Below are 57,671 nucleotides of genomic sequence, written 5' to 3'. Positions count from 1 at the left end.
AACTTTGGCAAAGTATAGGGCGCAAAAGCGACCTTTTTTCATTGATTATTGATTCTGCAAAAATCGCATTATGTTGTCGTAGATGCGGTTCTCTATATCGGAAGTATCGGCGGGGAGGAATTTCTCGCCCATAATGTTCTCGTAGAGCTCTATATAACGCTCAGAAACGGATTGTACATACTCATCAGTCATCGTAGGTACTTTTTGCCCTTTTTCACCTTGAAAGCCCTTCGAAATGAGCCACTGGCGTACGAACTCCTTGGAAAGCTGTATTTGAGGCTCACCGTTTTCTTGTCGTTCGTCATAGCCTTCTTTATAGAAATAACGAGAGGAATCGGGGGTGTGAATTTCGTCGATGAGCACTATTTCGCCATCGCGAGTTTTACCAAATTCGTATTTAGTATCTACCAAGATGAGTCCGTGTTTAGAGGCGATTTCAGTACCGCGAGCAAAGAGTGCGTAGGTGTATTTTTCCATCAATCGATAGTCTTCCTCACTTACAATTCCTTTGCGAATGAGGTCTTCACGGGAAATATCTTCGTCGTGCAAGCCTTGTTCGGCTTTGGTAGCCGGAGTAATAATGGGGTGTTGTGGGAACATATCGAACTCTCGCAAGCCTTCTGGCAAGGGGACGCCCGATAGTTTGCGCACGCCATTTTTGTAGAGACGAGCCGAGTGTCCTGCAAGATAACCGCGAATGACCATTTCCACTTTTAGCGGTTCGCATACTTGACCAATAGAAACATTAGGGTCAGGAGAAGCAATAAGCCAATTAGGTACAATATCTTCGGTTTGTTGCAAGAAACTTACAGCCATTTGATTTAATATCTGACCTTTGTAAGGAATACCTTTGGGTAGAATGGTATCGAAAGCCGAAATACGGTCGGTAGCAATCATAATGAGGGTATCATCTTTAAGTTGATACACATCACGCACTTTCCCTCTGTAAACGGATTTTTGTTTAGGGAATTTAAAGTTTGTTTTTGTTATAGTATTCATTTCTGTAAATGGTTAAAAATCTCTTCTCGGTGCAAAGGTAAAAAATAATTACGAATTACGGATTACGAATTATGAAAAAAATGAGTGAAGAAATTGTAATACCTTAAATACCAGAAATGCCAAATAAAGATTAGAAAATTAGCAAATTTAAAAATTAGAAAATGGGAAGCGTAGTTAATGATTAATGGTTAATGGTGAAATTGGGGGAGGATTATACAAAGCTTATGGGATAATCGAACGATGAGTGGCTCTACAGTGGCTCTACAGTGGCTCTACAGTGGGTCTACAGTGGGTCTACAACGAACAAAAGACGAAGGAATGACGAACAGAAAACGAACCTACGATGAAGGTAAGGCGAATCTAAGATAGAGATAGAAAGAAGGTTATTAGTGGAGTTCAACTTTGGCAATGTTTGAAACTTTGGCAAAGTTCATACAAAAGACGGTGCAAGCCGCACGGGCAGTCGTAGCAGGGCAGGCAAGTAGGAAAAGAATGAACAAAGAAATGATGAAGATTTCTTGTAGTTAATGCGAAGATAGGAGGAAGTTTATTGAAGGTTTTTATTTTTGAGCGGTGAGTTCTTCGTAGCGTTTTAGCACATCTTTTACGTTGCGAATGGATTTCTTTGTCCAATTGATAAGAGTGCTGAGGCGTTCTTCGTCGGTGAGTTGCCAAGCTACTTGGCTACGGCGGAGTTTATCAGTAAGCTGTTGCAGGACAATGGCTACCGCTACCGAGATATTTAAACTTTCGGTAAAACCTACCATTGGAATTTTTAAATATGTGTCAGCTTGTGAGAGTACTTGCTCAGAGAGCCCTTCTTTTTCTGTACCAAAGAAGAAAACACTCTTTTTACTAATATCGAAGTCGTTGAGGAAATAAGCGTCCTTGTGTGGGGTTGTTGCCACAATTTGGTAACCTTGGGCACGGAGGGCCTCAATACAACTTTGGGTGTCGTTATAGCGGAAGACGTCTACCCATTTTTGAGCACCCATTGCTATTTTGGCATCGAGGCGTTTGCCAAATCGTCCTTCTATGCTGTGTGCTTGTTGTACGCCAAAGACTTCGCAAGTGCGCACTACGGCACTGGTGTTATGCATTTGGAATACATCTTCCATCGCTACCGTAAAGTGATTGGTACGCGCGCTTATCACCTGTAAAAAACGTTCCTTGCGTTCTTCGGTAATAAAATGTTCTAAATAGGTGAGTAATTCTTGATTCATAATTTTTTCTCAAAGGCTTTGCGGGGAGTACCTCTGAAAGTAACTTCACCGCAGTACTTATAGCCTAATTTTTCGAATAGGTGTAACATCGGGGCATTATCGAAATTAGTATCGGCTCGCAAAGAAGGAATGCCTTTATTGTGAGCTATTTCTTCTATCTTTTGAAGAAGAAACTTTGCTAAGCCACGCCCCAAATGGTCAGGCGAAATTGCTACGCGATGAAATACCATAAAGTCGGCATTGGTAAGCCATTTGCCCTTGATAGCCTCATAAGCAGGTTCGCTGTTGATGAGGAGAGCAACATAGCCTAATATTTCGTCGCCTTCTGTGAGTACATAGCCATATTGATGGGTGATATCGTTAGCTATCACCTGTTCATTAGGGTAGCCGTCTTGCCACTGGTTACTGCCATCGGCTTTGCGACGCTCAATAGCAGCAGATAGGATTGCCCAAATAGCAGGAGTATCCTGAGGCATTGCTATTCTAAGCGTTACATTTTCGTTCACTGTGTTACTTGTTACCTATTAAAACCCTGCAAATGTACAAAAAACTTTGCTAATTGCAATATTTTGACTATCTTGCCCCGCTTTTCAGCTTTTGAGAATATGAGTACACCCCCCAATGCCATTGAGGTAACCCACCTCAGCAAACAATATAAAGAAGCCACTAGCCTTGCTTTAAACGATGTGTCGTTTAAGGTGAGAAGAGGAGAAATTTATGGTATTTTAGGACCTAATGGAGCGGGAAAAACTACCTTGATGTCTATTCTTTTTGGGAGTATCAAACCTACGATGGGGAGTTTTTCTATTGTAGGACTTACTTATAAAGATACAAGCCTTAGGTATAAAATAGGGGTGGTTCCGCAAGAATACGCTTTGTATCCTACGCTTACCGCTCGCGAAAACTTGCATTATTTCGGTAGCCTGTATGGACTCAAAGGCAAACAACTAAAAGCACTCACCGACGAAGCCCTTGAACGAGTAGCCTTAGCCTCAGTTGCCAATAAGAAGATTGCTCATTTTTCGGGAGGAATGAAACGCCGTATCAACTTGGTGGCGGGTATATTGCACAGCCCTGAGGTGCTTTTCTTAGATGAACCTACGGTGGGGGTAGATGTGCAATCCAAAAATATTATTATCGATTATTTAAAGGAATTGAACAGAGGAGGAATGTCGATACTTTACACCTCCCATCATTTACAAGAGGCACAGGATTTTTGTGACCGTGTTGGTATTTTAAACGAAGGACAATTGCTAAAAGAAGACACGCCTCAAAACCTTATTACCGAAGTGCAAGCTTTTAATTTGGAAGAAGCGTTTATTCAGGTAACAGGTAAAAGATAAAAGGTAATAAAAAAAGCTACCGAATTGGTAGCTTTTTTTGTTTATATCTTATTTGATAAAATCTTTGTATTGAGGGTTTAATATTTTATATTCCTCTACTTTCCCGGAAGGGACATAAATGTTGCGCAATAGTGTTTGATTAAATGCCATAGTGCCTATACTAAAAGCATTAGGGTTACGTATGATTACGGTATGCAAATTATCACACTTTGCAAAGGCATTATTTACTATATTGTTTACTGTTTCAGGAAGTATAACACTTGTAAGTCTATTACAACCTGTGAAAGCTCTTGCTTCAATAGTAGTAACGCTCGAAGGAATATCTACATTTTGTAGATGAGTACAATTAGCAAAGGTTTGCGTTTTTATTTTTGTAATCTCTCTTCTTATATTCTCATTCGATACTTCTACACTTGTCAATTTAGTACATAGATAGAAAGCCTTAGCCCCTATATCTTTTACTTTATCCCCAATGACGAAAGTTCTCAACTGGTATGTGAGTTTATTTATTTCTGCGTTAAAAGCATTGTCAGCTATGATTTCTACATCTTTTAGCTTAGGGTCAGTATTCATATCGATAAAAAGTGTTTTCTCATTTTTCCATTTTAGCAATATTTTTCCGTCAGTGCTAAGTTCATAGTCTGTGTCACTCATTTGTTGAGCGGTAAGAGAAATACCGGTAGAAGGCCAACCTGTATTGGTTTTAGGTCCATAGAATATTTTAGCTTCAGTATCGATATAGTAATCACCTTCTATTCCTTGACTCACAGGTTTGCCTTGTCCTGAATATATTTTAGAGCCATCTTTACCGGGAAGTCCTTGTGCTCCTGTAGCACCCGTAGCACCTGTTTCTCCTTTGTCTCCTTGAGCTTTTATATAAGTATCTTGATTCCCTATAAACCAATTACCATTCTCTCCTATATGAGGCGTAAGACCATTTTGACCGTTTTGACCGTTTTGACCATTAGTACCATCAGTACCTTTTTCTCCTTGGGCTTTAATATGAGTATTTGTTTCACCTATATACCAAAAGCCATTTTTTATTTGAGGTACAGGAGCATCTTTTCCGTTTTGACCGTTGGTACCATTAGCACCATCGGCTCCCGCATCACCTTTTAAGCCTTTTAAAGAAATAGGAGTCCCCCAGCCTTGTGCTGTTTTAGCTCCATAAAGATTGGCTGTAGATAGGTCGAGATAATAATCGCCTATCGTTCCTTGAGAAGCATCAGGCACGCCTATTCCTGAGAGGATTAAGTTGCCACGTTCACCGCGTTCTCCTTTAATTTCTACACGTTCTGTGTCGGTTTTGGTACATTGTACAGACACAAGAGCAAGGCAACTTAATATTGCCATAAATAAGAATCTTTTCATACAAATTACTCTTCGATTAGCAGATAATATTAAAAATCGGGTGCAAAGGTACAAAATAAGAAAATACAACAATGCTTTTACGGATAGTCTCTAATATCTTTATCTGTACATCGCCTCTATTTCACGACTATAATTGGCATAAATCACTTTTCTTCTGAGTTTAAGCGAAGGAGTAATCTCATTACGCTCAATAGTGAAAGCCGAAGGCAGAAGCGTAAACTTCTTAATCTGCTCGTAGTCGGGTAGGTCTTTCTGAAATTTTTGTAGTTGCTTACCTATGTACTCAATCACTTGGCTATGCTTTATCATATCTGCCGTGTTTTTGTACTTAAGGTTGAGATCTTTTAGTGCTTGTGAGAGCATCTCGTAGTTAGGTACAATAAGGGCAGAAACAAACTTCTTACCATCAGCAATCACGGCTATTTGTTCTATAAGGTTATACTTCCCTACCTTGCCTTCAATCATCTGTGGAGCAATGTATTTGCCGTTAGAGGTCTTCATCAGTTCTTTAATGCGCTCGGTGATAAAGAGATTGTTATTCCCGTCCAAATTACCCGCATCTCCCGTGCGTAAATAACCATCAGGAGTAAAAGCTTTGGCGGTTTCTTCTGGGTTCTTGTAGTAACCCTTCATCACCATTCCTCCTTTTACCAATATCTCGTTCTCCTCTCCTATCCGCACTTGTACATTAGGCATCACATTCCCTACCGATTGTGGGTTGATACGATCGTCGCCCCAACAAGATATAGTAGCAGTCGTTTCGGTCATCCCATAACCTAATTTTAGGTTAATACCTATCGACTGAAAGAAACGTCCGATACTAGGTTCGAGGTTAGCCCCTCCACAAGGCATAAACTTAATGCGTCCACCAAGAGCCTCTTTCAGTTTCTTATAAACCATTTTATCAAAAAGGTTATAAGCTTTCTGTAAGACAAACGACGGTTTCTTACCTTGTTCGCGTAATGCCAATACTCGTTTACCAGTAGCTATTGCCAAGCGGAAGAGCTTACGCTTTACAAATGACGATGCGTCAGCTCGGTCGTGTACGGTGGCAAATATCTTTTCGTAGAAGCGCGGTACAGCACACATCAAGGTAGGGCGTACCTCAGCAAGGGCTTCGCGCACTAAGTTAGTATCATCTAAGTAATAAACAGTAACTGCTTTGTAAAGGCAGAAGTACGTCCACGCGCGTTCAAATACGTGCGATAGTGGCAAGAAAGCCAATGACGTATCAGTGTTATCTACGGTAGATAAGCGCTCGGTATGTCCTACCATCTGGAAAGCTAAATTCTCATAAGTGAGCATTACTCCCTTGGGCTCACCCGTAGTACCCGAAGTGTAGATAATCGTAAAAAGGTCGTCTAAATTGCGTTCTACAATGCGCTTGTCTAACTCTGTATCATACTGCGGACTATTACCGAGTGCCAAAAAGTCATTCCAGTGAATGGAATACTGTTTTTCAGTAAGAGGCACTTCGTTATCACATACCACAATCATTTGCAAGGTGGGGCACTGAGAGGCTACTTCAAGAGCTTTGTGGTATTGCTTTTCATCGCCCACAAACAGCACTTTCACCTCAGCGTGATTCATCACGTAGAGGGCTTGTTCAGCAGTATTTGTAGTATATATGGGTACCGGAATGGCACGTATTTGCAAGCAAGCAAGGTCAACAAGCGACCATTGTGGGGTGTTCTGTGCAAGAATTCCTACAGTTTCTTGGGGTTGGATACCCAATGAAAGCAGAGATTTAGATAAAAGGGTTGTGGTACTGCCTAAGGTCTCCCACGTAATACCTTTCCAATGAGAAGAAGCGTCTCTTCCCATCAAAGCGTCTTTCTGTGGGTATTGCTGTACATTATTGCGAAACAGCGATACAAAGTGATAGGCTGTTAAGTCCATTTCGTTATTGAATTAATTAGTCGGGGCAAAAGTATAAAATAATTTTCAATTCACAATCCACGCTCAATAAATAACAAATCCTATGCCACAAAAAAGAGGAATAGAGTCCACCTCTATTCCTCTCTTATCTCTGTCTAATGTTTTTATTAGTTAAACAAACGCTCGAAGAAGTTCTTGCGCTTTTCATTCTTCGAGTCATCCATTTGGTAAATATCGTCAGATACTGTCACGTTGTTATTATCAACACCCGATACAGTTTCAGCTGTAAATTTAGTTTGACCCTCTGACATAATACTAATCACAAAGTCAACATAGTCCTTCCCTTGCTTAGCCAAATAGTTTTTAAAGAAACGACTGCTCAATTCTACCCCCCCTATTCTTTCCATTTTCAAAAGTGAATCATAGAAAGGTGCCAAATAGTCTTTAATCGCTGCTTCAGGCACCGATCTTCTTCTGCCAATGTAATGTGTAATATTACCCGATGCATCACGACGCATTTCAAAATCAGTAACCACCCAGTAGTATTCTCCTGTTTTAGCTAAGTTCTTAATCACACCCACAAAGTTATTTCCCGCCTTTAAGTTATCCCAAAGAAGCTTAAAAATAAGTTTTGGCATATCGGGGTGGCGTATCAAGTTATGAGGTTGTCCTATGAGTTCTTCAGCAGTGTAGTGTGATACCTCACAAAACACATCATTCACTTTGGTAATAGTACCAATCGCATCTGTTTCACTGATGAGTACTTTGGTCTTATCCCACTGTACTTCACGGTCAATAGGAGTGGGTCTTGCAATTGTAGGTACAGCACTTTTAAATTCTGACATATTATTTTAAATTTTTTAGTTAATCACATAAGTTGCTCTAGATAGTTATTGCACAAACAATCTACCAAAGAAACTCTTGCGTTTCTCGTTTTGAGCCTCATTCATAGTTACAATATCATCTGAAATCACTTGTGTTGTATCTACTGATGATACTTGATTTTCTTCGAAAGACACATTTTCTCTATTTTCATTCATTATATCTATAATGAAATCAATATAATCCTTGCCTTGTTTAGCTAAGTAGTTCTTGAAAAAACGGGTGCTAAGCTCCATTCCACCTATCTTCTCAAGCTTCAAAAGCGTATCATAAAACGGAGCTACATAGTTGTCTATTACTCCTTTGGGCACCGATCTACGACGTGCAATGTAGTGTGTGATATTTCCTTCAGCATCTCTACGCATTTCAAAATCGGTGATTACCCAATAATACTCCCCTGATTTTGCTAAGTTCTTAATTACCCCAATAAAGTTATTCCCCAATTTAAGGTTATCCCAAAGCAGTTTAAAAATCAGTTTAGGCATATCAGGGTGGCGAATGATACTATGTGGTTGCCCTACCATTTCCGCAGCACTATAGCCACAAACATTGCAAAACACATCGTTTACATTGGTAATACGACCATAAATATCAGTTTCACTAATCACTACCAACGATTTATTCCAGTTCACCTCCTTGTCAATAGGAGTAGGACGTTGTACAGTAAGCTTAATGTCTCTATAATCTCTAATCATTACAAAATTAAATTTTGGTTATTATGGCACAAAAGTAATGCTTTTATTTTAATTATATGTATTTTTTTATCAAAAAATTTTCCTTACAACAATCTTCGTCTTTTATTAGTTTGATTTACAGCTTACTATAATAAAACTAACTCCTCTAATCTCTCTCTTCTTATTTGGAAAAATAATACACATTTAGCATTTTTTCTCTCTCTTTTTAATCTTCTATCCTCTTATTTTTGCTCCCCCTCTATCTCTTTGGTATATTTGTTATAGAGGAACGATGCTACCAGTAGCAATACCCCAAGCAGTACAAACACTATGGTCTTATGAAGAGTGTCGAGGTGGGTAGTATCGTAAAAGAATAACTTCAACAGCGTAAAACCTACCAGTATAATACCCGATATTCGCTGGTATTTCTTCCTTTTAAAAATACCCAATACTACCAATAAAATAGCATAACCTCCCCATAAAATTGTAAGACCTAATTTATAATTAGCTACCGATTCATATATATCTGTCCAGTGCAGTAATTCACTGCTAGCAACCCACAAAATAACCAGATGCAACAACATTTCCAATACACGCCTTGCTCCTGTTTTAAATTCCAAAAACTTACTGAGGGCATAAATGCTATTGCCTAATACCACCAGCGAGAGCAACCCCACATATCTAATATTTAAAAACCAAAGTGATAACTGTCCTCCTTCCTGCGCTTCTTCCATATAACGTTCACGCAACTCACTGAAATAGTAAAGCCCCAAGGTCATAAATATAGTCAGTAACAAAAAGTTTAAGCCTATTTGTAGTTCTGCCAACAATTTCTTTTTCAGGTACTTCACATTCAGAAAACTATAAGCCGAGATAAACAACACACTGTATATAATATGCCATACCCCTTTAAAAGTGTTCAAGTCTTGATATGCCACATAATGGCTGTAAATTTCAGGGTCTTGATGTAAAGCCCTCATATCGCAAAACACGCTTATCTCTCTGTAAAAAGTGCAATACAAAATAAGTACTGAAAAAATATTGAACAAAAAGCTCAACACTTTATTAAGCGTCCCTGCCTCTTTGTATTTATCATTGATATAAGCCATTGCTCCTACCGCCACACTATAAAGTAACCCTGTAATAAAGAGCGAGTTAGCAAAAGGTGTGATATAAGCACTCGCGTCTTCCATATCAAAGATACTATAAGAGCCTTTCCCCCAATCTATCAGCAAACTGAAAGTAGCCAAAATCACTACTGCGTATGAAATTCGCTCGTACACAGGCATTTTTTTAGTACGTCCAAACCCAAAGAGTAACGCAGCTTCGGCTATCCAGAAGATAGTTATCCACGTTCCTTTAAACTGTATCGGGATTACCAAAGTAGCAAATGAGAGTGCCAACACCAAAACTAAGTATTTCAAAGCCTGAGAAGGCGTCTTTTTGAGGTGAAAATAATAACCCACCAAAAAGTGAAATACAGCGTTAAGCAATGTAAACATCGCCACAAAAGTCCGATTATTAGGATAATAATCCGCTACAAGCCAAACACCCATTGCGTAGAACGACAAGCTACTAAACAAGAACAAAAGCACATCTACCGCTTCCAATTCCTGTACCCTGTGTATTTTCTGAGCTATAAAAGCAACATAGAAAGTGAGGAACGTTACCAAATTAAATACAAAGTAAGGTACAAAATCGTCGTACTGATAAGCCGATGCCCACGTCGAGAACAACAATAGCCAAGTGAGGAACAACGCCGAAATGTACAGTGAACGCCATTGCTTATAAAACGAAAGTATCAGCACACCTATATTAATAATTGCTGTATACGCAAATAGGATTTCTACCTGACCCGAGTTATTACTCAAAAGAAAAGGTACCGCATAACCTCCCACAAGCCCTATAATAGCTATCACCACTTGGTTATAGCTCAACGAAGCAAGTACCGTAAAGGCTGTAAAGAGGAACATCAGCACAAAGGCAAGAGATTGCGGGAAATAACCAAAAACAGCATATGCAATAAAGGTGACGAAGTAAAAAATCGTCATTGCTCCACTCACCAAGATAGCACTAAAACTCTCATATTTTTTCTTGAGCATAGCTCCCGTTACAAAAAGCCCTATACCCATTAAGTAACCTAAAACCAAGCGCATTGCAGGGCTGATAAGGTTATGCTGAATAGAGTATTTCACCCCTATAAACACCCCAATAATAATAATCACTATCCCTATCTTGCTAAACAAATTTTCACCGATAAATCGCTCCCAGTTAGTAGATTGCTTCGGCTCAAACGGATTTCTCACCTTCTTTTTAGGCGCAAACGGATTCGTTTTTGTAGTAAAAGTAATCGGAGGGGTCTCTTGTTTCGGTTGTGAAGTTTCTTGCACCGCTTCAGCAACCGTCGCAACAGGCGTTTGCTTCTCTACAAGAGCTGCCGTCATCTCCTCAGTCACAGTATTTATTACGGTTTGTTCCTGAACAGGAGCTACCGTTTCCACAGGGGGAGTCTCTGTTACTGCCTCACGTGTACCCTCAGGCACTGCCGTTTCTGCGGGTACCGTCGAAGTTAATACCGAAGTAGCGCGCATTTGGGCTTTCAGTTCCCAAAGCGTTTGCTTTATCTGCTTCATCTCTTTAATGAAGTCGTACTGCCTGTCCACAGCACCATCTACCTGAGCCATTAAGGCTTCTAAATCTTTTTCTGATACCATAACTTATAAGTAAAAGCGAAAGCTAATAAGCAATGAAAGCACAAAGGTAACAAAAAAAACTAATTTACCAATACTATTCGTATAACCCTCCCCTGCCCCAAACGCCCTTTACCCTAAATTACGAAAGTACACCCCTACGCCTTAGCTTTCGTTTTAATATATCTTTAACACCTCCTAAATGCCTGTTTCTCAACGTTTAATACAGTCGTTGTATACCAATCGTCCAAGATTCGTATAAGCTTCCTATAAGCTTTCTATAAGCTAAGTACACTAAACCATACCTTCAATATCTTTCTAAACCTTTCTAAAATCCTTCCAAAAACTTTCGTTCCTCCTCAAATTTTCAATCCTTTCACTTCCCCGCCCGAGACTTTCAAAGTCCCCCCCGAGATTCTCCGAAAAACTCCGGTGTGTCGCTTTTGCGCTACACACTTAGCCAAAGTTTGAACTTTGGCTAAGTTAATTGGCATTACTGACATTATCGGTATTATCGGCATTATCAAAACTCTTATAAAAGAACAAGTAACGGAAAGCATTTTTAAATTCTTCGTAAAAATTTCGTTATATTTTTTTCCAGATTACAAAATTATCCCTATCTTTGCCGATGCAAAATAAGTACATTCACTTATCAAGACTTTTATTTATTAAGAAATTAACTTTATATGACAACATTAGTAATTTTAGCGGCAGGTTTAGGAAGTCGCTTTGGTTCAGACAAGCAGTTAGAAAATATTCACAATGGCAACGCTTTGTTTGATTACGGTATTTACGACGCTCTACAAGCTGGTTTCGACAATGTAGTACTCATCATCCGTCGTGAAATCGACGATTTAGCACGCCAACACTTAGAAAATCGATTCAATAATGTGCCCATTACTTATGTATATCAAGACGATTTTAACCCAAAAGGCATCGAACGTAAAAAACCTTGGGGTACAGGGCACGCTATGCTTTGTGTAAAAGAGTTTGTAAAAAACCCATTCCTCATCATCAATGCCGATGATTATTATGGCAAAGAAGGCTTTCGTTTAATGTACGAAGCGCTCAATGCTGGTAAAGAAAAAACTTTCTTCTCAGGAGGATATCTACTGAAAAATACCCTTAGTGAAAACGGAACTGTTTCACGCGGTATCTGCGAAGTAGACGCCAATCATCACCTACTCTCTATCAACGAAGCTACTAAATTACGCAAAAACAGCAATACTACTGCTATTGATGAGGCTACGGGCACCGAGTATCCCCTAAGCACCTACGTATCTATGAACTTCTGGGGGTTTACTCACGAAGTATTGGATATAGCCGACCGTTATTTCAAAGAATTTGTAGCCGAACATAAAAATGACCCTAAATCCGAATTTTATATCCCTATGGTAGTACAACACGCCATTAAGGATTACGGATATAAATTAGAAGTATTACCCAATCACGACAACTGGTTCGGTATGACCTATCACGAAGACCTCGCAATGGTACAAAACGAAATACAAAAACTCGTAGATAAAGGCGAGTACCCTGATAGGTTCTAATTCAAGTGAAGACTAAAAAGATAACAGCTTTCAACTTTGCTAAAGTTTGAAACTTTGGCAAAGTTCAATAAGTCTCAATCCTCCGACAAGTCCAAATAATCCAACTTGTCTAAAACCAAAAAACTAATTAATACCTAAATAAAATGAAAGAAATAGCCAATCAATTTAACTTGAAAGGAAACCTCCTTTCTGTGGAACCTTATGGCAACGGACACATCAACCGTACGTATTTGGTAAAAACCACCGATACAAATTATATCCTTCAAGGGATTAACAGCAATGTGTTCAAAACCCCCGACAGCATCATCAAAAACATCGAACTGCTTTGGGAAACTGAACCCAACAATCACATCATTCTCCCAATGATGAAAGCTAAACAAGGAGGATACTCCGTAAATGCCGAGGGCATTGTATGGCGAGTATTCCCTTTTGCAGAAGGCTATACTTCTTATGAATTCATCGAAGCACCTTGGCAAGCCGAAAAAGCTGCCACCGCCTTTGCAACTTTTATGAAAACCTTTGCCAATATCGACACCTCTCGATTGCAGGCTACCATTCCTAATTTCCATAACGGAGATTTACGCTTCCAACAACTCGAAGATGCTTACGCTCAGGCAACACCTGCACGCAAAGACAAAGCTGAAAAGCTATACGAATTTGCACAAAAGCATAAGGTAATTTTCGACCTTATCCAAAAAGAAGTAGACGAAAAGCGTATTCCTATACGCGTAACCCACAACGATACCAAAATCAATAATGTACTTATTAATAAATCCAATCCCGATGATTTTAGAGTAATCGACCTCGATACAGTGATGCAAGGTATCTTACTCTACGATTTCGGCGATATGGTACGCACTTCGGTAAGCCCTACCGAAGAAAACGAAGCCGATGAAAGCAAAATCGTTTTCAATACCGAGTTCTTCGAAGCGCTCTGCAAAGGTTTTTCAGTAATGAACCCTGTGATGACTTCCTCAGAGAAAAAACATATCGTCGACGGAGCCAAATATATGATATTCATTATCGGTATCCGTTTCCTCGCCGATTATTTTAACAACGATGTGTACTTTAAAACCTCATATCCTGAGGAGAATTACATTCGTGCCCGCAACCAGTTCGTGCTCTTTCAGCGTTTGGAAGACAAAGAAAAAGAACTCAGAGCAATTGCTAAAAAGTACTTTAAATAAGTAATATAACCTTTGCCTAAGTTTGAAACTTTGCCAAAGTTGAAACCATAATACTAACCACTAAATAATAATAACTAAAAACTAAAAACGATATGAAACACTTAGAACAAAAGTTTCAAGAAGTTTTCGGTGCTCCTGCCGAAAAACAATTCTTCGCACCAGGACGTGTGAATCTCATCGGTGAACATACCGACTACAATGGCGGTAATGTGTTCCCTTGCGCTATCGACAAAGGTACTTACGGTCTCGTAAAAAAACGCAATGACCGCAAATTCCGTATGTATTCTGAAAACTTTGCCGACCTTGGCGTAATGGAATTCACTCTCGACGAACTTACCAACGACAAAAAACACGATTGGGCTAACTACCCAAAGGGTGTGATTAAAATGTTCCTCGAAGCAGGACAAAAAATCGACTCTGGTTTCGATATTCTCTTCTCTGGGAATATTCCTAATGGCGCAGGGCTTTCTTCTTCTGCTTCTATTGAGATGCTTACCGCTATTGTGCTAAAAGACCTCTTCCACCTCTCTATCGACCCTGTGGAAATGGCGCAGTTAGGTAAGAAAACTGAAAACCTATTCATTGGGGTAAACTCTGGTATTATGGACCAATTTGCGGTAGCTATGGGTAAGAAAGACCACGCTATCCTCCTCGATTGCAACACACTCAAATATACCTATGTCCCTGTGGTACTCAAAGATGAGGTAATCGTGATTGCCAACACTAACAAACGTCGTGGTCTCGCCGATTCTAAATATAACGAACGCCGTGCCGAATGTGATGAAGCCTTAGCCGAATTGCAAACTAAATTGCCTATTAAAGCCTTAGGAGAACTCTCTATTGAACAATTTGAAGCTAACAAAGACCTCATTAAGAGTCCTATTCGTCAAAAAAGAGCTAAACACGCAGTGTATGAAAACCAACGTACTCTTAAAGCTCAAAAAGAGCTTTCAGCAGGTAATTTAGCTGAGTTTGGCAAGCTAATGAACCAATCGCACATTTCTTTGCGCGACGATTATGAGGTAACAGGCGTAGAACTCGATACTTTGGCTGCTCTTGCTTGGGAACAACCTGGGGTAGTAGGTTCACGTATGACGGGAGCTGGCTTTGGTGGTTGCACTGTAAGCATCGTGAAAAAAGACAAGGTAGACGATTTTATTAAAAACGTAGGCGAGGCTTACAAAAACAAAATAGGTTACGCTGCCGATTTCTATATCGCTTCTGTAAGCGACGGAGCTAAAAAACTATAAACAAGACAAAGTATGATAACCATCAACAAAAGCCTGTTCGGTACTCACAACGGACAGGCTGTCTATCAATATACCTTACAGAATGCGAATGGCTTTCGCGTGTCTGTTTTGAACTTAGGCGGTACTATTACCGAAATAGCTGTAAAAGATAAGCACAACGTACTGAAAAACGTAGTATTAGGTTATGCACATTTAGAAGATTACATAGGTAATGGTGCCTACAATGGAGCTACCATAGGGCGCACTTCAGGGCGTATTCACAACGCTACTTTCACTATCGACGGGAAAACCTATCATCTATTTAAAAACAATGGTGAAAACTCATTGCACGGCGGTAAAGAAGGTTTTAGCAGTAAACTCTTTGAAGTAAAAGAGCTTTCTAATGGCTTGGAAATGCACTACACAAGTCCTGATGGTGAAGAAGGCTACCCTGCAAAAGTAGATTTCAAAGTGATTTACACCATCACTGATGACAACAGTCTGTACATTGCTTACGAAGCTGTTGCCGATGCCAAAACCTACCTTAATATCACCAACCACAGTTATTTCAATCTTTCAGGTGATATGGAAATGAATGGCGATACCCAAGTACTACAAATCGCTGCTGATAATATTTGTGAATTGGCAGAAGGATTGATACCTACGGGTGATTACATAGCTGTAAAAGGTACTACTTTCGACCTCCGCAAAGGTAAAGTCATCGCTGAGGGTATTGCCGAAGGGCACCCTCAATTCGAAATCACTCGTGCCTACGACCACCCCTTTGTGCTCAACCACAGCGGACTCAAAGGTGCTCCTCAGTTGGTATTGCACTCTCCTCACAGTGGTATTACTATGGAAGCCTATACTACCCAACGTGTGGCTGTGATTTACACTGGTAACTTTTTAGATGATGTTCCTGTATTCGATAAGGTATGTACTGCCAAAGAAAAACCATCAAAAAACCCACGATTTGTAGGTGTAGCTATTGAGATGCAAGATTTCCCCAATGGCATCAATCAGCCGAAGTTTGGGGTAAAACCCTTAGAAAAAGGGGAAGTGTACAAGCAAGAAACCGTTTATAAGTTTCTTATTAAATAACAAATAGTCTTGTTAATTATTAATTGATAATTATTAATGGTGAAAGTTTATATTGAAGTAGAAAAGCTCATCAGTTATGCGGTACTTCATAACTTGGTGAAGGAAGACGACCGTATTCTTGTTACCAATGCTGTTTTGGAAAGTATTGGTTGCGATAGTTATACCGAGTTTACAAAAGAAGAGCAAGCTCAAATCGCTAAAGAGGTAGCCCAGATAACTTATCCTACGGAAGTACTCGACCGCTTAGTGCAGTGGGCAGCTGAGAACGGCACCCTCACTACCGATACGCTTACTTTCCGCGACCTGCTGAACTCTAAGATTATGGGACAGGTATTACCTCGTACTTCTGTGATTCGCAACGATTTTTGGCATACTTACCAAAGGAGTAAAGAGCAGGCAACCCAACAGTTTTATGAGCTGAACAAGCAAAGCAACTACATACGCACCGATAGGATTTCTAAGAACATTCTGTGGGAACACAATAGCCCTTATGGCAATTTAGAAATTACTATCAACCTTTCTAAGCCGGAGAAAGACCCTCGTGATATTGCTGCCCAAAAAGATGTGGTAGCTACTAACTACCCAAAATGTTTGCTCTGTAAAGAGAACGAAGGCTATATGGGGCGCGTAAATCACGCTGGACGCCAAAACTTGCGCACGATTAAGCTGGATTTAGCCAATGAGGAATGGTTTTTCCAATACTCCCCTTATATCTATTACAACGAGCATTGTATCGTCTTTTCGAGTGAGCATCGCCCTATGAAGATTGACAAGGCTTGCTTTGAGCACGTATTGGGCTTTGTAGAGCAATTCCCTCATTACTTCCTCAGTTCTAATGCCGATTTACCTATTGTAGGAGGCTCTATCCTATCTCACGACCATTTTCAAGGCGGACGACACGTTTTCCCTATGGAAAAAGCTACCATAAAAGAACGCGTGAGCTTCAAAGGTTTTGAAGATGTGGAAACAGGCATCGTAAATTGGCCTATGAGCGTATTGCGATTACGCGGTGAGAAAGAGCGCCTCATCGCCTTAGCCGATGTCATTTTGCAATCGTGGATAAACTACAGCGATGAATCATTAGGCATCTACTCGCATACTGAGGGTGTGCGTCACAATACGGTAAACCCTGTGGCACGTTTTAAAAACGGAAAATATGAACTTGATTTGGCTTTGCGCAACAACCGCACCGATGCCCAGCACCCTATGGGTATCTTTCACCCTTACGAACATCTGCACAATATCAAAAAAGAGAACATTGGGATTATTGAGGTGATGGGCTTAGCGATTTTACCTGGTAGGTTAAAGACTGAAATGGCGAGTATTAAAACCTTGCTTGGTGAAGCTATTACAGCTGGTAACGCTTTCAGCACTGTATATACCAAAATGAACGCTGACTCTGCTTTGCAAAAACACACTCAGTGGTTAGAACGTTACGTGAGCTCCTGCCCTACTCCACTTTCTATAGAGAACTTAGATAACTTTATTAATAGGAGTATAGGTGATACTTTCTGTGAGGTTTTGGAGAATTGTGGGGTGTTCAAACATACTCCAAAAGGAGAAGAAGGGTTTAGGAGATTTGTTGCTCAGGCTCAAGTTTAAGTAAAAGGTAAAAGATAAAAGGTAAAAGATAAAAGGTAAAAGATAAAAGGTAAAAAAATAAAGTATATTCAAGGGACGTTTTATAAAACGTCCCTTTTTTAATAAGAAAGGCAATAATACAAGAAACGCCAATAATGCCAGAAATACCAATAATGCCAGAAATACCAATAATGCCAGAAATACCAATAATGCCAGAAATAATCAACTTTGGCAAAGTTTAAAACTTTGCCAAAGTTTGAGATAAAAAAGCGATGTGTTGAGGACTTTTAGGAGGATTCGGAAGGAAACGAAAAAGAACGGAAGAGATCTGAGAGAAGTTTTGGTGAAAAAAGGGTGTTAGGAGGGTGGGGTTAGCTTATAGAGAGCTTATAGGAAGCTTATACGAATCTTGGACGATTGGTATAGAAAGGGTATATAAGTAGTTGATTCATACTGTAATACAACAGCGCTAAAAATGTTAAAAACGGAGTTTCGAGGCGAAAGAAAAAGAATCCTCTCCCCGTCCCTCTCCCAAGGAGAGGGAGAATGTAGCGACAATAAAAGGAGAGTATGATGACGAAAAAGGGAAGTAATGACGAGGGACGAATGACGAATAAAGAGGGACGGGTGGAAAATTAGAAAATGAAAGAATTAGTAGATGAGAATATTAGAGAGGCTGTCTTGGAGAGGCTCTGAGTGCCTTTAGTAACTCTAAGGACTAATTGCTAACAACCGTGAATAATTTAGACATTAGTTGTCTGTGGATAATTGTGCTTTACCTTTTGTCTTTTAACTGATAATAAACAACTTATCTATTAAACAATAAAAATAAATGCTAAAATATTTGCGTAGTATAAAAAATAGTCGTAATTATGCACCGAAAATAAAGACATATTAAAAGCGTTAGCTTTTGTTCTGTTGTCTGAAAACTGGAAACTTTCACCGCAACGCAGTTCAAAAGGGTTAATGCTCTTCGCCTATGGCGTGAGTTATACCTGTTTTTGTGTTGCAAGGTGATCCAGTACCTCAGACAGCAAAAGAAAAAGTATTTACTCACGCTTTTTCTATTATGCACATATTCAAAAAAGCGTTAGCTTTATTCTGTTGTCTGAAAACTGGAAACTTTCAATCGCAACGCAGAATATAGGTTAGCCTGAGAGCAAAGGAAGCACAGATGTGCCTTCCTTTGCCGTATGCAACTTCTCTTCTAAGAATAAAGACTTCTTCGCTTGTCATTAAAAATGAAATTAATTATTAAATATATTTACTAATATGAAACACTTATTATTTTTATGCTTTACATTATTTAGCTTTGTGGCTTACTCACAAGACCTTATTACTACTAAAAAAGGTGAAGATATTCAAGCTAAGGTCTTAGAAATAAATACTTCTCAAGTGAAGTACAAAAAAACAGATAACTTAGAAGGACCTACCTACACAATTCTTAAATCAGATGTTCTAATGATACGTTATGCCAATGGTTCAAAAGATATTTTTGCTGAAAGTTTTCGTACCATTAAAAAAGAAACAATGGAACCTAAACAAGAAGAAATAATAGTAGAAGTTGAGCAAGACACCATAAAAAAGACTATTATCCAAAAAGGTAGAGAGTTTTATCTAAATGGTCAATTAATTAGTGGAGGAGAAATGAAAAGTTTCCTCTATAAAGATCCTGAAGCTAAGAGACAATGGAAAGGAGCACAAGGCTTCCAAACTGGACAAATTATTTGTTCCATATCTTCAGGCATTTGCCTTACTACAAGTGCTATTATGTTATTAGCAAGTGAAACAGAAAAAAGTAGTGATAGTAAACAAAACGAAATGAATTACAAAGCATCTCTATATCCTTTAGTTCCAGCATTAGTTTTTATGATTCCAGCAGGCATATTCAATGGACAAAAGAAGAAGTTAAGATTAAGAGCTATTGAAACTTATAACCGAAATCAAGAAAAAAAGTTTGGAGTTTCTCCTATTATAGGTACTGATAAAGTAGGGTTAGTTGTACGATTTTAAACAACTTTATAATTTTAAAATAATGAAAAAAGTATTGTACTTAGTATTATGTTTATTCATAGGAGTAAGCACTTACGCACAACAAAAGAAAACAGTAAAAAGGAAAGCTGTTAAAAGTTACACAACAGAACAAGCCGTTGTATATGCAGAAGATTATTTTGAGTTTTACGAAGCCAATACTCCTTATAGGTCTCCTCCAATAGCAAGAAAAATATCCAATAATGTATTCCATATAAAAGTAGAAGTTTGTACTTGCTATCCTAAAAGTTATTGCTATAATGATGATGAACGTGATTGTTGGCAAGCAAAAATATACACACTCACCATAGCTAACGGAGGAAAGTATAGAATGGAAGAAAAGTTTAACTATTAATTTAAGAAATAATTTCAGATTTACAGAATTTTAAAATTTAAAACATTATGAAATATATATTAACACTTTTATTTATACCTTTATTTTTGTCTTGTAGTAAAGACAATAAAGATGTGCCACCCAATAACTATAAAGATTTAGGGATTACCTATCATAATATATTTAAAGAAGAAGATGATAAAAACTTAATTAAATTATCAGATTATGAGTTAAAAAGAGCTGATAAATTAGATTATGATAAAGATAATGCTTCTTCTCCTAAATATAGAATAGTTATAGAACTAAATAATGAAAACATAGTACTATTAAAGTATGGAGATGACATAGATGAAGAAGTTCTTGGAAAAAGAGATTTTTCTGGTTTTTTAGCAACTTATATTAAAACATATAAGTTATATGAAAAGGATAGTGAACAAAACTACCATTTATCAAAAGATTTTTATCTTACACTAAAAAACCCAATAGGAGAAAAGAAAAGAGTTCATTTTTTATCTACAGACCGTAAAGTAATGCCAAAAAAGTGGTATCATATGATGTATGAGTAATTATAAAAATTCTAAAAAAAACAATATAAAATATTTTATTAAATAACTTAATTCCTACAAAAAAATCATAATTAAAGTCTCCAATTTAATTTCTGAATAACCTTATTACCAAAGGAAGCAGCGTGTGCTACTTCCTTTGGTATTTTTTTATTATTGGGAAATTAGTAAATTAGGAAGTAGTGGAAATTAGTTGAAGAATTCCGGAGAGACTCAGGTGGTTCGGACAAGTGGGATAAGCTGAGGAAGGGAATAGGAGGATTCGGAAGGAAACGGAATTTTTCAGAAGGGAGCTGAGAGGGATTTTGGTGAAAAAAGACTATAAGGAGGGTATGGTTAGCTTATAGAGAGCTTATAGGAAGCTTATACGAATCTTGGACGATTGGTATAGAAAGGGTATATAAGTAGTTGACTCATAGTATAATACAGCGACATAAAAAATGGTAAAAACAGGGTTTCGAGGCGAAAGAAAGAGGAATAGGTGATAGGCCTTAGGCCATAGGCACTAGGGGGAGTATGACGAAAAAGAGAAGTAATGACGAGGGACGAACGACGAATGAAGAGGGACGGGGGTGACGAATGACAAAGGAACAATAGAAGGAAAATGAGGGTTTTATTTTCGTGAAAGGCAGGTCTACAAAAAATAAGGGGGGGGGTATAATAATATAAAGTGAGTTCGACGTAAGAAATATATAGTTAAACTTTCATTAATCAAATGAATAAACAGCTTCGCTGTTTTAAAGTCGCGCACTGATTACACGGAATACACGGATAGTCTTTCATTTGACAATTGACAATTGATAATTGACAAATGTGATGGGCACAGATTGGCAACTTCGTTGCTGGATTTACACGGATTATGATGCGAATATAATTATAATTCAGTATTTTGTTATATGGAACTGACGTTAATATACAGTAGATTTGGTTTTAGAAAAGTAGCATTCTGTATATTATTTTTATTATTTTTTATATCTTTGCATTTTAAAAGTTATTTTATACGATGAAAAAACGCTTCTTACTGCTCCTTTTATTCGGTTTAATACTCTGTCTTACAAAAGTATGGGGGCAGACACACGTGTCGGGTAAAGTGATTGATGAAAACGGTAACCCCGTGGCTTATGCCAATGTGATTTTTGCAAAGACTACCATTGGAGCTTATACCGACGACCAAGGGCGGTTTTCTCTGTATTCGGAGAAAAGACAGAAGGATTTAGAAGTTTCACTTATAGGATACAACACTAGGAAAATACATTTAGACAAAGACAACACCAAGGATTTGGTAGTGGTATTGGTGGAAGGGGAATTGCTCGAAGAGGTAACAGTTGTAGCGAAACCTACTAAGGCACTTTCTAAAAAAGAGAACCCTGCCTATACCGTATTGCAAGGTATTTGGAAGAATAAAAAGAAGCGTGGACTACAAAACGCTACGGCGTATCAGTTTAAAAAACACAGTACAACGGAATTGGGGGTGAACAACCTCGATACCATCTTCTTAAAAAAGGCTTTAGGAAAGGAATATGACACCATCAGGCGTATTCTTTCTGAGAAGAAATACAAAGAGACCTTCTCTCTGCCAATGTATCTCACTGAAAAAATAGAAACGGTTTACGGCAACAATCAGTTGGGGAAAAAGCGAGTAGACATAGAAGCTGAACGTGCTCAAGGGATTGTACAACAAGGATTTGGATTGGAACGCGTAAGTCAGTCGTTTGACGATTTTGATATTTACGACAATACTTATATGATACTGAACAAGCCCTTTGTGAGTCCGCTAGCAGAGTTTGGTTATGGCGTATATCTGTACGTGCTGAGCGATACAATTCAGAGAGACGACCGCTCGTTCTATCGCATCAACTTTTTTCCTCGTGATGACCAAGATTTAGCATTAGAGGGAAAGTTTGAAGTAGACACTAAGACCTATATAGTGAGTTCGATACAGATGCATACTACGGCTAAAACGAATATCAACTTAGTACGTGGACTTTCTTTTGAAAAATACTTTACCATTGCCAACGACAGTATTTACCTTCCTGAACACGAGATACAAGAAGGGGACTTTACGCTCCTGACAAAGAAAGACGAAGAAAAGGGATTGTATGTAAAGAACTACATCACTTTTTCGGATATTGTTCTCAACAAGCCTAAACCTGCTAATTTTTATGACGAGCAGGTGGTAAAGGTTGCGAAAAATCAGTTTTACAAAGACGATAGTTATTGGGACGCAAATACCTTAGGAGGAGCAGACCTCACTAAAACAAAAGTTCTGATTCGGGAAGTGGGGAGCAATAAACGCATCAAGATGATAGGAGATGTAACTGATATCGTGACGTCGGGCTATATTCCTATTGGCAATTATATGCAGTTTGGCAGGTTTTGGCAAACTTTCTCGAGCAACAACGTAGAGGGTTTACGGCTAAGAGCTGGCTTTCGTTCGTTCTTCTCTACCGATGACCGCTTCCGCACCTATGTATACGGAGCTTATGGGGTGAGAGACAAAGAGTTTAAATACGGTATCAGTGGTAAATACCTTATCTCTCACAGTCCGCGTATTACCTTTGGAGCAGGCTATCAGAACGACAATTTGCAATTGGGTACCTTTGTGATGCACGACGATACCAAATTAGATTTTGAAAATACTACCAACTTTATCATTGCACGTGGTGAGAACTATTATCTTACTCGCAACAGAAAAGTACAAGGTGTTATTAACTATGATATTGTGCCTAACTTGCAGTTTTCGGTATTTGGTACTTACCAAAAACTCACTTCGGCAAGCGAAGAGAACTTCCTCATTGCCTACCGAAACCCCAAGACAGGCGAAGAAATTCACGAATACGACAACTTTTATACAGGGGCACAATTTACCTTTACCCCCAACAGAAAGGTATTTGGCTATGGGGTGGAACAGCGTTATGGCAAAAAGCTCTTCCCGATGTATACCCTTAAATACTCTAAAGGCGTAGACGGTGTATTAAACAGTAAGTTTGATTACGACAAAGTACAAACGATACTCTATAAACCAATTCCACTTTTCGGGTACGGTATTTTCCACGCTACGGTGGAAGCAGGGAAGGTATTCGGTACAGCACCTCTGATAGCACTAACCCCTACTCCTGCAAACCAATCGTATTCATCAGCTCCTAACACTTTTGCGCTTTTAGATTACTACGATTTCATTACCGACACCTATATCAATGGATATTTTGAGCATCATTTTGATGGTTTCTTGTTCAACCGCATTCCTTTTTTGCAAAAAACGCGCTTTAAGAGTTTAATATTTGGACGATTTGCTTACGGAACACTCTCTGACAAGAACAAACAAGCTAATATTACCAATATTATATTCAATTCACCTGAAAAACTGTATTGGGAATACGGATTTGGGATTGAGAACATAGGGTTAGGAAACTTTCGCTTTATACGAGTAGATTTCGTATGGCGTAACGATTTCAATGATGTGAATGGGGTGCGTAATCCTAAGTTTGGCGTACGGATTGGGATAGTACCATCGTTTTAGGTAAAAGGTAAAAGATAAAAGGTAAAAGATAAAAGGTAAAAGATAAAGCCAGCGAGGGCTCACAGCTGGGTATGTGAGTAAAAGGTAAAGGGGTAAAAGATAAAAGGTAAAATAGATACTTTCTAATGAAGCAACAAAATATAAACAACTTAGTTCGGTTAGGAGAACTGCTTTCTAAAACCGAACAATTCAACGATATATTTGATAAAGCGGAACAGCAGAACAGTTGGTTTACGCGTGCTAATGTAATATTTGCCTTTAAATCTTGGAGTGAAGCCCTCAGCAAAAACAATGTACAACAATGGCTGTCGCAATATCAATTACCACAAACTACTTCGCCTAAAAAAATATTGATTATAATGGCTGGTAATCTGCCTTTGGTAGGCTTCCACGATTTGTTGTGCGTATTGGTAGCAGGACATAAGGCAATAGTGAAGCTCTCCAGCGATGACCGCGTACTACTTCCCTACCTTATAAAACAGATGAAGGCTTTTGCCCCTGAATGGGCAGAAGCGGTAGCTTTTACAGATGATAAAGTAACTGAATACGATGCAGTAATAGCTACGGGTAGCGATAATACCGCACGCTATTTTGAGTATTACTTTGGCAAGAAACCCCATATTATAAGGAAAAACCGCCATTCAGTAGCCGTACTTACAGGTGAAGAAACGCCTGAGGAATTGCAGGATTTAGGTAAAGACATCTTTTTGTATTACGGCTTGGGTTGCCGAAGTGTTTCCAAACTATTTGTGCCCCAGGGTTATGATTTCGACCTATTATTTCAGGCTATCTACCCATATAAAGACATTATTGAAGAACAAAAATACGCCAATAACTACGACTACAACAAAGCCGTTTACCTGATGAGCTTGTACAAACTACTCGAGAACGGTTTCTTACTGCTGAAAGAAGACGAACATTACGGTTCACCTATTGCTACTCTTTTCTATGAATATTACACCAATAAAGAAGCCCTAAAAAAGAAATTAGCAACCGACAGAGAAAAGATACAATGTGTAGTAGGTCATAATTTTATAGATGGTGAAATACCCTTCGGGCAAACGCAGACTCCTAAACTATGGGATTACGCCGATGGTGTAAACACACTTACGTTTTTACTAAATTTGTAACAGCTAAATAAAAAGAATTGTTTACATAGAAAAAACACAGATTAACAACCTACTAACTATAAGACACTTAAGAAATAATTTTAGCGTTTTAGTAAAAAAAATGTTCAAAAATATTGCAGGTATAAAAAAAAGTAGTACTTTTGCCACCGCATTAAAGGAGAAGTAGTGCTTTAATGGCAGAATGGTCCGTTCGTCTAGGGGTTAGGACGCAAGGTTTTCATCCTTGTAACAGGGGTTCGATTCCCCTACGGACTACAAGCATATATTAAGTTTTTTGGATTAAACAATAATTTTCAAGGTCCGTTCGTCTAGGGGTTAGGACGCAAGGTTTTCATCCTTGTAACAGGGGTTCGATTCCCCTACGGACTACTAAATGCAACTATTAGAAGTATCTTCAAAAGGAAAGGTACGGCGATAAAAATAAAACTAATAAAGGAAAATGGCAAACCATAAATCAGCATTAAAAAGAATCAGAAGAAACGAAGCAGCTCGTTTACGCAATCGTTATCAACACAAGACGGCTCGTAACGCCGTGAGAAAACTACGCGCTTTGGAAAATGTAGAAGAAGCCAGAGCTCTTTTCCCTAAAGTAGTTTCGATGATTGATAAACTTGCTAAGAGAAATATTATTCACGCTAATAAAGCGGCGAATTTAAAGAGCAGTTTAGCTAAACATATTAACAAGTTAGCTAAATAGTCATTTAGGTTTTAGATTTATCACTAATAGCCAGATTTATGTAAGTAAGTCTGGCTTTGGTGTTTTCAGTAATACAAGAGGTTATGAAGTACAGATTTTATATATTATTCAGTTTATTAACGTGTTTCATTTCGTGTAATGACGACAAAGAGACTAACAAAACAAGGCAAGTGCACAAAGTTAAATCAATTGACTTTGAGGAGTTCAAATTGATAGACCTTACTCCTAAAGCTCAAGAGGATATGAAGCATTGGAAGAGTTTTCAATCGCTGATGCAGGTGATTGTTTCGATGGCTCCTGCCAAGATTAAAAACACAGATGATTTAATGCTCTCAAACCCCGATAGCCTCTTGGTGTACAGTAGACTGTACCCTATCAACTCTAAAACTGAGAACATCAATAGCTTAGTAGAACGTGATTGGCGGGCTCCCGCAGAGGCTTCGAAAGATACTGTTTTTAGGTTTGAAAAGAAAAAGAACAATGAGGTAGCCTCTTTACAATGGAGTAGATTTTTGGTAGCAAATATTCCTTATACTTTTTCTGTAGTTTTAAAAAAAGTAAACTATCCAAAAGTAAACCTAAATTTCTCAGAGTCTAACAGCGATGGACTATCGGCAACCTTTGCATTAGATACACTTAACTCCTCGACAAGCAACGTAAAAAAGACCGCCCTGGAAGAGGATTGGAACAGATATCAGATTACTTTTTCACCTAAAAAATCAGCTCCTTACACTATAAAACTTTCCTTAGATGAGAATGCTAAAGAGAATGACAATGTAATTCTGTATCGTTCTGTTTTAGAACTTCCTGCTAAATACTTTCACAAAGTAGGACAGTATTCGGACAAGATTGTGGGGGAACATTCGGAAGTAGAGAGCTCTTATTATTCAGTATTCTTTTGGTTGGTACAGATTGAAGATGCTTTACGGGAATTACTCAGCGATGACGCTACCTTTCCTGAAAAGATAAATGTTCCTACTGTAAAAGCACGTCTTAGACTTTTCCAAACACAGATAAAAGCTTTAGCTGACAATGTAAAGAACAATCCAGATTTTAAAGAAGAAGAGCTTAAAAGCAATATTTCGCTATTAGGACAAACGTTTAACAGTGTGATTGCGCGTATCAATAACATCTATGGAAACGACTTAGAAGAACGAATGAAGTTTATTGGTACACAAGACACTGATAGCATACTAAAGAAAGACGTGAAGAAATTTGAGTAATAGTTAAATATTAAAAATAGGAAAAATACTGTAATCCGAAATTTAGTGTTGCTGACCTTAGTAATAAAAATACTTATAAAATCTTGTAAAGATTATGTGAATTACGTATTTTTGTAAGTCGTGATAATTAGTATTCTAATAACTTAAATAATAGTTTATGATTGTTTTATTATTTTTAAATGCTTTTGCATCATTAATAAGCATAATCTCTTCTATATTAGTTCTTTTCTATCCTCAATGGATGAGTAAATCGCAAGAGGTTACTATAGGGGAAAGATTTTTTACTCAGATGTATGCTGCGCGAGCTGTCCCTTTTGGTTTGATTGTTGCTATAGTACCATTCATAACTAATATTGATAATACAGTAGTTAAAGTAGTTTTATCAACTGCAATGACAATACAAATAATAGATGTTATCATAGGTTTTAAGAGAAAAGAATTACCAATGATTATAGGACCTTCAATTGCTGCAACAATACACGGATTAACTGCTTGGTACATTTAAACAATATAAAAAAAATGAAATTTATAATCACTATGAGTACACTGATATTATGTACTGTAACTGTGCAAGCACAGACCTTAGCTGAGCGTATCAACGCTGGCAACGTAACCCTTGTGGATGTGCGTACTCCAAAAGAATATGCCGCGGGGACTGCTGAAGGAGCCATTAATATTCCTTTGGAAGAGATGGGTGCCCGATGGCAAGAACTAAAAGGGAAAGAGAATATTGTTCTCTTTTGCCGTCGTGGTATACGCGCTGGCAAAGCACAGGACATTCTTAAAATGCACAACATTACAGCTGTGAATGGCAAAACAGTAGAACACGTAAAGTCGTTACAGAAAGTAAACTTAGCCGATAAGCTCACTTTTAAGACTGATAAACCTACTACTTATTTTGTAAAAGACGGCAAGAATGTGAGACAAGTAGCCATAGCTTTAGGTGAAGGAGGAGTGCTGAAAAAACACACTACCAGTATCCCTGCAACCCTTATTATGGTGAAAGGAACTGTACGTTTTCTTATCAATGGAGAAGAAATTGTGCTCAAAGACCTCGATACCTATCAAATACCCGTAGATGTAGAACACGAAGTGATAGGAGTAGAGAAAGAAAATGTATTTATAGTTACGAAGGGAAATTAATCAATTAGCTATTTACAAGATATATAACTTTGCCAAAGCTCGTAGCACGAGAGACTATTAGAGTTTTGGCAAAGTTTTTTATTACTTTTTACCTAAAAAGCAAGGTTATCAATCAATCTTACTCCCTCGGCGTGTACTACTATAAAAGCACGGTAGTCTTTACCTGCTTCTTTTTTGGTAATAGATTGCAAAGTATGCGCATCGGTAATGGTAAAATACTCTAAGGTGAAGTCGGGCTGTTGAGTAAAGACTCCTTTTACCCAGGCTTCTACTTCGGCAGGGCTATGAGTAGCAAAACGTTCTTTGGCAGCGAGTAGAGTGCTGTAAATAATGGTAGCACGCTGTTTCATTGGCTCGCTGAGGAGAGCATTGCGAGAGCTGAGAGCCAAACCATCGGCATTGCGCACGATTGGGCAAGGAACAATGGTTACTGGCAAGCCCTTTTGTCGCACCATTTGCTGAATAATAAGCAGTTGTTGGTAGTCTTTTTCACCAAAATAAGCTCTATCGGGCATTACAATCTCGAAAAGTTTTTTAACAATCGTGCCTACACCATCGAAATGACCAGGGCGAGAAGTGCCTTCCATCACTTTATCTAATCCTGCAAAGTCGAAAGGTTCAGCGACTACTTCTTCACCATAAATATCGGCTACGGTAGGGGCATAAATGAGTATCTCTTTACTGAACTGAGCAATCTTTTGGGCATCGGCTTCTAAGGTGCGCGGGTATTTCTGCAAATCGGTAGGATTGTTGAACTGCGTAGGGTTCACAAAAATGCTCACTACCGCTATATCATTCTCTTGTTTAGCTTTTTTTATGAGTGATAAATGTCCGTCGTGTAAAGCGCCCATAGTAGGTACTAAACCAATCGTTTTTCCTTGATTTTTAAGGGTTTCCAACAGGTTATGGAGTTCCTTTTGGTGTGTGTAAATCATCGGTATCAAATCTTTTTTGGGTGCAAACTTATATAAAATTATGGATATGTGCATAATTTTTTGTACTTTTGTGCCTTCTAAGAGCTAATTAAAATAACTAATTACTTTTTATGAAAGATAAAAAAGTACTCTACGTATCGTCGGAAGTGTTGCCTTATTCGCCTTATAGCGAGTTGGCAAAGATGTCATTTGAAGCCCCGAGAATGGTGAATAACAATGGAGGGCAGATACGTATTTTTATGCCCAAGTTTGGTAATATCAATGAGCGACGCCATCAGTTGCACGAGGTGATACGCCTTTCGGGGATGAATATTATTATCAATGATATTGATGTACCTCTGATTATTAAAGTAGCTTCTATTCCTAAGGAGCGCATACAGGTTTATTTTATTGACAACGATGAATATTTCAGGCGCACTGGCACACTCTTTGATGGGGAAAACAATATGTACCCAGACAACGATGAGCGTTGTATTTTCTTTGCTAAAGGTATTGTAGAAACTGTTAAAAAGCTCAATTGGTTACCCGATATTATTCATATACACGGTTGGGCATCGGCTTTGTTGCCTCTTTACTTGCGCACCTATTATAAGGATGAACCTATCTTTTCAGAAAGTAAGATTGTTACCTCAGTATTCGATAGCGATTATGAGGGAGCTTTGGACAGTACGCTTATCAATAAAGTGGCTTTTGATGGTATTAGCAAAAAGACGGTAGACCCGCTAAAAAATCCTACTTATTACAATTTGATGCGTGTCGCTATCAAGTATTCGGATGGAGTTGTAGTGGTAAGTGAAGATATGCCTGAGGATTTCCAAACCTACCTAAAAAATCTAAGAAAGCCTGTGCTTTACAACAGTGATAAGGAAACTTTCCAAGATTCTTACCGCGAATTTTACACTAAAATATTAAAGAAATAACAAACGAATGAATAACATACAGAAGATTTTATTTTTTGCTACTATAGTAACACTTTTCAGTGCGTGCTCAAGTAATGATTTTAACGAAATAGATGGTGGACTGCTAAAAAATCCTAACTTTGACACTAATGTATTTACAGCTACTATTCAGGTAAGCCAAGTAAAAGAAAGTGCGGTACAAACTAACGGTTTAGGAGGATATTTATTAGGACAGTATAGCCAAGTTCCCTTTGGTACCAAATCGGCTACCATAGTGGCACAAGTAACATTACCAGCTGTTAATCCGACTTTTGGAAGTAAAACACAAGCCTCTGAAAATAGTGAGAACAAATCAGAAAACGAAACCGTTACAGAAGCTTATCTATACATTCCTTTCTTCAATCCGAATAGTTCTAATAGCAACGCTTCTTACTCTCAAAATGTAGAATATACGTTAGATTCTATCTATGGGAATAGAGATGCGAGCTTTCAAGTGAATGTGAGAGAACTGAACTATTTTTTAAGTGATATTGATACGGATCTCAATGCTAAAATATATTATTCAAACGACACTAATATTACAAGTAATTTAGGTGCTTCTATTGTGTCTAACACTACTAGTACTTACACTATCAGTAATAAAGCTATTACTCGCTATCAGTTTGACAACCCACAAACAAGTGAAGATGAGAGTAAAAAAGTACAAGATGTATTAGCACCAGGGTTGCGTATTCCACTAAGCACAAATTTCTTCCAAACAAAAATTATCAACAAGGAAGGCAGTAGCGAACTTGCTAACGCTAATGAATTTAAAAAATATTTTAAAGGGATTAGTGTCAGTACTTCTAACTTTTCAAAGGATTTAATGATGCTCCTAAATATGGCAAATGCAAAAATAGAGATTGTATATAGCTATGAAACTTCAGGAACTAATTCTACAACTACAGAAACACGTAAAAATCGTTATGAACTTTCACTGAACGGCATTACAGTAAACTTATTTAACAATTCAGGAGAGAGTTTGACCGATAGCAGTAAAATATACCTCAGCGGAGCTTTAGGACAAACAGCTTCTATTACTATTTCGGATACAGATATTGCTAATATTAAGTCACAAAAACTAATGGTAACCGATGCGAGTTTATTGTTATATGTGGATAATTCAGTAAGCTATACAAAAGAGCCTGAACGTCTCTTTATCTATAACACCCAAACAGGAGCTATGCTTGTAGATTATCAGTACGACCCAACATCAAATGCTGATTCGTCTACTTATTCATATCTCTATCACCTAGGAAAATTGCAAAAAGAAAACGGAAAAGGAGCTTTCTACCAATTGAGAATTACCAATCATATTTTAAATCTGGTTAATGAAATAGGAACAAATGTACCTTTGGGAATAGTAATAGCTTCTAATGTAAAAAACACTAATTCAGGAGCATATTTGAGAGACACTAATACAAAAGGCAAAATACTATCTTCAGCAGTGGTTACTCCTTTGGGTACTGTTATAAAAGATGTGAAATTGCGTATCAGCTACACTCAACCTAAATAGTTATGGATTTAAGAGATCAGTTAAAATCACTTTTCCCTGACCATATAGAAGAGGAGATACCTGAAGAAGTTTCGTCTAATATTTGGTTGCAGGATGATCCTTTGCTATGCAAATACGAAAAACGCAAAGGAAAACCCGTAACCGTAATTGAGGGCTATAATGGCGCAGAAGCCGATTTTAAGATTTTGGCTAAAGAACTCAAAACGTACCTTGGCGTAGGGGGAACTGTGAAAAACGATACTATCCTCATACAAGGTGATTACCGCGACACTATTATGCAACTTCTCAAAGAAAAAGGTTTTAAGGTGAAGCGCATAGGCGGTTGAAAACAATTGACAATTCATAATTAACAATTAGTAATATGAAATTATTAGAAGGAAAAACAGCTATTATCACTGGTGCTAGTAGAGGCATTGGGCGTGGTATAGCCAAAGTATTTGCATCCCACGGGGCAAACATTGCTTTTTCGTACAGTTCATCAGTGGATGCTGCAATGGCATTAGAGAAAGAATTAGCTACAAAAGGTGTGAAAGTAAAAGGCTACCAAAGCGATGCTTCTAACTTCGCACAGTCGCAAGAATTTGTAGATGCAGTGGTAGCGGAATTTGGCACAGTTGATATTCTAGTAAACAACGCAGGTATCACTAAAGACAACCTACTGATGCGCATTAGTGAAGAAGATTTTGATAAGGTGATAGAAGTAAATCTCAAATCGGTGTTTAATATGACCAAAGCGGTACAGCGCATTATGCTTAAACAACGTAAAGGTTCTATTATCAATATGAGTAGTGTGGTGGGCGTGAAAGGCAATGCTGGACAGTCAAACTATGCAGCTTCTAAAGCGGGAATTATCGGCTTTACCAAATCGATTGCCTTAGAGTTAGGCTCTCGAAATATCCGTTGCAATGCTATCGCTCCAGGCTTTATAGAAACCGAAATGACGGCTGTACTTGACGAAAAAGTAGTACAAAGCTGGCGTGATGCTATCCCTCTAAAACGTGGCGGACAACCCGAAGATGTAGCGAATGCTTGTGTGTTTTTAGCCTCCGATATGTCGGCTTACATCACAGGGCAAGTGCTCAATGTTGATGGAGGAATGCTCACATAATTTTGTTATATCAGAAAAACTTTTTACTTTTGCCGAATGTTAATAAAAAAATATATCATCATCGGTCTTCTGACTGTGCTCTTTACTTCGTGTGGAGAGTATCAAAAGGCCTTGAAATCAAAAGAAGGAAGCGTAAAATACACTGAGGCTGAAAAGCTATATAAGGCTAAAAAATATAAAAAAGCGACACGCCTTTTTGAACAAATAGCTTCAGAATATGCGGGTAAGCCACAAGGAGAACGTATTTATTATATGTTTGGAGATTCTTACTATCAGCTAAAACAATACAGTTTGGCGTCTTATCAGTTTGAACGACTTCAGAAATTATATCCTCGTAGCGAAAAAGCTACAGAGTCGGCTTTCTTAGAAGCAAAATCGCTTTACTTGGAAACTCCTAAATATAGTGTAGACCAAACTTATACTTATCAGGCTCTTGAGAAATTACAATACTTTTTGGATAGATACTCTGATAGTGAATATGCTAAGGAAGCTAATGAGCTAGCCTTAGACTTAGTAACTCGCTTAGAGAAAAAAGAGTTTGAAATAGCTAAACAATACGACCAAATACGCGACTATCAAGCAGCAATGAAGTCGTTAGACAACTTTTTGACCAATAACCCAGGTAGTGCTTTTAGAGAAGATGCGTTGTACACGCGCTTGCATTCAGCTTACGAGTGGGCTATAAACAGTATAGAAACTAAGAAAGAAGAACGCCTCAATACTGCTAAAGAAGCTTACGACAACTTATTGCGTGCCTACCCTGAAACTAAATACAAAAAGGAAGCAGAGAATATGCTTACGAAAATAAACACATCATTAAAAAGTTTTACATCACAAAAATAATATCATTACATTATGGATTTTAAGAAAATAGATGCTCCTACCACTACTGTTACTTATAACAAATCGGCTATAGAAGCACCTACGGGTAATATTTATGAAGCTATCTCTATTATTGCTAAGAGAGCTAACCAAATAAATGCCGAAATTAAAAAGGAATTGGTAGAAAAATTAGAGGCTTTCGCTACTAATAATGATAGCTTGGAGGAAATCTTTGAGAATAAAGAGCAAATAGAGGTATCTCGTTTTTATGAGCGTCTGCCTAAACCACAAGCTATTGCTGTAAAAGAATGGCTTGAAGGTAAGATTTATTACCGTGAAGCCGAATAGAATTGGGTATTTATAGATTATTTGTTAGGCTTTAAGCAGTAAGCATCCGCTTGCCGTTTAGAGCCTTTTTTAATTATATTTCTAAATTATGAATATAGTACTTGGTATCACTGCGGGTATAGCGGCTTATAAAACACCTCAATTAGTGCGCTTGCTCACCAAAAATGGGCACAATGTAAAAGTAATTCTCACTGAGAATGCAAAAGAGTTTGTAACACCTCTTACCCTTAGTACAGTATCTAAAAACCCTGTACTCACAAGTTTTTCCTCTCCCGAGGGCGCTTGGCATAGCCACGTGGAGTTAGCACTCTGGGCTGATGCAATGCTCATCGCTCCTGCTACTGCCAATACGGTTGCTAAAATGGCACACGGCGTATGCGATAATCTGCTGTTGGCGACTTATTTTTCGGCTAAAACTCCCGTGTTTGTCGCTCCTGCAATGGATTTAGATATGTACGCTCACCCTACGGTTACAGAGAATTTAATTAAATTAAAGTCTTTTGGTAATCATATCATTCCCGCAACTTATGGCGAACTTGCTAGCGGACTTGTAGGACAAGGACGTATGGCTGAACCCGAAGATATAGTGCTGTTTATAGAAAATACACTCACCGAAAATCTTCCTTTTAAGGGTAAAAAAATACTTATCACAGCAGGTCCTACTTATGAGGCTATCGACCCCGTGCGATTTATTGGGAATTTTTCCTCTGGCAAAATGGGGATTGCCCTTGCTAATGAAGCCGTACGACAAGGAGCTGAGGTGCATTTGGTATTAGGCCCCTCTTCCGAAAAGAATATCCACTCACAAATACACTTGCATAGGGTGGTAAGCGCTCAGCAAATGTACGAAGCTGCTGTAACCGAATTCCCTACTTGTGATATCGCTATCCTCTCCGCGGCTGTAGCCGACTATACTCCCGAAATTGTAGCCCCCGAGAAAATAAAAAAGAAAGGCGGTAATCTCAGTCTAACCTTAGTGCCTACAGTGGATATATTAGCATCTTTAGGTAAAATCAAAACGACTCAAACGCTTATTGGTTTTGCTTTAGAAACTGAAAATGAGGTGTCTAATGCCCAAACTAAATTGGAGAAAAAGAACTTAAATGGTATTGTTCTCAACTCGTTGCGCGATACAGGAGCGGGTTTTGGTACTGATACCAATAAAGTTACTTTTATTACTAAAGAAACACAAATCAGTTTTCCTTTAAAAAGCAAAGAAGAAGTCGCTAAAGATATTTTAACACAGATATTTGGCATTCTTATAGAAAAGTAATATCTTTGTATTTTCAATCTCATAAAAATAAAACAAATGAAAGCATACATCTTCCCTGGTCAAGGAGCCCAATTTGTAGGTATGGGGCTTGACTTATATGAAAAATCTGCCGAAGCCAAAGTACTTTTTGAAGTAGCTAATGGTATTCTTGGATTCTCTATTACTGATATAATGTTTAGTGGTACTGATGAAGACCTCAAACAAACCAAAGTTACCCAGCCTTCGATCTTCTTGCACTCAGTTATCCTTAGTAAGGTACTCGGTAAAAATTTTGCTCCTCAAATGGTTGCAGGACATTCATTAGGTGAATTTTCTGCTTTAGTAGCCAATGGGACTCTCTCATTTGAAGATGGTTTGCAATTAGTAGCCAAGCGTGCTGCTGCTATGCAAAAGGCTTGTGAATTACAACCTGGTACAATGGCAGCCGTATTAGGCTTAGACGATAGTAAGGTTGAAGAACTTTGTGCAACAGTTGACGGAATTGTAACCCCTGCCAACTATAATTGCCCAGGTCAGTTAGTGATTTCAGGTGAACTCAAAGCAGTAGAAGTAGCTTGCGAAAAGATGAAAGAAGCAGGTGCTAAGCGTGCTCTTGTATTGCCTGTAGGCGGAGCTTTTCACTCAGTACTGATGAAACCTGCCGAAGAAGAACTAGCAGTAGCGATTGAGCAAACGACTTTCCACAAAACGCTTTGTCCAGTATACCAAAATGTAACTACTACGGCTGTAAGCAATGAAGCTAACATTAAAAAGAACCTCATCAAGCAACTTACTGCTCCTGTGAAATGGACACAAAGTGTACAACAGATGATTGCTGATGGCGCTACCGAATTTATTGAAGTAGGACCTGGCAAAGTTCTACAAGGCTTGGTGAAGAAAATAAACAAAGAGGCAGTGGTAGCTTCAGCAGAAATATGATACAAGTAGAAAATTTACATAAATCTTTTAACGGAACTGAAGTGCTCAAAGGTATTTCTACTACTTTTGAAAAAGGTAAAACAAATCTGATTATCGGGCAAAGTGGTTCAGGTAAAACTGTATTTCTCAAATCACTTTTAGGTCTTTTTACCCCCGATTCAGGTGACATTATCTACGATGGGGTGAAGTACGCTGATATGAAACGCAAAGAACGTGTAGCCTTGCGTCAAAAAATGGGAATGGTATTCCAAGGTAGCGCTTTATTCGACTCTATGACGGTGCTCGAGAATGTGATGTTTCCTTTGAAGATGTTTTCTCAAAAAACACCTGAAGAAATACGCGAGCGTGCTGATATCGTATTGAGTCGCGTAAACCTAGTAAATGCCGAAGATAAATTACCATCAGAAATTTCTGGAGGTATGCAGAAACGGGTAGCTATTGCTCGTGCGATTGTAAACCAACCTAACTACTTGTTTTGCGATGAACCTAACTCAGGGCTAGATCCTAAGACCTCTATCGTAATAGACAACCTTATTCAGGAAATTACGGAAGAGTTTAACATCACTACGGTGATAAATACCCACGATATGAACTCGGTAATGGAAATAGGGGCTAAAATTGTATTCCTTAAAAATGGTTATAAAGAATGGGAAGGCTCTAAAGATACTATTTTCCGCACCGATAACGAAGCTGTTACTGACTTTGTATATTCATCAGAGCTGTTTAAAAAAGTAAGAAAAGCTTATTTAGAAGAACACGAGGATTAGATTAATAATTAAATTCTAAAAAACTGTCTATAAAATTTATAGGCAGTTTTTTTTATTTTAAGAGAATTTATATTCAAAATCTCACTTAAAAAGAAAAGCTCTCCTTGGAGAAAGGAAAGCTTTCATTGGTTTACTATAAACCCGTGTAAAAATATTTACACAAAACAACACAACTAAATCTTATGAAGCGGTCTGGACGGGACTCGAACCCGCGACCCCATGCGTGACAGGCATGTATTCTAACCAGCTGAACTACCAGACCTTCAGTAAATTTGTGCAATTCATTTCTTCATTGCGGTTGCAAAGATACTACTTTTTTTATTACCTGCAAATTTTTAGAGCGTTTTTTTAAACTTTTTTTAATCTTTCTTTATAATATATCTGATAATAAACATATTAAAGTATTAAATATTAAAGGTTGTATTGGCTGTTTTTAGATGTAATTCCACTGCATTACTATCGGTAAGGCTTGCGATATAACAAGTAATGCCCATTACCTTGTCATATAACGAGCCTTTTTTACGATACCTTTCAGGTAACTTTTTAAGCAAAAGTTTATCAAATGATGTCTCACGTCCGTTTTCTTGATTGATAATAGCCGTAAAAAAAATATCTAATAAATGTTGTAAAACCACATAACCCGATACTTCTTTTTCTACAACCTCATCGGATTGATATATACGTTCCACACTACAATCTATTACATCAGTGATTTGGTGACGATATTTACTATCATATAAAAGCGACTGGTGAAATTCTCCTGCCAAGATTGCATCTTCATTTTGCAAGAAAATATCAGTAGCATCTTGTATCAAAGCTCCTATAGCAACTGCACGTAAATAAGCAATACGTTCTTCTTTAGTTTGTAGTTTGCTATATTTATGAGTATTTATCTTATCTGAAATGATACCACCTAAATACTCTAAGGCTACATCTTCGCCTATAAGCCCTAAGTTGATACCGTCTTCAAAGTCTATAATAGTATAACAAATATCGTCGGCTACCTCCACCAAGAAAGCTAAGGGATGACGTGCATAACGCAATTCACCATTTACACTATTAGATTTTAGTCCTAAAGTTTCAGCCACCTCTTTGAAGAATTTTTTATCGCCTTGGAAAAAGCCATATTTCTTATCAGCTATATGGTCAGTAGGACGTACAGGTAGTGATTCTTTAGGATACTTAGTAAAAGCTCCTAAGGTAGCATAAGTAAGCCGTAAACCTCCCTCTGCCCCCAAACGTGTTTCGTTAAGAATTCTAAAACCATTGGCATTCCCTTCAAAACTACACAAATCAGCATACTCGGCTTCTGTGAGTAAATGTTTGATAGCAGTTCCTTTTTTGAATTGAAAAAACTCTCCTATAGCCTTTTCACCACTGTGTCCAAAAGGTGGATTACCAATATCGTGTGCTACCGCCGCCGCTGCAATAATGGCTCCAAAATCGTTTGTTTGGTAACCCAATTCGCGCAAGTGAGGATATTTGGTGAGCACGTGTTTACCCACAGCACGCCCCAAACTACGCCCCACTACCGACACCTCAATACTATGTGTAAGACGTGTGTGTACAAAACTTGTTTTTGAAAGTGGAATTACTTGTGTTTTGTCTTGCAAGCTACGAAAAGCACTTGAAAAGACCACACGGTCATAATCCATATCAAAACTGAGTCGTGTTTCATCTTCATTTTTTCGCAAACGAAGACTAGTATCACCATATTTATTAAGAGAGAGTAAGTTTTCCCAAAGCATTTTTATTGTTTATTTAAGGTACGGGGTCATAGCCACTTCCTCCCCAAGGGTGGCAACTACATATACGCTTAATAGCCAACCAGCCTCCCTTAAAAAAACCGTACTTTTGCAAGGCTTCTAAAGTGTATTGCGAGCAGGTAGGGGTATACCTGCACGTAGGAGGCTTAAGTGGCGAAATGGCTACTTGATAAAAGCGCACTAAATAAATGAAAAGATACTTCATTTCATTAGTTATTAGTCAGTAGTTATTAGCCGTTAGTTTTCTAACTACTAACAACCAATTTCTAACTACTACTTAGTAAATCGTTCAATTACTTCGTTGCTTACACCAGTATTAGAGAAGCCTCCATCGTGGAAAAGGTTTTGCATCGTTACTTTGCGAGTAAGATCGGAGAAGAGAGATACCGTATAATTGGCACAATCTTGAGCGGTGGCATTACCCAGTGGCGACATAGCATCGGCATAGGCAATAAAACCGTCAAAACCTTTTACGCCTTGTCCTGCAGTAGTAGCGGTAGGTGATTGTGAAATGGTATTCACACGCACTTTCTTGTCTTTACCAAAGAAATAGCCAAAACTACGCGCAATAGATTCTAAGTAAGCTTTGTTATCAGCCATATCGTTATAATCAGGGAAGGTGCGTTGTGCTGCCATATAGGTAAGTGCTACAATACTACCCCATTCGTTCATCGCATCGTTCTTATAAAGCACTTGACATACTTTGTGAAAAGAAAGCGCTGAAACGTCCCAACCTTTTTCAGTGTTCACATAGTTAGACTCGGTATAAGGAATGTTTTTGCGCACGTTTACCGACATACCGATAGAGTGCAACACAAAATCCAACTTACCCCCTAAAATCTCCATAGCTTTAGTTACCAAGTTTTGGAGATCGTCCATATTGGTAGCATCGGCAGGAATAATTTCAGAGCCTGTTTTTTCGGCTAAGTTTTTTATTTGTCCCATACGCATTGCTACGGGAGCATTGGTAAGTACAAACTTACCACCTTCTTCGTGTACACGTTCTGCTGTTTTCCAAGCGATAGAATTTTCGTCTAAGGCACCAAAGATGATGCCTCTTTTTCCTTTTAATAAATTATACATAATTTTTTCTTTTATAAAATGAATTTTGTTCCTATGGGGCAAATGTACAAAATATTTCTGTATAAATAAAAAGCTACCTGATGTTTTAGGTAGCTTTCTATCTGTAACAATATAGTGTATTACTTTTCAAGCGCTTTTAAAGCATTGATAATAATAGCAATACATTCTCTTAATTCCGTTTCATTCATTACCAATGGCGGAGCAAATCTAATGATATTGCCGTGAGTAGGTTTAGCTAGCAACCCATTATCGCGCATCCTTAGACAGATATTCCAAGCAGTGTCACTCTCTTCGGTATCGTTGATAACCACCGCATTTAGGAGACCTTTACCACGCACTAAGGTAGCTATGTTCGAGGTTTTGATATAGTTGCTAATTTCTTTGCGGAAAATCTCACCTAAACGAGCGGCATTTTCAGCCAAATGTTCATCTTTTACTACCTGCAAGGCTTCAATCGCTACGGCTGCTGCCAAGGGATTGCCTCCAAAAGTACTACCGTGTTGCCCAGCTTTAATCACGTGCATAATACGGTCATCAGCAAGGACAGCACTCACGGGATATACACCTCCGCTAAGGGCTTTCCCCAGTACCAATATATCAGGTTTTACATTCTCGTGGTCTACTGCTAAACGTTTTCCGGTACGCGCTACTCCTGTTTGTACCTCATCGGCGATAAAGAGTGCATTATACTTTTGGCATAAGGCTTTTGCTCCGCTTAAATACCCCTCAGAAGGAACGTATACACCAGCTTCACCTTGTATAGGTTCTACTAAAAAGCCTGCTACTGTTGCTTTATTATCAGCAAGAACTTGTTCCAAAGCGACTAAATCGTTGTAAGGAACGGAAACAAAACCAGGTGTATAAGGTCCAAAGTTCTTACGCGCATTTTTATCAGATGAAAAAGATACAACTGTAGTGGTACGCCCGTGGAAGTTCTGGTCGCATACGATGATGATGGCAGCGCTTTCAGGCACCCCTTTCTGTTCGTAAGCCCATTTGCGACATATTTTAATAGCTGTTTCTACCGCTTCAGCCCCTGTATTCATCGGGAGGACTTTCTCGAAGCCAAAATACTCGGTTACGTACTTTTCATACACTCCGAGCTTATCGTTGTAGAAAGCGCGAGAAGTGAGTGTAAGAGTTTGCGCTTGGTCAGTAAGTGCTTTGATGATACGTGGGTGGCAGTGACCTTGGTTTACGGCAGAGTAAGACGAAAGGAAATCGTAGTAGCGTTTGCCTTCGACATCCCACACATATACCCCTTGCCCTTTGCTGAGCACTACGGGTAGCGGGTGATAGTTATGTGCACCGTACTGATTTTCGAGTGCCATTGCTTGTTCTGAGGTTAATTTATGTGTTATCATATATTTTGTTATATACTTTTAAAGAAAAAAATAATATTCATCTTATCACAAAGCTTTATTTTCATATTTACTTTGTCTAATAGTAATTTTTCTATCTGTAAAAATCTTAGGCAAAGATACAACAATAAATTAAATAATCCTATATATTCATATAAAAAAGAAGTTTGACACCTAAATCTTTTTTATATGAAACAGTTTATATCGTTTTATATTTGTAGTATTTTTCTTCTCACAGAAATAATTTTGTAGTATTTCTTACTTTTGAACGATAATCTTATTACAGTATTAATTATTGATTTTCTTTGCATTAGCATTAATTTTTTATATTTATAGAAAAAGATTTTTCATAAAAATTTCTTTTTATAAAAAAAATATTATACCTTTGCCTCGATAAAAGATCATAATTATGACAGATACAGTATTACAACCCAAAGGTACAGACGTAAAAACAGATACGGAAGTACAACTGACAGGTGCACAACTACAACAAATGCTTGATGCTCACTGTCAAGATATGAAAGAAGGAATGCCAGGATTTCTTTTTTATGGAATTTTGAGCAGTACTGATGGTTCTATCTTAAGCAAAGCTTCTGCTAATGACGAAGCTTCAAAGATAATTGAGCAAGGCTCTGCTTTTCATCTTACTATTGTTAATCAAGTAAAGAAAGTGGTAGATAGCAATGATGCTTTAGGAAAGTTGGAGTTAGATTACATTCTTATTGAAACAGACAAAATTACGTTTATGTTGATGATTTCAGCTTTAGGAAAATTCTTTTCTATCACCGCTTTAGATAGAGCTAAATCAAATATTGGTATTTCAAGAGCTTTACTTTACAAGTGCAAAAGAGAGTTTGGAACATTATTAGACGACTTTTTTTAGTATTTTTTTTAACAGAAGAAATTATAAAGAGCACAAAGCAGATTGTTTGCTTTGTGCTCTTTTTATATCAATTAAAGTATAAAACTTTTCATAGGATTTGATTATTAGATCATCATTCAGATCTACGGTAGTGTATTGCTATTTTTATCAATGAGAATAATAGTTCTTGAAAGCATCACATACTATAAAAGAGAAACTAATTTTAACTTGTTGTCTTATTTTAGTGAAGTGCAACATATTTTCCAGAAAAAACAAAAAAGCACAAATTTAGAGTGCCTAAATTTGTGCTATGAAGATATTATTTAATATCTTTTTAAAGCTGTTCATCTAATACTATTGCAAAGGGTCTACTTTTTTCAATCAAACCTCTCGCTATTGCTAAATTAGCTTTTTCTCTGTCTAAGGCTAAGAGAATAAAAAATTTTCCTAAATTCGAAATTCCAATTACATAGGTGATTTTATTGGTTTCGATAAGAGTACTATGTGTTTCTTTAATGTCTAATGATTCACTTAAGGCAACCACACTTTTTACTTGTGCTACAATAGTTGAAAAAATAGGAGCGGTTTCTTCTGCAATTGTTGAAAATTCTGGACTGGATGAAGCTTTTGCCATAATAGTTCCTTCAGCAGAATTAAGAATTCCACAAAATAGAAATCCTGGCAAATTAGCTTTCATATCTGAGCAGAGTTTGTTAAGTGCTTCTTGTAATTCTTTACCTGTCATAAATTTAATTTTTTATATGTTATTCTGATGCAAATATATGTATAATATATACAACTATCTATTTTTTAACATTATTTAATGTTATTTATATATACTTTAAGCTTTTTCACTTGAATTATTGTGAAATAAAACAGAAAAATAAACGCATTAATATATCATCACAGCTCCTACGGTAGCGTTGCTGGTTTCATCGATGAGGATAGCACTACCCATTGGAGGATTGCTTTGGAATGCATCGTATACTAATGGGGAAGCCGTTTTGAGTCGGATTTTTGCGATTTCATTGAGTTTTACACTTTCTACACCTTCAGTTTGGTTGAGGGTATTGACGTCTATTTTATACTCTATTTCCTTCACAATTGCTTTTACAAGTTTACTACGCTGTTGCAATAAGTATTTATTGCCTTCGCGCAATTCGCGTTTATCCATCCAGCATACAATAGCCTCGATATCTTGTCCTTGCTGAGGCTCTGCTCCTTGTTTGGCAAAGTAGTCGCCACGAGAAATATCGATATCGTCTTCGATGTGTAGTACTACTGGGTCACCTGCCTTTGCTTCTGCCACTTCTTCGCCGTTATACTCTATCTTACTGAGCTTTGTAGTAATACCTTCCGGTTCTACTATTATCGCATCACCTTTGCGATAAGTGCCCGAAATGACTTCTCCTGCATAACCGCGGTAATCGTGTAAAGCTTCGGTTTGTGGGCGTATTACGTACTGCACCTGAAAACGAGGTTGGTCATAGTTGTTTTTGGTAATTTCTACTGTTTCCAAAAAGTCTAAAAGCGAATTGCCTTTGTACCAAGGCATCGCCTCAGTGGTATTCACGATATTATCGCCTACAAAAGCTGAAATAGGGAAATAGTGCACGCTCTTCAATCCTAAACGTTTGGCAATCTCTTCGTACTCTTGCTTGATATTGTTAAATACCTCTTCGCTATAACCTACCAAGTCCATTTTGTTTACGGTTACCACTACCTCTGGGATATTGAGCAGGGAGGCGATGATTGAATGGCGACGAGTTTGTTCGGTTACGCCATTGCGAGCATCTACCAAAATGATTATGAGCTCGGAATTAGAAGCCCCCGTAATCATATTGCGGGTGTATTGGGTATGACCAGGAGCATCGGCGATGATAAATTTGCGTTTGGGAGTAGCAAAGTAGCGGTAGGCTACATCGATAGTAATCCCTTGTTCGCGTTCAGCACGGAGCCCATCGGTGATGATAGCGAGGTCGATACCATCGTCGTTCTTATTTTTTGATTGTTGTTCCAATGCTTCGAGCTGGTCGGCTAAAATACTTTTGCTATCGTATAACAATCGACCTATAAGGGTACTTTTACCGTCGTCTACGCTACCTGCGGTGATAAATCGTAATATATTCATTTGCTTTATTTCTGTTGAGTAAATATAATTTGGTGCAAAAGTACAAACTAATTGGCAAATTAGCAAATTTGGAACTTAGTAAATGGAGCGCTTGTATTTAAAAACCTAACCCCCGTTCCCCCTTCCCAAAAGGAAGGGGGGCAATCCGCAAAAGCGACTTTCTAAAGAGAAAACATCTAATATTCTCTACTATTTTTTTGTGGTTTATTAATAAAATATAAGCCTATTATTTTAAAAACGAATGCCGTGCTGAGTAAATGAGGCACGAACTACAAGAAATGCAGTAGCAGAGGCGGACTTGTAGAACGAGAGTCAGACAGGTGGGAGGTGCGAGTCACACGGGCGATAGAGGATTAGAGCTATCGGAAGAAAACAGAGAAGTTCGAAAGTGATTAAAGAGTGATTTTGGTGAGAAATGGTCGTTAGGAGGGTATGGTTAGCTTATAGGGAGCTTATAGGAAGCTTATACGAATCTTGGACGATTGGTATAGAAAGAGTATATAAAAAGTTGATTAACACTATGATACAACAATGATAAAAATGTTAAAAACGGGGTTTCGAGGCGAAAGAAAGAGAAATAGGTGCTAGGCCTTAGGCCATAGGCACTAGGAGGGAGTATGACGGAAAATCGGGAATTAGTGATGAGAAAGGCGAATGAAAAATAGAATTTTGTTATATTGAATTGATGTTATTTAACTCTAAGGGGCGAAAGAAGAACCAATAATAACTCGTATTAAAAGTTTTACTACAAAAAACTTTACTATTAATACCAAATTTTATATTTTTGCGCAAAATAAATCAAAGCTAAAAACGAGCTCATCGCTTAACTGAAATAAGAAAATGAGCCTCTGAGACAATTAAAAGATTATAAGGTAAAAGATAAAAAAGATGACAAGTGATAAAATGAGAATTGTATTTATGGGGACACCTGACTTTGCGTTGGCGTCGCTAAAAGCATTAGTAGAGAACCATTACAACGTAGTAGGTGTAGTAACGGTAGCCGATAAACCTTCGGGACGCGGACAGAAGCTACACCAGTCGCCGGTGAAACTCTATGCCGAAAGCAAAGGGATACCGGTATTACAACCCATAAAACTAAAAGATGAAACTTTTGTAAATGCACTGAAAGCCTTACAACCCGATTTGCAAATAGTAGTAGCCTTCCGTATGTTGCCCGAAGTGGTATGGCGATTACCTAAATACGGCACATTCAATCTGCACGCCTCTCTTTTACCTAACTATCGTGGAGCAGCCCCCATCAACTGGGCAATTATCAACGGGGAAAAGGAAACAGGGGTAACGACTTTCTTTATAGACGAGAAGATTGATACGGGAGCTATTATCGCACAAGAGGTTACACCTATTGAGTCTCACGAAACAGCGGGCACCTTACACGACAAACTAATGGTGCAAGGTGCTGAATTGGTACTGAAAACCGTAGATAGCATTGCAGAAGGGACTTGCACTACCCAACCACAAAACAAGGAAGTAACCTTTGCCGAAGCTCCTAAGATATACAAAGAGACTTGTAAGATAGATTGGCAAGCGGAAGGAATGACAATAGAGCGTTTAGTGAGGGGAATGAGCCCCTACCCTACTGCGTGGACAGCGTTTGTACAAAAAGGAGAAGTACTAAATGTAAAAGTATATGATGCTATTTTCGAACCTGTCTCTCATCAATATTCTATTGGGGAACTCTTAGTAGGTAAAAAAGGACTGCGTGTAGCTGTAAAAGATGGTTATATACAGCTATTAGAATTGCAATTACCTGCTAAAAAACGTATGAAAACCAATGACTTGCTGAATGGATTCAGCTTTGATAATACCACAATACTATAATGACGAGTTGTAGCACGACAGGCAATTAAAAAACTTTGGTGAAAATTGATTCTCTAATCAGATAATTGACAAACTGGCTAATTGGCTCATTAACTTTTCGATTTCTTGTTCGGTATTAAAACTGTGCAAGCATATTCTCAGGCGTTCTTGTCCCGCAGGTACGGTGGGTGCTAAAATCGGTAATACGCCTATATCTTGGGCTTGTAGTACTTTGGCAAGTGCTTTCACTCGTTCATTGCCTGCTACTACTATGGCTTGAATAGCCGAATCAGAAGGAATAAAACCCTGTATTTTGTATTTGGCAATTTGCGTTTTAAAATACTGTATATTATGATGCAGTTGTTCTATTGATTTAGTTGTCTGTAAAGTCTCATATCCTGCCCTAATAGTTGCCACACTATGTGGACTCATAGCAGTAGTATATATGAAAGAGCGTGAAAAGTTCACTAAATACTGTATCACCTCATTTGAAGCTAAGACAGCAGCTCCGTGTGCTCCCAAGCCTTTCCCGAAGGTAACGATGCGGGCAAAAATTTCTTCTTCCACCCCCAATGCTTGCACCAATCCACAGCCGTGTTTGCCAAATACTCCTATGGCGTGAGCTTCGTCTACCGCTATATAAGCCCCATACTGCTTTGCTAATGTTACCAAACGCACCAAATCAGGACTATCACCGTCCATTGAAAAAACTGTTTCAGTAACGATGAGCACCGTTTTATCAGGGAAAGCAAACTTTTTTAAGAGCTTTTCTAAATCGTCTAAATCATTATGTTTAAACTTATAGGAGTTGGCTAAACTCAGTGAAATACCGTCGCGTATAGAAGCGTGGCTGTAACTATCGTATAAAATAATATCACCTCGCCCTACGATACAGGAGAAGAATCCCACATTGGCATCATAGCCCGAATTGTACAAAAGAGCTGTTTCGGCGTTATGAAAATGGGCTATATAGCTTTCGGTTTCGGAAAAGATAGGCAAGTTACCCGAAAGCAATCGCGATCCTGTAGCCCCGTGAGGTGCTGTTTGCTGAGGGAGTAATTGAGAGATGCGTTTAGTAATCTCAGAATTTGTACTGAATCCTATATAATCATTGGAGTAGAAATCAATAGCAAAATGGCGTTGTTTGAGACTGCGTAAGGCATTATGAGCTTCACGTTCAGCTAATTTTTCTTTGATGTGTTTCATTTGAATATTCTTTTATTCTTTCTCCTTTACAGGAAAGAAAAAGGCTCTAGGATGTGTTTTAAAGGCTCTCCATACGCAACGACCTAAATATTTTAGTTCTGAAGCAGGTACTTCACGAGAACGCAAGGCTATCCATAGCGACAGACCAAAACTCACAATAAAGTTACCTAAACCGATGATGCCTATCCCTAAGATACACCAAAGGATATTCTCTAAGCTAATGATAAAATTCATACCATACAAGCCATAAGCTAAATTACCACTGGCAAAGGTGATGTGGCGTATATCGATGGGCAAACCGAAGAAATGACCTATTGCCCACGCACTTCCCATAAAGACTCCAAACCAAATATTTGAGACGACACTCGGCCATTTTTGTTGCATCCAGTTAGCAACGCGTTGCATACGTACTTTACCAAAGAAGCCTTTAAGAAAGGGGTGTTCGGAAAGACGATAATAGAAGTTGTTAAAGTTATTTACACTAGCTACGTTGCCTGCTATAATACCCGATAAGAACAGAAATACCCCTGCAATACAAGCGTGCAAAAATACAGGGGTGTGCCATATATTCAGGTCTTCCAAGAGATGTAAACTTTTTTTAGTAGCGATATTGTAACCACTGAGGTAACTCATTCCTATCGCCAAAAGCATAGACACAGGAAAAGCTCCAAACACATTGCCTACAAAGGCGATGAACTGCGAACGGAACAAACGTGTAAAGAGTGCTGAGAATTCGGTGTAGTGTTTCTGTTTTTCTTTATTGTTATCGTTGTCGCTGAGGCTCTCTAAAGTCTTAGCAATCGTAGAAGCCGTCATTGCAGGTTGCTTGGTAGCCAAAGTAGACCCTGTGAGGTAGATGAGCACAAAACCAATAGCGTAGTTAAAACTGTAGTTCAGCGCACGGAAAAAATCACTTTGGTCGGGTTGCATCGACATATAAAGTTTTACCAAACACATAAACCCTACGATAACGCCACCCCACAAAGCTGTTTTGAGCATCTTGAAGTACTCACCGGTAGTAGAAGTAATATAGTGTTCACCCGTCTTGCCGGTATAGTTCGTAATCTCGTAGGTGATGTTATAAACACTATCATCTATCAGCTTTCGAATATTGTTCTTCTTAGAATTAGTTTTCACCATATCTAAGTAGAAGGCAATTGTTTTTTCACATTTATCAGCTTCTTTTTCTATAAACAGATAGTTATAGAGTCGCTTGATGCGTTTTATTTGCTGACGAATGAGCAAAAGAGTTTGGTTCACACTGAACGTCACCCCATATTTAGAAGTATTGGCATCAGCTTTGTTTACGAAATCCTCACACTGACCAGCTAGGATATTCAGCTGTTTATAATCGAGTTCGTGGTCTTGTATATATAAATAAGGCTTATCTTCCTTGGAAAGAGTACGTGCAAGATTGTTCAGCTCATCGTCGAGAGCAATAAAGGGACTATTGAGGTGAGCATATTCAGGCACCATACGGCGCACATCAGTTTGCAAGGCGAGCCCTCCCATACGTTGGGAGAGAATCATTATTGCCAAAAGAATTTGCTTGGAAGTAGTTTTGCTCTCACTATCCTCATAGAAAGTAGATACAGCAAGAATTTCAAAGAGTTCTTTCCAGTTATCTAAAGGAATTTGATGTACCCATTTCACATCGGAAGGACGGTAGAAGAGTTGGTTGAGTACGTATTGTATATTCTCTTCCGAAGGCTGGTCGGGCAAAAGCTGACGACTGATACGACGACGCAATTCTTTGAAGAAAGAAACACTGTTCAGCAGACCAGCATCAGTAAAAAGAATTACTTTTTGTTTATTAGCAAATACATTATGGAGTTTTTCCTTGAAGAAAGCGATGCTATCGGGTTTGTGTTTGATTTCAGTGATGAGTTCATCGATATTGAGAGGAGACTTTTTATTTTTACTTTTGCGACGAAAGTAGTTCACTACATCAAACACGAAGTCAATATCTTCATAGTCTGATGAGTGCATATAAGTCTCAAAGATTTCATAAATAGATTTATATTCTTTTGCGAATCGTAACATATCTTACAATAAATAATTAAGAATTGATAATTTAGAATGGTGCAAAGGTACGAAAAAATTGTCAATCTGCTAATTTGTTAATTAAAAAAGGCTGCCCGAGTAGGACAGCCTTTTGAGTTCTTATCTTTTATTTTTCAACTTATTAGAAGTTGTAGCGTACTCCGAAGCTAAAGGTACGACCTTCGCCAAAGTACACTTGGTTTCTTACATCGATACCTTGGTAAGTTTTACTACTATCAGTGGTGTGAATGCTTGTATATGATTCAGCGATGTAATAAGTATCTAATAGGTTATAGGCGTGAGCTGAGAAAGTGAGACGTTGCTTATCAGTAAGTTGCCATCTATAAAAAGCAGAAAGGTCAAACAAATGATAAGCAGGTAATTTTATAGCTCCTTTTTCGGCTACTGTTTTTTCAGAAAAAGTACCAATATTCAAATTAGCATATAGGTTATCTATATAGCGCCAATCGATATCAAAATTCAAATTCTTCACGGGCAGTACAGTTAATCCTAAAGAAGCTGTTGTTTGAGCTGTTTGTCCTACCTTTGCTTTATCTAAGTATAGTTTGAGCTCTGCAGCCCTACCAACAGGCACCTCATTTCCTTGTAAGTCTATAGCATTACCATTCTCATTCAAAAGAGTCCCTGAAGCATCACCTTTGTAATACCAGTCACCAAATGAGAACATACCATTTAGTTTTAAGTAATCAGTAATAGTAGCTTTGAAATCTACTTCCACCCCATTGTGTATTTCTTGAACACCCAAAATATTTGCATAGCCTGTATTACTGCCACGTCCTCCTGAAGAACTTCCGAAAGTGTAAGTTTGACGAAGGAATCTATCTTTCCAAGTAGTGTGATAAAGGTTTAAATTACCACTGAAGAACTTAGATTTAAAACCATATCCAGCTTCTACTCCAAATATCTTTTCATTGGTAAGCGAAGGGTTTAAATAGTTTAGATTGTTAGGATATACAGCGTTGAAGAAAGGTTGCTTAGAATAATATCCTATGTTAGCATACACATTATGCTGTTCGTTGATATTATAATTCACTCCTCCTTTGATATTATAACCTATCAAGTTTTTAAAACCTGTTTTAGTATACATTACCGAATTAGGATTTGTACTTATGGCGCGTGAAACTCCATCTTTCAAAAAGTTATCAATACGTTGGTACGACTGCATAGAGGTAGAACCTTGTAAGAAAGCTGAAAAATGATCGTCGGAGTATTCTAACTGTGAAAAAAGTCCCATCCATTTCACTTCCCCTTCACTACTATAACCTATACGATTTTCAAGAGGTTCTACTTTCTGGAAAGGATTCCAAGAGGGCTTAGTAGATACCGCAGAACGAATTACGGTAGGGGTTGCCAAATTCTTGTTGTTATTTCGTGTATTATCAGTATAACTATCGTTACCCAACAAATCAGTTACTACTTGGTAGTGATATCCATAGTAATAACGACCATCAAGCCCCATATTAATAGTGAAGTGATCATTAATCTGGTGTTGCAGGTTGGTAAGGATACCATACCAGTCGTGTGAGTTTACTGAGCCATTTAAGGTAAAACCTTCACCATAACCTGTAAAAGCTCGACCTCCACCTGGATTAGCAATTGTTACGTTCTTTCCTGCTTCTCTTGGGTGTTGCATAGGGAGTAAATCATCTACTGTCTCTCCGTTGTTATAACGCACCACTTTATCGAAATCTATCTGTCCATCATCTTTACGGAAAGAATTTAAATAGTTTTTCTGAAGTGAATAAGTGGTTGTACCACTAGCAGTAGTTTTCGAAGAGATTGAATGTGCCACCCCCGATGAACTTGTTCCCATACCACGTCCTAATGATGCATATACTACAGTACTAAGGGAAGTACTTTCATTGATATTCCAATCCCAATTGAGCATTGCTACTGGTTTGTGATAAACATTTTTCTTAATGGTGTGTTCTTCACCATTTAAGTATCCCCAATCTGAATTATAGCGACGGTTGGGTTTGTCTTCTGAACCATATTTCTGATAATCAGAAATTAGCGGACTTATATTACGTTGGTTATGCCATTGTGGAGCCCCTGTGAAGGTAAATTGGAAACTATGTTTTTTAGAAGGTTCATAACCTAACGCAAAATAGTAGCTATAGCCATCAAACTGAGTACCATCTACATATTTACGTCCTGCATTTTTGCTGAATAACACAGAAGCCGACCAACCAGTAAGACTCTTTCCTGTATTGTAAGAAACCGTACCTTTATATTCTTGATTAGTACCATAGTTAAAAGATATATTCCCTCCTTCTCGCATATCGGAAGCACGCAAAATAAAGTTCATTGTACCACCTACTGATGCAATCGCCAACTTAGATGCACCGAGCCCACGTTGTACCTGCATCGCGGAAGTTACATCTGAAAGCCCAGTCCAGTTACTGAAGTATACGGTACCACCTTCCATATCGTTTACAGGCATACCATTAACCATTACAGCCACATTCCTACTGTCAAAGCCTCGAATATTGATTTTAGAATCACCAAAGCCTCCACCACCTTTGGTGGCGTAGACAGAAGGCGTTCTATTGAGTACTTCAGGAAGTTCTCGTGTACCTAATTTTTCTATAATTTCGGTAGCTTGAATAGTAGATACCGCCACAGGTGTTTTACGTTCTTGTGCAATGTCTAACAAGGTGCTTTTACCTGTTACAATTACCTCTCCTAGGGTTTGTTGGTCGCTTGTAAGGATAATTCGCACGTGCGCCTTACCATTCACAAGTTTATACGAAACTGTCTTGGTAACATATCCAAGATAAGAGAACTCTAAGGTTCCAGTAGGTGAGTCTACATTCAAGGAATACTTACCGTCCATATCAGTAGAAGCTCCTTTGGTAGTCCCTTTAACCAAAACATTTGCTCCCATTAACGGAGCGTTGTAATCACCATCAATTACTTCACCTGTAATAACTCCTTGCTGAGAGTAAAGCATTGATGTGAGAAAAAGTACGGCTACATTTAAAAACCAGCTTTTCATTATATTAGTTAAATTAGTTACGAATGGTTATGGTCAGTAGTGAGCTAAGTAGTACTATTTTATTCGGAGCAAAGTTACTAACTTTTTTGATATCCCCCAACAGATTTGCTAAAATATTTTCTAACATATTTATTAACAAGGAGTCTACCTACACATAAAGTACTAAGTACAAGTATGTTGTACGCTTTAAGTTATATATACAACAAAAATAAAGTGTTAAATTTTAACTATTTTTTAATCTTTTGTAGTAGATTTGCGCTCTAAACCGAGCTCATACAGCAATGAATAGACAAAAGAAACATACTCAAGCCTTTGTTCTGGTAGCACTTTTATTCTTACTTTTTGGAGGTTTAACAGTGCTCATACAGCTTTTATTACCTCATCTTCGTGATGTGTTTCAGTTGCATTATTCCGATGCAGCCTATATTCTTCTATCTTTCTTCTTGTCTTACTTATTTTTTTCTATCCCTGCAGGTTTTATTCTCACTAAAATAGGCTACCAGCGGGGTATTATCTTAGGTCTTTTGCTCATCTCCTTAGGTGCTTTGCTCTTCTATCCTGCTGCTGGAGAACGTTTATATTGGGTATTTTTAACTGCTATCTTCGTATTAGGCTGTGGCGTTACTTTCCTACAAGTAGCTATGAACTCTTATATAGTGATTTTAGGCGACGAAGCCACTACACCTCGCCGGCTCACTTTCTCTCAAGCTTTCAACGCCATAGGCACTACTATTGCTCCTATATTTGGAGCCACTTACTTACTGAGCAACGAAATAAAAAAAGAAGCTGAAATAGAAGCCTTAGACACTACAGATAAGCTTATTTATTTCCGTGAAGAAGCCTTTTCAATACAATTACCTTTTTTGTACATAGCCTTATGGGCACTTGCTTTAGCATTTGTTTTTGCAGTAGTTAAATTGCCTTATGCTTATAGAATAAAAGAAGAAGTAAATAAAGACAGTTATTGGAATCTTCTCAAGAAAACTCCCTTACTGTTGGGGGCTATAGGTATCTTCTTGTATGTAGGTGCTGAAGTAGTGATAGGAAGTTATGCAGTAAACTACTTCATCAATATGAACATCACTAAGGATATTTTAGAGAGCCCTTTTATGTGCTTTATTGTAGAAACGCTTGGCTCATTGGCGGGGAAACCTCATCTAACCTCAGCCGACCCCAAGGCTGTTATAGCTGTTTTTCTCACTTTCTACTGGGGAGGTGCTATGTTAGGGCGCTTTATCAGTGTTTATCTCATCAAGTGGATTGCTCCCGCCAAAGTTCTCATTGCTTTTGCTATAGTTGCCATCTCTCTTATTTTGTTTTCTATCAATACCGGTGGTTTGCTCTCAATGTGGACTTTATTAAGTATCGGCCTCTTCAACTCTATGATGTTTCCCACTATCTTTGCGCTTGCTTGTGAAGGGATAGACGAACTCAAAACTCAAGCTTCAGGTATCCTTTGTACGATGATTGTCGGTGGCGGACTCTTGCCTATTCTGTACGGTTCTCTTACTGATTATATAGGTTTTCGCTTAGCATTCCTCACCTTAGTAGTTTGCTATAGTTACATCGCTTTCTTTGGCTTTTACAAAAGCAATAAATAATTTTATTAAAGCTTAATGGGCAATAAAAAACTTTGTCAGAGTCCAAGGACTCTGACAAAGTCTATAATTTACTAATTTTCAATTTTGCTAATTTGCTAATTCCACAAACAGTTCTTCTCCTTCTTTTACTACCTTTGCTACTTTCTTACTAGTAAGACCTTTAATGGCTTTATCCCATTTCTTGTTAGAAAATGCTGTTTGTGTTTTGAGAGCATCTAAAAGCAGTCTCTCTGAGGTCTTCAAAAGCTCAAACACTACTTTCTCGTCTTCCGAAAGCTCTACTTCTTTCTTCTCAGGACGCATTTGTGGGAAAAACAATACTTCTTGTATACTCTCATTGTTGGTAAGGAACATTACGAGTCTGTCCATACCGATACCCAAACCTGAGGTAGGTGGCATACCGTATTCAAGAGCACGCAAGAAATCTTGGTCAATGAACATCGCTTCGTCGTCGCCTTTTTCTGAGAGTCGCAATTGTTCTTCAAAGCGCTCACGTTGGTCAATAGGGTCGTTCAATTCCGAATAAGCATTGGCAATCTCCTTACCGCATACCATTAACTCAAAACGTTCAGTAAGGTCGGGATTGTCGCGGTGCTCTTTGGTCAGTGGCGACATCTCTTTCGGGTAATCGGTGATGAAAGTAGGCTGAATGAAGTTACCTTCACATTTCTCACCAAATATCTCATCTATCAGTTTGCCCTTGCCCATCGCCTCGTCTACCGCAATACCGATAGACTGTGCAAAGGCTCTCAATTCGTCTTCTGTCTTCCCAGTGATGTCAAAGCCTGTGAAGTGTTTAATAGCATCAGTCATCGTAAGGCGTGGATAAGGAGCTTTGAAATCTACTGTATGTTTACCAAAGGTCGCCTTAGTAGTACCATTCACGGCTATAGCGCAATGTTCGATTAAGCGTTCAGTGAAGTCCATCATCCAGTGATAATCTTTGTAAGCCACATAAATTTCCATAGCCGTAAACTCAGGGTTGTGAGTTCTATCCATACCCTCGTTACGGAAGTTCTTAGAAAACTCATACACCCCGTCAAAACCTCCTACAATAAGACGTTTTAAGTAAAGTTCATTGGCAATACGCATATACAGCGGAATGTCCAACGCATTGTGATGGGTGATAAACGGGCGTGCACTAGCTCCCCCTGGTATAGCTTGTAGTATAGGCGTCTCTACTTCCAAATACCCTGCATCGTTAAAAAACTGACGCATAGCATTGAAGAGTTTAGTGCGCTTGATAAACACTTCTTTCACTTGTGGATTTACTACCAAATCTACATAGCGCATACGATAGCGTTGTTCAGGATCGGTGAAGGCATCGTGTACTTTACCATCAGCATCTACCTTAGGCATAGGTAGCGGACGCAATACTTTTGAAAGTATCGTAAAGTTCTTCACCAACACGGTTTTCTCACCCATTTTAGTAATGAAGAGCGTTCCTTCAGCACCTATAAAATCACCTAAATCCAATAACTTTTTGAACACCTCGTTGTAAAGCGTTTTATCATCAGTAGGGCACATCTCATCGCGGTTGAAGTACAATTGCATCGTGCCTTCACTATCCTGCAAAGTAGCAAACGAGGCTTTTCCTTGTACACGCAACGACATTAATCTACCGGCTACAACCACTTGTTTACCTTCTTCATAATGGTTGGCTACGTCCTTAGAGGTAGTATCAACCGAGTATAATGGAGCGGGATAAGGGTTTATCCCCAATTCTTTCAATTTAGAAAGTTTTTCTCTACGAATGATTTCTTGTTCTGATAACATCTTTTTTAATGATTAACGCTTAATGATAAATGGTTAGTGGCTAGTGATTAATTGGAATACTTTTAGGGTGCAAAAGTACGGCGTTTTTTTGACTTACACAATAGTATTCGCAAATAAACACGACGTTCATATTTAAAGTTTTAAGAGTCTTCTCCCTTACAATCCTATTTATTCTGTAAAACAATTCTTCATAGTGTGTTTTTGCTAGCAAAGATACTAAGTTATTTTTAAATGTGAACACTGTGCATTGAAGTACTTTTATATTCTCTATACAACATCCGTAATACACAAAGAGAGAGACTAAGAAGTAACTATGCTGACGCTCACCTATAAAAAAGGCTGCCTAAATATAATTCTTTAAGCAGCCTTTCCTATATGATGTATCGTTTTATGTTATCCAAAAAGGTGTAGAGCTTCAAAAGCTACTAAAGTAAGATAGCCTAACACAAAACCTAAAAGGGCTATCCATAAGATGTTTTTCACATACCAAAAGAAATTAATCTTCTCCATACCCATAGCTACTACTCCGGCAGCCGACCCGATGATAAGCAAACTACCTCCTGTACCAGCCGCATAGGCAATGTAGTGCCAAATACCACTATCCATAGGTTCTTGGAACATACCCATACTGGCAGCTACTAATGGTACGTTGTCTATTATAGCAGAGGCGAAACCTAAGAGCAAAATCACTATGTTTGTACTTGGGATAGTCTCATTCAATGTTTGTGCAAAGTTGAAAAGCGTACCGATAGTTTGCAATGAAGCCACCGCCAAGAGGATTCCTAAAAAGAATAGTATGCTCGAAAACTCGATACGGCTCATCGCACGGTGAATACTGAATTTATCCTTATCAGTTGATGAAAGTTCTCTAATAGGTTTTAATTTTTCAGAAATAAACCACATAGTAGCCAATGAAAAAAGCATCCCTATATAAGGAGGTAAGTGTGTAATCGATTTAAAAATAGGCACAAAGATAATAGAGATAAAGCCTATTACCAACACAGGCATACTGCTCTTGTAAGTAATACTCTCTTCGCTGTTTGAAGTGTCTATCTTTCCTTTGAATACAGGTAAAAATGAAGCAACTAACAAAGGTACTATCAAGCATACAGTAGCAGGAATAAATACGTATTCTACTAATTTAGCGGCAGTTACTTTGCCTTTCACCCAAAGCATAGTAGTAGTTACGTCGCCTATAGGTGACCAAGCACCTCCTGCATTAGCCGCAATTACAATGAGAGAAGCGTACCATATACGTTCTTTTTGTTCTGGAATAATCTTGCGCAGAATGGTGATAAGGATAATAGTTGTAGTAAGGTTATCGATAATTGCAGATAGGAAGAAACCAATAACACCTATAATCCAAAGGAGTTTTACTTTACTTTTGGTACGAATCAATCGCTTGATGATTTCAAACCCACGGTGCATATCAATGATTTCTACTATGGTCATTGCACCGATTAAGAAGAAGAGTATTTCGGAAGTTTCAGCTAAGTGATGTTGTAAAGCTTTGTCGATAGCAGTAGCATTATCGGCAGGGTTAGCCGGTACTAATACACCGTTCATAACTTCCATTACATCGATGTTAGAAACTTTTAAGAGTGTCCAACAGATGACAGCCATAGCTAAGGCTGAAATGGTTTTGTCTACCTTTATTTGGTGTTCGGTAGTAATACAAAGATAGCCAATGAAAAAAATGGCAATAATCCACGCTTCCATATAATAAATTTTATTTTAAAAATTAACGTGGCGCAAATGTACTAAAACTTCTCGTTATATACCAAATCTTTTTAAAAGTTTTTATTCGTAGATAGAGCTTGGTACACCACTCCTTGTATCTTTTGGCGCACCAATCGGTTTACTAAAAGTTTATTGTCAGAAGAGGGATAAGTGCGGTTCGAGAGGATAACTACTACTATTTCATTAGTAGGGTCAGCCCACGCAAAAGTGCCCGTAAAACCGGTATGTCCAAAGCTATTCATTGGCACACAACCGCAGGTAGGACCTGATTTGCCTAACTGTGGCTTATCG

49 protein-coding genes and 3 tRNA genes (1 of these 52 only partly in view) are annotated in these 57,671 nt (G+C 38.2%); 29 read left to right on the top strand and 23 right to left on the bottom strand.

Annotated elements, in window-relative coordinates; all coding sequences use genetic code 11:
- Positions 1-45: 45 nt before the first annotated feature.
- From HMPREF1320_RS10735 to HMPREF1320_RS10725, 3 genes are all read right to left on the bottom strand, one after another.
- Positions 46-999 (bottom strand): phosphoribosylaminoimidazolesuccinocarboxamide synthase, encoded by a 954-nt coding sequence (locus tag HMPREF1320_RS10735; protein WP_009751649.1) that lies wholly within the window; start codon positions 997-999, stop codon positions 46-48.
- Between the two features lie 560 nt (positions 1,000-1,559).
- A complete protein-coding gene (locus HMPREF1320_RS10730; protein WP_009751627.1) occupies positions 1,560-2,222 on the bottom strand; it encodes a TrmH family RNA methyltransferase in 663 nt (220 codons plus the stop codon).
- Positions 2,219-2,728 carry a GNAT family N-acetyltransferase gene (locus HMPREF1320_RS10725; RefSeq protein ID WP_009418642.1) on the bottom strand — a complete coding sequence of 170 codons (510 nt, stop codon included), beginning with the start codon at positions 2,726-2,728 and terminating at the stop codon, positions 2,219-2,221. Before HMPREF1320_RS10725 ends, HMPREF1320_RS10730 begins: the two co-directional genes overlap by 4 nt.
- Positions 2,729-2,827: 99 nt before the next feature.
- Here HMPREF1320_RS10725 and HMPREF1320_RS10720 point away from each other — a divergent pair, with 99 nt between their 5' ends.
- The gene (locus HMPREF1320_RS10720) at positions 2,828-3,565 is read left to right on the top strand and encodes an ABC transporter ATP-binding protein (RefSeq protein WP_009411718.1); all 738 of its coding nucleotides are present in this window, start codon (positions 2,828-2,830) and stop codon (positions 3,563-3,565) included.
- 48 nt (positions 3,566-3,613) lie between these two features.
- Here HMPREF1320_RS10720 and HMPREF1320_RS10715 read toward each other — a convergent pair whose 3' ends face one another.
- The 5 genes from HMPREF1320_RS10715 to HMPREF1320_RS10695 all read right to left on the bottom strand — a co-directional run bounded on the left by HMPREF1320_RS10715 (position 3,614) and on the right by HMPREF1320_RS10695 (position 11,084).
- Complete coding sequence (locus HMPREF1320_RS10715) at positions 3,614-4,936, bottom strand: leucine-rich repeat domain-containing protein (RefSeq protein WP_009418654.1); 1,323 nt, start codon at positions 4,934-4,936, stop codon at positions 3,614-3,616.
- A gap of 99 nt (positions 4,937-5,035) precedes the next feature.
- The gene (locus HMPREF1320_RS10710) at positions 5,036-6,835 is read right to left on the bottom strand and encodes an AMP-dependent synthetase/ligase (protein ID WP_009751653.1); all 1,800 of its coding nucleotides are present in this window, start codon (positions 6,833-6,835) and stop codon (positions 5,036-5,038) included.
- A 146-nt stretch (positions 6,836-6,981) separates the two neighbouring features.
- The gene (locus tag HMPREF1320_RS10705) at positions 6,982-7,659 is read right to left on the bottom strand and encodes a PAS domain-containing protein (protein WP_009418630.1); all 678 of its coding nucleotides are present in this window, start codon (positions 7,657-7,659) and stop codon (positions 6,982-6,984) included.
- 45 nt (positions 7,660-7,704) lie between these two features.
- Positions 7,705-8,391, bottom strand: coding sequence for a PAS domain-containing protein (locus tag HMPREF1320_RS10700; protein ID WP_009418637.1), 687 nt, complete (start codon positions 8,389-8,391; stop codon positions 7,705-7,707).
- A gap of 221 nt (positions 8,392-8,612) precedes the next feature.
- On the bottom strand, positions 8,613-11,084 hold the full coding sequence (locus HMPREF1320_RS10695) for a DUF2339 domain-containing protein (RefSeq protein ID WP_009751655.1): 2,472 nt from the start codon (positions 11,082-11,084) through the stop codon (positions 8,613-8,615).
- Positions 11,085-11,746: 662 nt separating this feature from the next.
- On the opposite strand from HMPREF1320_RS10695, the gene HMPREF1320_RS10685 reads away from it, so the two are divergent.
- The 5 genes from HMPREF1320_RS10685 (at position 11,747) to HMPREF1320_RS10665 (ending at position 17,729) form a co-directional block, all read left to right on the top strand.
- Positions 11,747-12,610 carry an NDP-sugar synthase gene (locus HMPREF1320_RS10685; protein ID WP_009418658.1) on the top strand — a complete coding sequence of 288 codons (864 nt, stop codon included), beginning with the start codon at positions 11,747-11,749 and terminating at the stop codon, positions 12,608-12,610.
- A 143-nt stretch (positions 12,611-12,753) separates the two neighbouring features.
- Positions 12,754-13,797, top strand: a complete 1,044-nt coding sequence (locus HMPREF1320_RS10680) for a phosphotransferase enzyme family protein (protein WP_009751623.1) — start codon at positions 12,754-12,756, stop codon at positions 13,795-13,797.
- A 92-nt stretch (positions 13,798-13,889) separates the two neighbouring features.
- Positions 13,890-15,047 carry a galactokinase gene (locus HMPREF1320_RS10675; protein WP_009751625.1) on the top strand — a complete coding sequence of 386 codons (1,158 nt, stop codon included), beginning with the start codon at positions 13,890-13,892 and terminating at the stop codon, positions 15,045-15,047.
- Positions 15,048-15,059: 12 nt separating this feature from the next.
- Entirely contained in the window at positions 15,060-16,127 is a 1,068-nt protein-coding gene (locus HMPREF1320_RS10670; RefSeq protein ID WP_009751639.1) for an aldose epimerase family protein, read from the top strand.
- A 39-nt stretch (positions 16,128-16,166) separates the two neighbouring features.
- Positions 16,167-17,729, top strand: a complete 1,563-nt coding sequence (locus tag HMPREF1320_RS10665; protein WP_034554593.1) for a UDP-glucose--hexose-1-phosphate uridylyltransferase — start codon at positions 16,167-16,169, stop codon at positions 17,727-17,729.
- Here the strand turns inward: HMPREF1320_RS10665 and HMPREF1320_RS10660 are convergent.
- Entirely contained in the window at positions 17,698-17,943 is a 246-nt protein-coding gene (locus HMPREF1320_RS10660; protein WP_157446765.1) for a hypothetical protein, read from the bottom strand. The two genes, HMPREF1320_RS10665 and HMPREF1320_RS10660, sit on opposite strands and share 32 nt — an antisense overlap.
- Positions 17,944-18,980: 1,037 nt before the next feature.
- Here HMPREF1320_RS10660 and HMPREF1320_RS10655 point away from each other — a divergent pair.
- From HMPREF1320_RS10655 to HMPREF1320_RS10605, 11 genes are all read left to right on the top strand, one after another.
- The gene (locus HMPREF1320_RS10655) at positions 18,981-19,721 is read left to right on the top strand and encodes a hypothetical protein (protein WP_009751613.1); all 741 of its coding nucleotides are present in this window, start codon (positions 18,981-18,983) and stop codon (positions 19,719-19,721) included.
- Positions 19,722-19,743: 22 nt separating this feature from the next.
- Positions 19,744-20,094, top strand: a complete 351-nt coding sequence (locus HMPREF1320_RS10650) for a hypothetical protein (RefSeq protein ID WP_009751624.1) — start codon at positions 19,744-19,746, stop codon at positions 20,092-20,094.
- Between the two features lie 47 nt (positions 20,095-20,141).
- On the top strand, positions 20,142-20,639 hold the full coding sequence (locus HMPREF1320_RS10645; RefSeq protein WP_009418639.1) for a hypothetical protein: 498 nt from the start codon (positions 20,142-20,144) through the stop codon (positions 20,637-20,639).
- A 1,000-nt stretch (positions 20,640-21,639) separates the two neighbouring features.
- Positions 21,640-24,156, top strand: coding sequence for a DUF5686 and carboxypeptidase-like regulatory domain-containing protein (locus HMPREF1320_RS10640; protein ID WP_009418652.1), 2,517 nt, complete (start codon positions 21,640-21,642; stop codon positions 24,154-24,156).
- A 125-nt stretch (positions 24,157-24,281) separates the two neighbouring features.
- The gene (locus HMPREF1320_RS10635; RefSeq protein WP_009751656.1) at positions 24,282-25,286 is read left to right on the top strand and encodes an acyl-CoA reductase; all 1,005 of its coding nucleotides are present in this window, start codon (positions 24,282-24,284) and stop codon (positions 25,284-25,286) included.
- 183 nt (positions 25,287-25,469) lie between these two features.
- Positions 25,470-25,541, top strand: a tRNA-Glu gene (locus HMPREF1320_RS10630).
- 42 nt (positions 25,542-25,583) lie between these two features.
- Positions 25,584-25,655 (top strand) — tRNA-Glu (locus tag HMPREF1320_RS10625).
- Between the two features lie 70 nt (positions 25,656-25,725).
- A complete protein-coding gene (rpsT, locus tag HMPREF1320_RS10620; protein WP_009751632.1) occupies positions 25,726-25,983 on the top strand; it encodes a 30S ribosomal protein S20 in 258 nt (85 codons plus the stop codon).
- Positions 25,984-26,066: 83 nt separating this feature from the next.
- A complete protein-coding gene (locus HMPREF1320_RS10615; protein WP_034554585.1) occupies positions 26,067-27,206 on the top strand; it encodes a hypothetical protein in 1,140 nt (379 codons plus the stop codon).
- A 157-nt stretch (positions 27,207-27,363) separates the two neighbouring features.
- Entirely contained in the window at positions 27,364-27,711 is a 348-nt protein-coding gene (locus HMPREF1320_RS10610) for a hypothetical protein (RefSeq protein WP_034554582.1), read from the top strand.
- A gap of 14 nt (positions 27,712-27,725) precedes the next feature.
- The gene (locus HMPREF1320_RS10605; protein WP_034554591.1) at positions 27,726-28,349 is read left to right on the top strand and encodes a rhodanese-like domain-containing protein; all 624 of its coding nucleotides are present in this window, start codon (positions 27,726-27,728) and stop codon (positions 28,347-28,349) included.
- A gap of 92 nt (positions 28,350-28,441) precedes the next feature.
- Here HMPREF1320_RS10605 and panC read toward each other — a convergent pair whose 3' ends face one another.
- Positions 28,442-29,338, bottom strand: coding sequence for a pantoate--beta-alanine ligase (gene panC, locus HMPREF1320_RS10600; RefSeq protein WP_083835400.1), 897 nt, complete (start codon positions 29,336-29,338; stop codon positions 28,442-28,444).
- 56 nt (positions 29,339-29,394) lie between these two features.
- On the opposite strand from panC, the gene HMPREF1320_RS10595 reads away from it, so the two are divergent.
- From HMPREF1320_RS10595 to HMPREF1320_RS10555, 9 genes are all read left to right on the top strand, one after another.
- Positions 29,395-30,204, top strand: a complete 810-nt coding sequence (locus HMPREF1320_RS10595; RefSeq protein WP_009411690.1) for a glycogen/starch synthase — start codon at positions 29,395-29,397, stop codon at positions 30,202-30,204.
- Between the two features lie 7 nt (positions 30,205-30,211).
- A complete protein-coding gene (locus HMPREF1320_RS10590; protein ID WP_009418638.1) occupies positions 30,212-31,738 on the top strand; it encodes a DUF4270 domain-containing protein in 1,527 nt (508 codons plus the stop codon).
- Positions 31,739-31,740: 2 nt separating this feature from the next.
- Positions 31,741-32,064 carry a translation initiation factor gene (locus HMPREF1320_RS10585; RefSeq protein WP_009751607.1) on the top strand — a complete coding sequence of 108 codons (324 nt, stop codon included), beginning with the start codon at positions 31,741-31,743 and terminating at the stop codon, positions 32,062-32,064.
- A gap of 35 nt (positions 32,065-32,099) precedes the next feature.
- Positions 32,100-32,846 (top strand): 3-oxoacyl-[acyl-carrier-protein] reductase, encoded by a 747-nt coding sequence (gene fabG / locus HMPREF1320_RS10580; protein ID WP_009751616.1) that lies wholly within the window; start codon positions 32,100-32,102, stop codon positions 32,844-32,846.
- 36 nt (positions 32,847-32,882) lie between these two features.
- Complete coding sequence (locus tag HMPREF1320_RS10575; protein WP_034554581.1) at positions 32,883-33,689, top strand: outer membrane protein assembly factor BamD; 807 nt, start codon at positions 32,883-32,885, stop codon at positions 33,687-33,689.
- A gap of 12 nt (positions 33,690-33,701) precedes the next feature.
- A complete protein-coding gene (locus tag HMPREF1320_RS10570) occupies positions 33,702-34,016 on the top strand; it encodes a DNA-directed RNA polymerase subunit omega (RefSeq protein WP_002670957.1) in 315 nt (104 codons plus the stop codon).
- An 88-nt stretch (positions 34,017-34,104) separates the two neighbouring features.
- Positions 34,105-35,289, top strand: coding sequence for a bifunctional phosphopantothenoylcysteine decarboxylase/phosphopantothenate--cysteine ligase CoaBC (coaBC, locus tag HMPREF1320_RS10565; RefSeq protein ID WP_009751657.1), 1,185 nt, complete (start codon positions 34,105-34,107; stop codon positions 35,287-35,289).
- A 36-nt stretch (positions 35,290-35,325) separates the two neighbouring features.
- Positions 35,326-36,207, top strand: coding sequence for an ACP S-malonyltransferase (fabD, locus tag HMPREF1320_RS10560; protein ID WP_009751644.1), 882 nt, complete (start codon positions 35,326-35,328; stop codon positions 36,205-36,207).
- Positions 36,204-36,974: an ABC transporter ATP-binding protein gene (locus HMPREF1320_RS10555; RefSeq protein ID WP_009751636.1), complete on the top strand. Its 771-nt coding sequence runs from the start codon at positions 36,204-36,206 to the stop codon at positions 36,972-36,974. The genes fabD and HMPREF1320_RS10555 overlap by 4 nt, the downstream gene beginning before the upstream one ends.
- A gap of 188 nt (positions 36,975-37,162) precedes the next feature.
- On the opposite strand, the gene HMPREF1320_RS10550 is transcribed toward HMPREF1320_RS10555, so the two are convergent.
- The 5 genes from HMPREF1320_RS10550 to rocD all read right to left on the bottom strand — a co-directional run bounded on the left by HMPREF1320_RS10550 (position 37,163) and on the right by rocD (position 41,187).
- Positions 37,163-37,236: transfer RNA gene (locus HMPREF1320_RS10550), tRNA-Asp, on the bottom strand.
- A gap of 142 nt (positions 37,237-37,378) precedes the next feature.
- A complete protein-coding gene (gene dgt / locus HMPREF1320_RS10545; protein WP_009418643.1) occupies positions 37,379-38,722 on the bottom strand; it encodes a dGTP triphosphohydrolase in 1,344 nt (447 codons plus the stop codon).
- A 13-nt stretch (positions 38,723-38,735) separates the two neighbouring features.
- Positions 38,736-38,945 carry a membrane protein insertion efficiency factor YidD gene (gene yidD / locus HMPREF1320_RS10540; protein WP_002680684.1) on the bottom strand — a complete coding sequence of 70 codons (210 nt, stop codon included), beginning with the start codon at positions 38,943-38,945 and terminating at the stop codon, positions 38,736-38,738.
- 68 nt (positions 38,946-39,013) lie between these two features.
- A complete protein-coding gene (locus tag HMPREF1320_RS10535) occupies positions 39,014-39,823 on the bottom strand; it encodes an enoyl-ACP reductase (RefSeq protein WP_009751608.1) in 810 nt (269 codons plus the stop codon).
- Between the two features lie 119 nt (positions 39,824-39,942).
- Positions 39,943-41,187: an ornithine--oxo-acid transaminase gene (rocD, locus tag HMPREF1320_RS10530; RefSeq protein WP_009751617.1), complete on the bottom strand. Its 1,245-nt coding sequence runs from the start codon at positions 41,185-41,187 to the stop codon at positions 39,943-39,945.
- Positions 41,188-41,593: 406 nt separating this feature from the next.
- Between rocD and HMPREF1320_RS10525 the strand changes: the two genes are divergently transcribed.
- A complete protein-coding gene (locus HMPREF1320_RS10525) occupies positions 41,594-42,067 on the top strand; it encodes a hypothetical protein (RefSeq protein ID WP_009418655.1) in 474 nt (157 codons plus the stop codon).
- A gap of 313 nt (positions 42,068-42,380) precedes the next feature.
- Here the strand turns inward: HMPREF1320_RS10525 and HMPREF1320_RS10520 are convergent, their stop codons facing one another.
- Together HMPREF1320_RS10520 and HMPREF1320_RS10515 are read right to left on the bottom strand one after the other, a co-directional pair.
- Positions 42,381-42,791 carry a hypothetical protein gene (locus HMPREF1320_RS10520; RefSeq protein ID WP_009751611.1) on the bottom strand — a complete coding sequence of 137 codons (411 nt, stop codon included), beginning with the start codon at positions 42,789-42,791 and terminating at the stop codon, positions 42,381-42,383.
- 147 nt (positions 42,792-42,938) lie between these two features.
- The gene (locus HMPREF1320_RS10515) at positions 42,939-44,177 is read right to left on the bottom strand and encodes a sulfate adenylyltransferase subunit 1 (RefSeq protein WP_009751621.1); all 1,239 of its coding nucleotides are present in this window, start codon (positions 44,175-44,177) and stop codon (positions 42,939-42,941) included.
- 888 nt (positions 44,178-45,065) lie between these two features.
- Between HMPREF1320_RS10515 and fmt the strand changes: the two genes are divergently transcribed.
- Positions 45,066-46,016 (top strand): methionyl-tRNA formyltransferase, encoded by a 951-nt coding sequence (fmt, locus tag HMPREF1320_RS10510; protein WP_009418640.1) that lies wholly within the window; start codon positions 45,066-45,068, stop codon positions 46,014-46,016.
- 57 nt (positions 46,017-46,073) lie between these two features.
- Here fmt and HMPREF1320_RS10505 read toward each other — a convergent pair whose 3' ends face one another.
- From HMPREF1320_RS10505 to HMPREF1320_RS10495, 3 genes are all read right to left on the bottom strand, one after another.
- Positions 46,074-47,201 carry an aminotransferase class I/II-fold pyridoxal phosphate-dependent enzyme gene (locus HMPREF1320_RS10505; RefSeq protein WP_009751640.1) on the bottom strand — a complete coding sequence of 376 codons (1,128 nt, stop codon included), beginning with the start codon at positions 47,199-47,201 and terminating at the stop codon, positions 46,074-46,076.
- 12 nt (positions 47,202-47,213) lie between these two features.
- Positions 47,214-49,244: a recombinase gene (locus HMPREF1320_RS10500; protein WP_034554580.1), complete on the bottom strand. Its 2,031-nt coding sequence runs from the start codon at positions 49,242-49,244 to the stop codon at positions 47,214-47,216.
- A gap of 142 nt (positions 49,245-49,386) precedes the next feature.
- Positions 49,387-52,263 (bottom strand): TonB-dependent receptor, encoded by a 2,877-nt coding sequence (locus HMPREF1320_RS10495; protein ID WP_009418645.1) that lies wholly within the window; start codon positions 52,261-52,263, stop codon positions 49,387-49,389.
- A gap of 281 nt (positions 52,264-52,544) precedes the next feature.
- Here HMPREF1320_RS10495 and HMPREF1320_RS10490 point away from each other — a divergent pair, with 281 nt between their 5' ends.
- The gene (locus HMPREF1320_RS10490) at positions 52,545-53,864 is read left to right on the top strand and encodes a sugar MFS transporter (RefSeq protein WP_009751631.1); all 1,320 of its coding nucleotides are present in this window, start codon (positions 52,545-52,547) and stop codon (positions 53,862-53,864) included.
- A gap of 87 nt (positions 53,865-53,951) precedes the next feature.
- On the opposite strand, the gene lysS is transcribed toward HMPREF1320_RS10490, so the two are convergent.
- The 3 genes from lysS to HMPREF1320_RS10475 form a co-directional block, all read right to left on the bottom strand.
- Entirely contained in the window at positions 53,952-55,640 is a 1,689-nt protein-coding gene (gene lysS / locus HMPREF1320_RS10485; protein WP_009751629.1) for a lysine--tRNA ligase, read from the bottom strand.
- Positions 55,641-56,033: 393 nt separating this feature from the next.
- Positions 56,034-57,359 (bottom strand): sodium:proton antiporter NhaD, encoded by a 1,326-nt coding sequence (nhaD, locus tag HMPREF1320_RS10480; RefSeq protein ID WP_009751637.1) that lies wholly within the window; start codon positions 57,357-57,359, stop codon positions 56,034-56,036.
- Positions 57,360-57,430: 71 nt separating this feature from the next.
- Positions 57,431-57,671: the 3' portion of a glycoside hydrolase family 3 N-terminal domain-containing protein gene (locus HMPREF1320_RS10475; protein ID WP_009751612.1), read on the bottom strand. It continues 2,690 nt past the right edge of the window; 241 of the gene's 2,931 nt are visible here — the last part of the coding sequence; the start codon falls outside the window, past its right edge — the gene reads right to left on this strand; it ends in the stop codon at positions 57,431-57,433.

It is taken from the genome of Capnocytophaga sp. oral taxon 335 str. F0486, from assembly GCF_000277665.1.
GTDB classification, from domain to species: Bacteria; Bacteroidota; Bacteroidia; order Flavobacteriales; family Flavobacteriaceae; genus Capnocytophaga; species Capnocytophaga ochracea.
The sequence above is the reverse complement of the archived record's forward strand: the minus strand, read 5'-3'. Positions and strand labels throughout refer to the sequence as shown.

Coding starts and splice junctions, on each gene's coding strand:
- HMPREF1320_RS10735 (WP_009751649.1), bottom strand. CDS start 999: ATGAATACTATAACAAAAACAAACTTTAAATTCCCTAAACAAAAATCC.
- HMPREF1320_RS10730 (WP_009751627.1), bottom strand. CDS start 2,222: ATGAATCAAGAATTACTCACCTATTTAGAACATTTTATTACCGAAGAA.
- HMPREF1320_RS10720 (WP_009411718.1), top strand. CDS start 2,828: ATGAGTACACCCCCCAATGCCATTGAGGTAACCCACCTCAGCAAACAA.
- HMPREF1320_RS10715 (WP_009418654.1), bottom strand. CDS start 4,936: ATGAAAAGATTCTTATTTATGGCAATATTAAGTTGCCTTGCTCTTGTG.
- HMPREF1320_RS10710 (WP_009751653.1), bottom strand. CDS start 6,835: ATGGACTTAACAGCCTATCACTTTGTATCGCTGTTTCGCAATAATGTA.
- HMPREF1320_RS10705 (WP_009418630.1), bottom strand. CDS start 7,659: ATGTCAGAATTTAAAAGTGCTGTACCTACAATTGCAAGACCCACTCCT.
- HMPREF1320_RS10700 (WP_009418637.1), bottom strand. CDS start 8,391: ATGATTAGAGATTATAGAGACATTAAGCTTACTGTACAACGTCCTACT.
- HMPREF1320_RS10695 (WP_009751655.1), bottom strand. CDS start 11,084: ATGGTATCAGAAAAAGATTTAGAAGCCTTAATGGCTCAGGTAGATGGT.
- HMPREF1320_RS10685 (WP_009418658.1), top strand. CDS start 11,747: ATGACAACATTAGTAATTTTAGCGGCAGGTTTAGGAAGTCGCTTTGGT.
- HMPREF1320_RS10680 (WP_009751623.1), top strand. CDS start 12,754: ATGAAAGAAATAGCCAATCAATTTAACTTGAAAGGAAACCTCCTTTCT.
- HMPREF1320_RS10675 (WP_009751625.1), top strand. CDS start 13,890: ATGAAACACTTAGAACAAAAGTTTCAAGAAGTTTTCGGTGCTCCTGCC.
- HMPREF1320_RS10670 (WP_009751639.1), top strand. CDS start 15,060: ATGATAACCATCAACAAAAGCCTGTTCGGTACTCACAACGGACAGGCT.
- HMPREF1320_RS10655 (WP_009751613.1), top strand. CDS start 18,981: ATGAAACACTTATTATTTTTATGCTTTACATTATTTAGCTTTGTGGCT.
- HMPREF1320_RS10650 (WP_009751624.1), top strand. CDS start 19,744: ATGAAAAAAGTATTGTACTTAGTATTATGTTTATTCATAGGAGTAAGC.
- HMPREF1320_RS10645 (WP_009418639.1), top strand. CDS start 20,142: ATGAAATATATATTAACACTTTTATTTATACCTTTATTTTTGTCTTGT.
- HMPREF1320_RS10640 (WP_009418652.1), top strand. CDS start 21,640: ATGAAAAAACGCTTCTTACTGCTCCTTTTATTCGGTTTAATACTCTGT.
- HMPREF1320_RS10635 (WP_009751656.1), top strand. CDS start 24,282: ATGAAGCAACAAAATATAAACAACTTAGTTCGGTTAGGAGAACTGCTT.
- rpsT (WP_009751632.1), top strand. CDS start 25,726: ATGGCAAACCATAAATCAGCATTAAAAAGAATCAGAAGAAACGAAGCA.
- HMPREF1320_RS10615 (WP_034554585.1), top strand. CDS start 26,067: ATGAAGTACAGATTTTATATATTATTCAGTTTATTAACGTGTTTCATT.
- HMPREF1320_RS10610 (WP_034554582.1), top strand. CDS start 27,364: ATGATTGTTTTATTATTTTTAAATGCTTTTGCATCATTAATAAGCATA.
- HMPREF1320_RS10605 (WP_034554591.1), top strand. CDS start 27,726: ATGAAATTTATAATCACTATGAGTACACTGATATTATGTACTGTAACT.
- panC (WP_083835400.1), bottom strand. CDS start 29,338: ATGCACATATCCATAATTTTATATAAGTTTGCACCCAAAAAAGATTTG.
- HMPREF1320_RS10595 (WP_009411690.1), top strand. CDS start 29,395: ATGAAAGATAAAAAAGTACTCTACGTATCGTCGGAAGTGTTGCCTTAT.
- HMPREF1320_RS10590 (WP_009418638.1), top strand. CDS start 30,212: ATGAATAACATACAGAAGATTTTATTTTTTGCTACTATAGTAACACTT.
- HMPREF1320_RS10585 (WP_009751607.1), top strand. CDS start 31,741: ATGGATTTAAGAGATCAGTTAAAATCACTTTTCCCTGACCATATAGAA.
- fabG (WP_009751616.1), top strand. CDS start 32,100: ATGAAATTATTAGAAGGAAAAACAGCTATTATCACTGGTGCTAGTAGA.
- HMPREF1320_RS10575 (WP_034554581.1), top strand. CDS start 32,883: ATGTTAATAAAAAAATATATCATCATCGGTCTTCTGACTGTGCTCTTT.
- HMPREF1320_RS10570 (WP_002670957.1), top strand. CDS start 33,702: ATGGATTTTAAGAAAATAGATGCTCCTACCACTACTGTTACTTATAAC.
- coaBC (WP_009751657.1), top strand. CDS start 34,105: ATGAATATAGTACTTGGTATCACTGCGGGTATAGCGGCTTATAAAACA.
- fabD (WP_009751644.1), top strand. CDS start 35,326: ATGAAAGCATACATCTTCCCTGGTCAAGGAGCCCAATTTGTAGGTATG.
- HMPREF1320_RS10555 (WP_009751636.1), top strand. CDS start 36,204: ATGATACAAGTAGAAAATTTACATAAATCTTTTAACGGAACTGAAGTG.
- dgt (WP_009418643.1), bottom strand. CDS start 38,722: ATGCTTTGGGAAAACTTACTCTCTCTTAATAAATATGGTGATACTAGT.
- yidD (WP_002680684.1), bottom strand. CDS start 38,945: ATGAAGTATCTTTTCATTTATTTAGTGCGCTTTTATCAAGTAGCCATT.
- HMPREF1320_RS10535 (WP_009751608.1), bottom strand. CDS start 39,823: ATGTATAATTTATTAAAAGGAAAAAGAGGCATCATCTTTGGTGCCTTA.
- rocD (WP_009751617.1), bottom strand. CDS start 41,187: ATGATAACACATAAATTAACCTCAGAACAAGCAATGGCACTCGAAAAT.
- HMPREF1320_RS10525 (WP_009418655.1), top strand. CDS start 41,594: ATGACAGATACAGTATTACAACCCAAAGGTACAGACGTAAAAACAGAT.
- HMPREF1320_RS10520 (WP_009751611.1), bottom strand. CDS start 42,791: ATGACAGGTAAAGAATTACAAGAAGCACTTAACAAACTCTGCTCAGAT.
- HMPREF1320_RS10515 (WP_009751621.1), bottom strand. CDS start 44,177: ATGAATATATTACGATTTATCACCGCAGGTAGCGTAGACGACGGTAAA.
- fmt (WP_009418640.1), top strand. CDS start 45,066: ATGACAAGTGATAAAATGAGAATTGTATTTATGGGGACACCTGACTTT.
- HMPREF1320_RS10505 (WP_009751640.1), bottom strand. CDS start 47,201: ATGAAACACATCAAAGAAAAATTAGCTGAACGTGAAGCTCATAATGCC.
- HMPREF1320_RS10500 (WP_034554580.1), bottom strand. CDS start 49,244: ATGTTACGATTCGCAAAAGAATATAAATCTATTTATGAAATCTTTGAG.
- HMPREF1320_RS10495 (WP_009418645.1), bottom strand. CDS start 52,263: ATGAAAAGCTGGTTTTTAAATGTAGCCGTACTTTTTCTCACATCAATG.
- HMPREF1320_RS10490 (WP_009751631.1), top strand. CDS start 52,545: ATGAATAGACAAAAGAAACATACTCAAGCCTTTGTTCTGGTAGCACTT.
- lysS (WP_009751629.1), bottom strand. CDS start 55,640: ATGTTATCAGAACAAGAAATCATTCGTAGAGAAAAACTTTCTAAATTG.
- nhaD (WP_009751637.1), bottom strand. CDS start 57,359: ATGGAAGCGTGGATTATTGCCATTTTTTTCATTGGCTATCTTTGTATT.